The 56,153-nt window shown below is 64.8% G+C and carries 51 protein-coding genes and 2 tRNA genes (2 of these 53 only partly in view); 22 read left to right on the top strand and 31 right to left on the bottom strand.

Translation table 11 applies throughout. The features are described 5' to 3' along the window. Window positions 1-309: the 3' portion of a Holliday junction branch migration protein RuvA gene (ruvA, locus tag FSY59_RS14040; protein ID WP_003050853.1), read on the top strand. 267 nt of this gene lie to the left of the window's left edge; only the last 309 of its 576 coding nucleotides appear in the window; its start codon lies beyond the left edge, outside the window; it ends in the stop codon at window positions 307-309. A gap of 49 nt (window positions 310-358) precedes the next feature. Continuing rightward, window positions 359-1,921 (top strand): serine protease, encoded by a 1,563-nt coding sequence (locus FSY59_RS14035; RefSeq protein WP_003050855.1) that lies wholly within the window; start codon window positions 359-361, stop codon window positions 1,919-1,921. Window positions 1,922-1,948: 27 nt separating this feature from the next. Here the strand turns inward: FSY59_RS14035 and FSY59_RS14030 are convergent, their stop codons facing one another. Then, on the bottom strand, window positions 1,949-2,485 hold the full coding sequence (locus FSY59_RS14030; protein WP_003050858.1) for a peroxiredoxin: 537 nt from the start codon (window positions 2,483-2,485) through the stop codon (window positions 1,949-1,951). A gap of 119 nt (window positions 2,486-2,604) precedes the next feature. After that, a complete protein-coding gene (locus FSY59_RS27885) occupies window positions 2,605-4,830 on the bottom strand; it encodes a ParB/Srx family N-terminal domain-containing protein (RefSeq protein WP_187427917.1) in 2,226 nt (741 codons plus the stop codon). 191 nt (window positions 4,831-5,021) lie between these two features. Here FSY59_RS27885 and ruvB point away from each other — a divergent pair, with 191 nt between their 5' ends. Further along, entirely contained in the window at window positions 5,022-6,119 is a 1,098-nt protein-coding gene (gene ruvB, locus FSY59_RS14020) for a Holliday junction branch migration DNA helicase RuvB (protein WP_003050864.1), read from the top strand. Window positions 6,120-6,367: 248 nt separating this feature from the next. On the opposite strand, the gene FSY59_RS14015 is transcribed toward ruvB, so the two are convergent. The 5 genes from FSY59_RS14015 to FSY59_RS13995 all read right to left on the bottom strand — a co-directional run bounded on the left by FSY59_RS14015 (window position 6,368) and on the right by FSY59_RS13995 (window position 12,902). After that, on the bottom strand, window positions 6,368-7,087 hold the full coding sequence (locus FSY59_RS14015) for an MgtC/SapB family protein (RefSeq protein ID WP_003050868.1): 720 nt from the start codon (window positions 7,085-7,087) through the stop codon (window positions 6,368-6,370). 105 nt (window positions 7,088-7,192) lie between these two features. Then, the gene (mgtA, locus tag FSY59_RS14010) at window positions 7,193-9,940 is read right to left on the bottom strand and encodes a magnesium-translocating P-type ATPase (RefSeq protein ID WP_148729162.1); all 2,748 of its coding nucleotides are present in this window, start codon (window positions 9,938-9,940) and stop codon (window positions 7,193-7,195) included. Window positions 9,941-9,952: 12 nt separating this feature from the next. Further along, the gene (locus FSY59_RS14005; protein ID WP_003050877.1) at window positions 9,953-10,276 is read right to left on the bottom strand and encodes a hypothetical protein; all 324 of its coding nucleotides are present in this window, start codon (window positions 10,274-10,276) and stop codon (window positions 9,953-9,955) included. A gap of 235 nt (window positions 10,277-10,511) precedes the next feature. Beyond that, entirely contained in the window at window positions 10,512-10,709 is a 198-nt protein-coding gene (locus FSY59_RS14000; RefSeq protein ID WP_003050880.1) for a hypothetical protein, read from the bottom strand. A 390-nt stretch (window positions 10,710-11,099) separates the two neighbouring features. Next, the gene (locus tag FSY59_RS13995) at window positions 11,100-12,902 is read right to left on the bottom strand and encodes a lysoplasmalogenase family protein (RefSeq protein ID WP_148729161.1); all 1,803 of its coding nucleotides are present in this window, start codon (window positions 12,900-12,902) and stop codon (window positions 11,100-11,102) included. A 262-nt stretch (window positions 12,903-13,164) separates the two neighbouring features. Here FSY59_RS13995 and FSY59_RS13990 point away from each other — a divergent pair, with 262 nt between their 5' ends. From FSY59_RS13990 to FSY59_RS13950, 9 genes are all read left to right on the top strand, one after another. Next, on the top strand, window positions 13,165-14,157 hold the full coding sequence (locus tag FSY59_RS13990) for a tripartite tricarboxylate transporter substrate binding protein (RefSeq protein WP_029158362.1): 993 nt from the start codon (window positions 13,165-13,167) through the stop codon (window positions 14,155-14,157). Between the two features lie 3 nt (window positions 14,158-14,160). After that, a complete protein-coding gene (locus tag FSY59_RS13985) occupies window positions 14,161-15,390 on the top strand; it encodes a M20 aminoacylase family protein (RefSeq protein WP_148729160.1) in 1,230 nt (409 codons plus the stop codon). Window positions 15,391-15,397: 7 nt separating this feature from the next. Further along, complete coding sequence (locus tag FSY59_RS13980; protein WP_003050892.1) at window positions 15,398-16,153, top strand: phosphoribosyltransferase; 756 nt, start codon at window positions 15,398-15,400, stop codon at window positions 16,151-16,153. A gap of 138 nt (window positions 16,154-16,291) precedes the next feature. Next, window positions 16,292-17,800, top strand: coding sequence for an amidohydrolase family protein (locus tag FSY59_RS13975; protein ID WP_148729159.1), 1,509 nt, complete (start codon window positions 16,292-16,294; stop codon window positions 17,798-17,800). A 102-nt stretch (window positions 17,801-17,902) separates the two neighbouring features. Next, a complete protein-coding gene (locus FSY59_RS13970) occupies window positions 17,903-19,021 on the top strand; it encodes an ABC transporter substrate-binding protein (protein ID WP_148729158.1) in 1,119 nt (372 codons plus the stop codon). Beyond that, window positions 19,021-19,869, top strand: coding sequence for an ABC transporter permease (locus tag FSY59_RS13965; RefSeq protein ID WP_148729157.1), 849 nt, complete (start codon window positions 19,021-19,023; stop codon window positions 19,867-19,869). The genes FSY59_RS13970 and FSY59_RS13965 overlap by 1 nt, the downstream gene beginning before the upstream one ends. After that, a complete protein-coding gene (locus FSY59_RS13960) occupies window positions 19,866-20,642 on the top strand; it encodes an ABC transporter permease (RefSeq protein WP_003050902.1) in 777 nt (258 codons plus the stop codon). The genes FSY59_RS13965 and FSY59_RS13960 overlap by 4 nt, the downstream gene beginning before the upstream one ends. A gap of 37 nt (window positions 20,643-20,679) precedes the next feature. Continuing rightward, window positions 20,680-21,540: an ABC transporter ATP-binding protein gene (locus FSY59_RS13955; RefSeq protein ID WP_148729156.1), complete on the top strand. Its 861-nt coding sequence runs from the start codon at window positions 20,680-20,682 to the stop codon at window positions 21,538-21,540. Window positions 21,541-21,565: 25 nt separating this feature from the next. Further along, window positions 21,566-22,933 (top strand): LLM class flavin-dependent oxidoreductase, encoded by a 1,368-nt coding sequence (locus tag FSY59_RS13950; protein WP_148729155.1) that lies wholly within the window; start codon window positions 21,566-21,568, stop codon window positions 22,931-22,933. A 139-nt stretch (window positions 22,934-23,072) separates the two neighbouring features. On the opposite strand, the gene FSY59_RS13945 is transcribed toward FSY59_RS13950, so the two are convergent. The 7 genes from FSY59_RS13945 to FSY59_RS13915 all read right to left on the bottom strand — a co-directional run bounded on the left by FSY59_RS13945 (window position 23,073) and on the right by FSY59_RS13915 (window position 28,654). Then, the gene (locus tag FSY59_RS13945; protein ID WP_148729154.1) at window positions 23,073-24,257 is read right to left on the bottom strand and encodes a DSD1 family PLP-dependent enzyme; all 1,185 of its coding nucleotides are present in this window, start codon (window positions 24,255-24,257) and stop codon (window positions 23,073-23,075) included. Next, window positions 24,241-24,882 (bottom strand): histidine phosphatase family protein, encoded by a 642-nt coding sequence (locus FSY59_RS13940; RefSeq protein ID WP_003050911.1) that lies wholly within the window; start codon window positions 24,880-24,882, stop codon window positions 24,241-24,243. The genes FSY59_RS13945 and FSY59_RS13940 overlap by 17 nt, the downstream gene beginning before the upstream one ends. Window positions 24,883-25,094: 212 nt before the next feature. After that, the gene (locus FSY59_RS13935; RefSeq protein WP_003050913.1) at window positions 25,095-25,577 is read right to left on the bottom strand and encodes a DUF2501 domain-containing protein; all 483 of its coding nucleotides are present in this window, start codon (window positions 25,575-25,577) and stop codon (window positions 25,095-25,097) included. 102 nt (window positions 25,578-25,679) lie between these two features. Then, complete coding sequence (locus tag FSY59_RS13930) at window positions 25,680-26,411, bottom strand: DUF4136 domain-containing protein (protein ID WP_148729153.1); 732 nt, start codon at window positions 26,409-26,411, stop codon at window positions 25,680-25,682. A gap of 83 nt (window positions 26,412-26,494) precedes the next feature. Then, complete coding sequence (gene ttcA / locus FSY59_RS13925) at window positions 26,495-27,478, bottom strand: tRNA 2-thiocytidine(32) synthetase TtcA (RefSeq protein ID WP_003050917.1); 984 nt, start codon at window positions 27,476-27,478, stop codon at window positions 26,495-26,497. After that, on the bottom strand, window positions 27,472-27,843 hold the full coding sequence (locus FSY59_RS13920) for a dihydroneopterin aldolase (RefSeq protein WP_003050921.1): 372 nt from the start codon (window positions 27,841-27,843) through the stop codon (window positions 27,472-27,474). The genes ttcA and FSY59_RS13920 overlap by 7 nt, the downstream gene beginning before the upstream one ends. 25 nt (window positions 27,844-27,868) lie before the next feature. Continuing rightward, on the bottom strand, window positions 27,869-28,654 hold the full coding sequence (locus tag FSY59_RS13915; protein WP_148729152.1) for an SDR family oxidoreductase: 786 nt from the start codon (window positions 28,652-28,654) through the stop codon (window positions 27,869-27,871). A gap of 9 nt (window positions 28,655-28,663) precedes the next feature. Between FSY59_RS13915 and FSY59_RS13910 the strand changes: the two genes are divergently transcribed. Beyond that, window positions 28,664-29,791, top strand: coding sequence for a class I SAM-dependent methyltransferase (locus tag FSY59_RS13910; RefSeq protein ID WP_187427916.1), 1,128 nt, complete (start codon window positions 28,664-28,666; stop codon window positions 29,789-29,791). A gap of 20 nt (window positions 29,792-29,811) precedes the next feature. Here the strand turns inward: FSY59_RS13910 and FSY59_RS13905 are convergent, their stop codons facing one another. Then, the gene (locus tag FSY59_RS13905) at window positions 29,812-30,798 is read right to left on the bottom strand and encodes a tripartite tricarboxylate transporter substrate binding protein (protein ID WP_003050927.1); all 987 of its coding nucleotides are present in this window, start codon (window positions 30,796-30,798) and stop codon (window positions 29,812-29,814) included. 208 nt (window positions 30,799-31,006) lie between these two features. Here FSY59_RS13905 and FSY59_RS13900 point away from each other — a divergent pair, with 208 nt between their 5' ends. Together FSY59_RS13900 and trxC are read left to right on the top strand one after the other, a co-directional pair. Next, window positions 31,007-31,207, top strand: a complete 201-nt coding sequence (locus FSY59_RS13900) for a DUF2905 domain-containing protein (RefSeq protein WP_012839950.1) — start codon at window positions 31,007-31,009, stop codon at window positions 31,205-31,207. A gap of 199 nt (window positions 31,208-31,406) precedes the next feature. Beyond that, window positions 31,407-31,841 (top strand): thioredoxin TrxC, encoded by a 435-nt coding sequence (gene trxC / locus FSY59_RS13895; RefSeq protein ID WP_148729151.1) that lies wholly within the window; start codon window positions 31,407-31,409, stop codon window positions 31,839-31,841. A 45-nt stretch (window positions 31,842-31,886) separates the two neighbouring features. Here the strand turns inward: trxC and adhP are convergent, their stop codons facing one another. The 3 genes from adhP to FSY59_RS13880 all read right to left on the bottom strand — a co-directional run bounded on the left by adhP (window position 31,887) and on the right by FSY59_RS13880 (window position 35,420). Next, entirely contained in the window at window positions 31,887-32,921 is a 1,035-nt protein-coding gene (gene adhP / locus FSY59_RS13890; protein WP_003050933.1) for an alcohol dehydrogenase AdhP, read from the bottom strand. A gap of 496 nt (window positions 32,922-33,417) precedes the next feature. Then, window positions 33,418-34,680, bottom strand: a complete 1,263-nt coding sequence (locus FSY59_RS13885) for a multifunctional CCA addition/repair protein (protein ID WP_148729150.1) — start codon at window positions 34,678-34,680, stop codon at window positions 33,418-33,420. A gap of 59 nt (window positions 34,681-34,739) precedes the next feature. Further along, on the bottom strand, window positions 34,740-35,420 hold the full coding sequence (locus FSY59_RS13880; RefSeq protein ID WP_003050937.1) for a glutathione S-transferase family protein: 681 nt from the start codon (window positions 35,418-35,420) through the stop codon (window positions 34,740-34,742). Between the two features lie 116 nt (window positions 35,421-35,536). Here FSY59_RS13880 and queC point away from each other — a divergent pair, with 116 nt between their 5' ends. Then, window positions 35,537-36,298, top strand: coding sequence for a 7-cyano-7-deazaguanine synthase QueC (queC, locus tag FSY59_RS13875; protein WP_019044042.1), 762 nt, complete (start codon window positions 35,537-35,539; stop codon window positions 36,296-36,298). Between the two features lie 116 nt (window positions 36,299-36,414). Here the strand turns inward: queC and FSY59_RS13870 are convergent, their stop codons facing one another. Both FSY59_RS13870 and FSY59_RS13865 read right to left on the bottom strand, forming a co-directional pair. After that, window positions 36,415-36,675 carry a hypothetical protein gene (locus tag FSY59_RS13870; protein WP_148729149.1) on the bottom strand — a complete coding sequence of 87 codons (261 nt, stop codon included), beginning with the start codon at window positions 36,673-36,675 and terminating at the stop codon, window positions 36,415-36,417. A 19-nt stretch (window positions 36,676-36,694) separates the two neighbouring features. Further along, window positions 36,695-37,267 carry a 5-formyltetrahydrofolate cyclo-ligase gene (locus tag FSY59_RS13865; RefSeq protein ID WP_003050942.1) on the bottom strand — a complete coding sequence of 191 codons (573 nt, stop codon included), beginning with the start codon at window positions 37,265-37,267 and terminating at the stop codon, window positions 36,695-36,697. Window positions 37,268-37,282: 15 nt separating this feature from the next. Between FSY59_RS13865 and FSY59_RS13860 the strand changes: the two genes are divergently transcribed. From FSY59_RS13860 to FSY59_RS13850, 3 genes are all read left to right on the top strand, one after another. Next, window positions 37,283-39,262: a lytic transglycosylase domain-containing protein gene (locus tag FSY59_RS13860; protein ID WP_003050943.1), complete on the top strand. Its 1,980-nt coding sequence runs from the start codon at window positions 37,283-37,285 to the stop codon at window positions 39,260-39,262. A gap of 369 nt (window positions 39,263-39,631) precedes the next feature. Further along, on the top strand, window positions 39,632-41,815 hold the full coding sequence (locus tag FSY59_RS13855; RefSeq protein WP_148729148.1) for a TonB-dependent receptor domain-containing protein: 2,184 nt from the start codon (window positions 39,632-39,634) through the stop codon (window positions 41,813-41,815). A gap of 209 nt (window positions 41,816-42,024) precedes the next feature. After that, window positions 42,025-42,597 carry a DUF4124 domain-containing protein gene (locus FSY59_RS13850; RefSeq protein ID WP_043375324.1) on the top strand — a complete coding sequence of 191 codons (573 nt, stop codon included), beginning with the start codon at window positions 42,025-42,027 and terminating at the stop codon, window positions 42,595-42,597. Window positions 42,598-42,625: 28 nt separating this feature from the next. On the opposite strand, the gene FSY59_RS13845 is transcribed toward FSY59_RS13850, so the two are convergent. The 3 genes from FSY59_RS13845 to FSY59_RS13835 form a co-directional block, all read right to left on the bottom strand. Beyond that, complete coding sequence (locus FSY59_RS13845; RefSeq protein ID WP_050873970.1) at window positions 42,626-43,306, bottom strand: Fe2+-dependent dioxygenase; 681 nt, start codon at window positions 43,304-43,306, stop codon at window positions 42,626-42,628. A 200-nt stretch (window positions 43,307-43,506) separates the two neighbouring features. After that, a complete protein-coding gene (locus FSY59_RS13840; RefSeq protein ID WP_148729147.1) occupies window positions 43,507-45,864 on the bottom strand; it encodes a catecholate siderophore receptor Fiu in 2,358 nt (785 codons plus the stop codon). A 340-nt stretch (window positions 45,865-46,204) separates the two neighbouring features. Continuing rightward, window positions 46,205-46,648 carry a MarR family winged helix-turn-helix transcriptional regulator gene (locus tag FSY59_RS13835; protein WP_003050953.1) on the bottom strand — a complete coding sequence of 148 codons (444 nt, stop codon included), beginning with the start codon at window positions 46,646-46,648 and terminating at the stop codon, window positions 46,205-46,207. A gap of 67 nt (window positions 46,649-46,715) precedes the next feature. Between FSY59_RS13835 and FSY59_RS13830 the strand changes: the two genes are divergently transcribed. Next, complete coding sequence (locus FSY59_RS13830) at window positions 46,716-47,516, top strand: siderophore-interacting protein (RefSeq protein ID WP_003050955.1); 801 nt, start codon at window positions 46,716-46,718, stop codon at window positions 47,514-47,516. Beyond that, entirely contained in the window at window positions 47,509-47,784 is a 276-nt protein-coding gene (locus FSY59_RS13825) for a DUF2798 domain-containing protein (protein WP_003050957.1), read from the top strand. Before FSY59_RS13830 ends, FSY59_RS13825 begins: the two co-directional genes overlap by 8 nt. Before the next feature lie 7 nt (window positions 47,785-47,791). On the opposite strand, the gene FSY59_RS13820 is transcribed toward FSY59_RS13825, so the two are convergent. From FSY59_RS13820 to FSY59_RS13800, 5 genes are all read right to left on the bottom strand, one after another. Further along, entirely contained in the window at window positions 47,792-48,754 is a 963-nt protein-coding gene (locus tag FSY59_RS13820) for an MBL fold metallo-hydrolase (protein WP_148729146.1), read from the bottom strand. Between the two features lie 94 nt (window positions 48,755-48,848). Next, window positions 48,849-49,301, bottom strand: coding sequence for a bacteriohemerythrin (locus FSY59_RS13815; protein WP_370458234.1), 453 nt, complete (start codon window positions 49,299-49,301; stop codon window positions 48,849-48,851). A 116-nt stretch (window positions 49,302-49,417) separates the two neighbouring features. Further along, window positions 49,418-49,492: transfer RNA gene (locus FSY59_RS13810), tRNA-Val, on the bottom strand. 6 nt (window positions 49,493-49,498) lie between these two features. Continuing rightward, window positions 49,499-49,573, bottom strand: a tRNA-Val gene (locus FSY59_RS13805). Window positions 49,574-49,639: 66 nt separating this feature from the next. Continuing rightward, window positions 49,640-51,349 carry an AMP-binding protein gene (locus tag FSY59_RS13800; RefSeq protein WP_019044037.1) on the bottom strand — a complete coding sequence of 570 codons (1,710 nt, stop codon included), beginning with the start codon at window positions 51,347-51,349 and terminating at the stop codon, window positions 49,640-49,642. 184 nt (window positions 51,350-51,533) lie between these two features. Here FSY59_RS13800 and FSY59_RS13795 point away from each other — a divergent pair, with 184 nt between their 5' ends. Next, a complete protein-coding gene (locus FSY59_RS13795; RefSeq protein ID WP_003050966.1) occupies window positions 51,534-52,529 on the top strand; it encodes a triacylglycerol lipase in 996 nt (331 codons plus the stop codon). On the opposite strand, the gene FSY59_RS13790 is transcribed toward FSY59_RS13795, so the two are convergent. The 3 genes from FSY59_RS13790 to FSY59_RS13780 form a co-directional block, all read right to left on the bottom strand. Continuing rightward, window positions 52,469-54,916: a DUF3772 domain-containing protein gene (locus tag FSY59_RS13790; RefSeq protein WP_148729144.1), complete on the bottom strand. Its 2,448-nt coding sequence runs from the start codon at window positions 54,914-54,916 to the stop codon at window positions 52,469-52,471. The two genes, FSY59_RS13795 and FSY59_RS13790, sit on opposite strands and share 61 nt — an antisense overlap. Window positions 54,917-55,157: 241 nt before the next feature. Further along, entirely contained in the window at window positions 55,158-56,042 is an 885-nt protein-coding gene (gene phhA / locus FSY59_RS13785) for a phenylalanine 4-monooxygenase (protein ID WP_003050970.1), read from the bottom strand. Between the two features lie 94 nt (window positions 56,043-56,136). Then, on the bottom strand, window positions 56,137-56,153 hold the final stretch of the coding sequence (locus FSY59_RS13780) for a tripartite tricarboxylate transporter substrate binding protein (RefSeq protein WP_003050972.1). Its footprint extends 1,018 nt past the window's final position; only the last 17 of its 1,035 coding nucleotides appear in the window; its start codon lies off the right edge, out of view; the stop codon is at window positions 56,137-56,139.

Here is a 56,153-nt window from a genome sequence, read left to right as displayed (position 1 = left end):
CTCAGCGGCATGAGCATCGATGATCTCGCGGACGCGGTATCGCAGCAGCAAGCAGGGCGATTGGTCAAGGTGCCGGGCATCGGCAAGAAGACCGCCGAGCGTCTGCTGCTGGAGCTCAAGGGCAAGATCGGTGCGGATACCGGTGCGCAGTCGCTGTTTGCCAACAACAGCGAGCAAAACGATATCCAGCAGGCGCTGATGGCGCTGGGCTATTCCGACAAGGAAGCCTCGGCCGCCCTCAAGAAACTCCCACCCGAAGTAGGGGTGAGCGAGGGCATTAAGCTCGCGCTCAAGGCTTTGACCAAATAGCTCCGCTGGCCCTGCGCCAGTCCGATCGTGAACTGCAGGAGAGCACGATATGCATGGGTGGAAACAGGGCAGACGCATTGCCTCCCGATGCGCAAGCCTGATGCTGGTGGTGCTGACGGCTTGCGGCGGCGGCGGCGGGGGGGGAGGCAATGTTCCGGACCCTGGTCCCGGCCCCGGCGGCGGGGGCTCAGGCGGCAATGGCGCGATCATCGGTGGCGCGTCAGAGATCAGTTCCCCTTCGGGTCCGCCCACGGCCAATGTGCTGGATTCGCTGGTCGTGCCGGCTGCCCAGGCTGCGGCGGCGACCAGAAGCGTGGCGGTGGCATCCGTGGCGGTGCGGCCCAGGGCCGTCAGCCTGGCATTGCCGCAGTGGAGCGACGCGCCTTCGCCGGTCATGCCCATGCCCGGCCTGCCCATGCAGATCGGGGCGCCGCGCGAGCTGTCCTCGCTGCAGTCCGCAGGCGATATGGCGCGCACGCTGCACTGGTCCGAGACCCCGGAGGGCGCTCAGGTGGCGGCGATCAGCATCACCTCGGCCGGCGCCCATGGCCTGCGGCTGGGCCTGGTGGTCGACGCCATGCCCGATGCTGCCGAGCTCAGGCTGTACCGTAAGGATCGCAGCAAGACCGGGTTCGAGACCACGGGCCAGGCCATCAACGAGGCCATTGCGCGCAACCGCCGCGCCGACGGCGACACCCGGGCGGCCGGCATCTGGTGGACTCCCGACCTGGGAGCCGATGAGGTCACGCTGGAGATCGCACTGCCTGCGGGACTGTCGACATCGCAGCTGCGCATTGCCATTCCCACGCTCACCCATGCCTATGTCAACCTGGCCCTGCCCACGGAGCTGGAACTGCGCGATAGCCTCGTGCCCAGGAATGTGGGCGATGCCGCGGGGTGCGAGCTCGATGCCAGCTGCGCCGATCAGTACGCCACCGAGCGCAATGCCGTGGCGCGCATGACCTATGTGGGCTCCGACAACCGCTACTACTACTGCACGGGCTCCCTGCTGAACAACACGCGGCGCGATTTCACGCCGTATTTCCTGTCGGCCAATCACTGCATCTCGACCCAGGCGTCGGCCACCTCGCTGCGCACGGACTGGTTCTTCCGCTCGGCCAGCTGCAACAGCTTCGAGCCCAGTGCCCAGACCACGGCGCTGCAGCGCGGTGCCACCTTGCTGTATGCCACGGCGGCGCACGATGCCACGCTGATGCGGCTCAATGACGCGGCGCCCGCCGGTGCGACGCTGGCCGGCTGGGATGCGAGAGGCACGGCGGTGACGGGGACGGCCATCTACGGCCTGCATCACCCGCAGGGCGATTTGCTCAAATACAGCGAAGGCCAGGTGCAGAGCTACCGAAACTGCAGCCTGGGCGCCGGCAGCATCACCTGCAACCCAGGCAATGCCCAGAGCGACTTCGTGAATGTCGGCTGGAGCAAGGGCGTGACCGAAGGCGGCAGCAGCGGCTCGGCCATGTTTGCGGGCGGACGCGTGGTGGGCACGCTGTCCGGCGGCAGCAGCTCGTGCACGGTCAGCGGCGGCTCCGACGTCTACAGCCGCTTCGACCGGACCTTCAGCAGCCAGATCGGGAACTGGCTGGCGCAGTGACGGAGGGCCGGGCCAGGTCGGGCCGGGCTATTTCCCCTGGAGCTGCCTGACGGCTGCCTTGGTCTGCTCCACATGGGCCAGCGGGTCGCTGCTGACAAGGGCGAACTTCACCTTGCCGTCCTGGCCCACCACATAGGAGATGCGCTCGGCCCGGGCCGGGTTGGCGGCAGCCCCTGCGTCATAGGCCTTGATGGTGACGGCCTTCGGGTCCGAGGCCACGGCAAACTGGTCGCGGCAGGCCTCGGTGGAAAAGCGCTTGAGGGTGTCGATATCGTCATGCGACATGCCTACCACCGTGGCTTTCATGGCCGCGAACTGGGGCGTGGCTTCGGCAAAGGCATGGGCTTCCAGCGTGCAGCCCTGGGTGAAGGCCTTGGGGAAGAAATACAGCACCACCGGCCCTTTCTTGAGCGCTTCGGCCATGTCGAAGTCAAAGGCCTTGCCGGCCACGGCGGCGGGCGTCCTGAAGCCGGGCGCTGCATCGCCGGCCTTGAGTGCGGCCTGGGCAGCGGGGGCTAGCAGGGCGGCAAGCAGCCAAGGGGCGAGCTGATGGATCTTGAACATGGCAAAGCCTTTAAGAACATGTGTGTGGTCTCTACGATGCCATGGATTGTTCGCCATCCCTCATTCGCCCTGCTCTTGTCCGGCCTACTGCATTCTTGCCGGCCCCCTGGCTTGCGTGCCTACTTTGCGCTGCCCAGCGATGCGCGGTATTCCAGCGCATAGGCCAGCTTGCCGGCCTTTTTGCCATCCGCGGGCTTGGGCGTGGACAGGTCGGCATAGGTTGCCGTGCCAAAGGCCGTCATCTGTCCCATCTGCACTGCGTTGTAGCCCGAAGCTCCGATCCTCTCCGAGGGATTGGCGGCCAGCATCAGGTTGGATGCATCCTTGATGGCCTGCATATAGCCGCCGTCGGAGCCGTTGCCCGCCTGGCTCAGCTTGTACTGGCTGAGTTTGAAGCTACGCGGCGAGGCCTGCAGCCATTCGCTCCAGTAGAACTCCAGAAACTCGGAAGGGTTGACCGGCTTGTTGTAGCCCACTTCGCGGGTGAAGTAGACCAGCGAGCGGAAGGGGTCGTCCTTGAGACCATTGGACAGGCCCAGCTGGCGTGGCAGATCGGCGGGGGTGATGGACGAGCCGTCAGGCAGCTTGAGCCAGACGAACTTGTTGGCACGCATGGTGCGCCAGAAGCTGGCGTTGTTGGCGTCCTTGTAATTGCCCTTGATCATCACCGGCATCTGCACCTGACCACCGGCCAGGCCAGTGGCGACATTGCCGTTGCTGTTGGGGGCTTCCCAAAGGCTGGTGAAGCTGTGATGTCCGTCGGTCAGGAAGAGCTGGCCTTTGGGTCCGACCACGGCTGTCTTGAGCAGGCTCTGGTAGTTGGCGACCTGGGCCTTGCAGGTGAAGCTGCTGCGGTCGTTGAGCTTGGAGCTGGCCGTGATGCCATTCTTGGCCGTGGAGTCCTGGCCGCTGTCTTCGCACAAGTCATCAAAGGCTTTTTGCCATTGCGAGGAGGCCACGTTGCCGGTCGCCGTGTGGGTATAGCGACCCTGCTTGTAGTAGATCTGGTCGTAGCCGATGGCGGGTTGCGTGGGCAGTGCATCTGCCAGCGTGATCATGACCGGGTCGGTGCTGGCGGCGCTCTTGTCCAGGTACTTGGGCAGCTCTGCCTGCTCGGGCAGCCGCCGGCACGCGCCCAGTGCACTGGTGTCGGTATCTGCAGGGCCGCTGCTGCCTGCGTAGTAGAAGCTGTTGGCCGAGACCGGCAGCAGCGTGCGCGCCGCACCGTTGCCGCCGGCCCATTGGCCGCCGAACAGGCCATTGGCCGCGACGCCTGTGCCGGACGCAGCATTGGCGCGGAGCTTCAGATCGATGTCGATGGTGTCGGTCTGCAGCAGGCCGTTGCCGATGGAGACATAGTGGCGCATGCTGCGGCCCGTGCTTGCCTGCTCGGGATGGGTGCACAGCCATTCGCCATCCAGCGCCGTGGCGGCCACGGGGGCCATGGCGGCAGAGTGCAAGGTCCAGTTGCCCGAGGTGAAGCTGCCACCCGCAGCGGCGCTGTAGACATCGACGGATATGGCCGCGCCGTCGCTGCGCTTGCCCACCACGGCGCGGCCGATGCGCTGGCCGCCCAGCTCCAGCACCAGGGCGCCGGGATAGGTGCTCTGGTCGGGATCTACCGTCACTCGACCGGTGATGCCGTTGGTGCAGGTGTCGCTTGCCCCCTGGCCGGGGCAGACGCGCACAACGCCGTCATTGGCAATGCGCAACTGGCCCGCGCTGGCGCTGGGTGAGCCGGGCTTGCCAGAGGCGGAATACACAGCCTCATTGCGCAGATAGTTGTAGGTGCCGGCCAGTGCACTGATCTGTGCCGCCCCCTGGTTGGAGGCGGTGAGAACGCCCTGCAGCGATGCCGTCGATGTGGCCGAGGTATCCAGCAAATTGGGCAAACCGTCAACGTTGCCGGTGACCAGTCCGGTTTCCGCTGAAAAGCGCAGTGTGACGTCGCTCAGGCGACTCACCAGAGCGCCAGGGAGATTGCTGCCTGCCACCGCCTGGAATGTCTGGGCCACGAACTGGCCGTTGGCATCCACGCGGTAGACGCTGGTGATGGCTCCGGCCAGACCAAAGCGCGAATCCACAAAGCGCAGTGTGATCTGCTTGGTGGTGCTGTCCAGGCTCAATGCCACGGTATCGCCAAAACTCAGCGTGCCCAGGTAGCTGCTGCCGCCTGCAAGGGGAGCCAGTGCTGGAGCGGGTGCGGGTGCAGGCACGGGGGCCGGGGCTGGAGATCCATCGCCACCACCGCAGGCCGCGAGGGCTGCCGAGGCCGCAGCAAGAACGGAGACTTGGGCGAGACTGCGAAAGGCAGCGCCAGCTGGCGTGGGAGGGTTGAGGCGCATGGTGGGGCTTCTGCAAGAGGTGGTGGGGATATTGGTGCAAGCGCATCGATGTATCTGCGGTGCAGAACTGCGCTGCGCGTGGCGTTTGCGCTGCATTCTGTGAAACATCTGTGACGAAGCTGTGACATGAAGGCGGCGCCAACAGCCTGTGCGCAACAGTGCGGTGCCGATGCACGGCACAATTGAGGTCTATGACGATTCATGTGGACGAATTTGCGGCAACGCCATCCCCCAAGCCAGTGCGTGATTCATCGCGTGAAGCAGTGCGCGAGCCGGCACCGCGCGTGGTGTCGGCAGGCAGCGCCTTCATGGGAGAGGAAGCGCTGGAGAGGGCTCTGCGCCCCAAGCAGCTCGATGAATATGTGGGCCAGGCCAAAGCGCGCGAGCAGCTCGAGATCTTTATCAGCGCTGCCAAGAAGCGCAGCGAGGCGCTCGATCATGTGCTGCTGTTCGGCCCCCCGGGCCTGGGCAAGACCACCTTGTCCCACATCATTGCGGCCGAGCTGGGCGTGAACCTGCGCCAGACCAGCGGCCCGGTGCTGGAAAAGCCCAAGGACCTGGCGGCGCTGCTCACCAATCTCGAACCCAACGATGTGCTGTTCATCGACGAGATTCACCGCCTGAGCCCGGTGGTCGAGGAAATCCTCTATCCGGCGCTGGAGGACTATCAGATCGACATCATGATCGGCGAAGGCCCGGCCGCACGCTCCATCAAGCTCGATCTCCAGCCCTTCACGCTGGTGGGGGCGACCACGCGTGCCGGCATGCTCACCAATCCGCTGCGCGATCGCTTCGGCATCGTGGCGCGGCTGGAGTTCTACAGTTCCGAGGAACTCTCGCGCATCGTCAAGCGCAGCGCGGGCTTGCTCAATGCGCCGATTGACGAGGAAGGCTGCTTCGAGATTGCACGCCGCTCGCGCGGCACGCCGCGTATCGCCAACCGCCTGCTGCGCCGCGTGCGCGACTATGCCGATGTCAAGGGCGACGGCCGCATCACGCGCGAGATTGCCGACAAGGCGCTGGCCATGCTTGATGTGGACCCCCAGGGTTTTGACATCATGGACCGCAAGCTGCTCGAGGCCGTGGTGCATCGTTTCGATGGCGGCCCGGTCGGCCTCGACAACATCGCGGCGAGTATCGGCGAGGAGTCGGGCACCATCGAGGATGTGATCGAGCCCTATCTGATCCAGCAGGGCTTTTTGCAGCGTACGCCGCGCGGACGCATGGCCACGCAGGCCGCCTACCGCCATCTGGGCCTGCAGGCCCCCGCAGACGATACGGCTGCATAAGCAAGGCAACGACACAAACATCGGCACGCCTCAAGTGAGGCGGCCGGCAAGGGCCGCCTCGCAGCGGGGCTGCCCAGGCGAGGGAGTGAAGGCAGCTGCATGGCAGCTCAGGGCCTGGTTCCCGGCGACGATTCGGAGGTCGAGGCAGCACTGAGTCGTCAAAGCACGGTCAAGGCCAGAGACGCCGAGCAAGAGCCGCCTCGTAGCGGGGGCGACGTGCAACGGGAAGCCGCAAAGCGGCCCAGGGGTCAATTATTCTGTGGTCCGGCGTTCCAGAAGGCTTGCAGCACGCCGGGCAAGGCTTCGATCTGCGTGACCACCTGGTCCAGCTCCTCGGCATGCACGGCCGTGGCGAACAGCTCGGCCTCGATTTCGGTGTTGTGCGGCGGGATCTCGTGCTTTTCGACTGCGCGCACCGGGTAGTTGGCCGCCTCCAGCAGCTCCTGCATGCCCTCGCGTACATCGGCCTGGGCTTGCTGGCCGCAGATCACGTAGACATAGTAGGTGGCCTCGCTGGCATGCTCGGCCACGGGGTGGCGGTTGATGTAGTTGACCACGGGGCGCAGCAAGGTGTTGCTGGCCAGCACGAACAGGGTGGCAATGCCGGCCTCCGGCAGCAGACCCGCGCCCGCGCAGGCGCCCACGGCGGCCGAACCCCACAGCGTGGCGGCGGTGTTCAGTCCCGTGATGTTGGCGCCTTCCTTCATGATGGCGCCGGCGCCCAGAAAGCCCACGCCCGAGACTACATAGGAGATGACGCGCGTGGCGCCGTCCGCGCCCGAGACGCGCATGGCCAGGTCGACGAACACGGCCGCGCCCACGGCGACCAGGGTATTGGTGCGCAGGCCCGCCGTGCGCTGGCGTATCTGGCGCTCAAGGCCGATGATGCTGCCGCAGACAAAGGCCACGACAAGGCACAGCACTGTGTTCAGCGTGGCGAGCAGATTGAAGTTCTGTAGGGATTGCATGAAGTTCCGATTGTTATTGCTTATGGATAGGTATCTGGGTTCATGAAACATGCGGCCCGAGCTGGCGCGCCTGCCCCGCAGGGCAGATGCGAATCGGCCCGGTGCTCACCAGCCGTACTTGCGGATATAGACGCGCTTTAGCAGCGTCGTGAGCACAGCATAGGCCAGCAATATGACGATGAGCCAGGGGAAATAGCCGAGCGGCAGGGCCTGGAGCTTGAAATGCTCGGCCAGCGGTCCCATGGGCAGTAAGATGCCTATGGCCATGATGGCTGCCGTGGCTGCCAGTAAAGGCCAGGAGGCTCGGCTTTGCACAAACGGGATCTTCGGCGTACGGATCATGTGCACGATCAGCGTCTGCGTCAGCAGTCCCACCACGAACCAGCCCGACTGGAACAGGCTTTGGTCTGCAGCCGTGCTGGCATGGAAGACGAACCACATCAGCGCGAAGGTGAGCACGTCGAACAGCGAGCTGATGGGGCCGAAGAAAAGCATGAAGCGACCCAGGTCCTGAGGGTTCCAGCGCAGCGGCCGCGCGACCATTTCTTCGTCCACGTTATCGAAGGGAATGGCGATCTGCGACAGGTCGTAGAGCAGGTTCTGCATCAGCAGCTGCATGGGCAGCATGGGCAGAAAGGGGATGAAGGCCGAGGCGATCAGCACCGAGAACACGTTGCCGAAATTGGAGCTGGCCGTCATGCGGATGTACTTGAGCATATTGCTGAAGGTGCGACGTCCTTCGAGCACGCCCTGCTCCAGCACCATCAGGCTTTTCTCCAGCAGGATGATGTCGGCCGCCTCGCGGGCGATGTCCACGCCGCTGTCGACGCTGATGCCGATATCGGCAGCGCGCAGCGCGGGCGCGTCGTTGATGCCGTCGCCCATGAAGCCCGTGACATGGCCGTTGGCGCGCAGCGCATGCACGATGCGCTCCTTGTGCAGCGGCGTCAGGCGGGCGAACAGCAGGTGCGACTCCACGCAGCGGCGCAGCTGCTCCTCGTCCATGGCTTCGATGTCGTTGCCGACAATCGCCTCGTCCACCTGCAGGCCCACGTCGCGGCAGACCTTGCGTGCCACCAGCTCGTTGTCGCCCGTGAGCACCTTGACCGTCACACCGTGCTGCAGCAGCGCAGCAATGGCGGCCTGGGTGGATTCCTTGGGTGGATCGAGAAAAGCCACATAGCCGATCAGGGTCAGTTCGGACTCGTCGGCGATGCCGTAGGTGCTCTTGTCGGGCGGCACTTCCTTCATGGCCACGGCCACCACGCGCAGGCCCTCGCGGTTCAGACCTTCGGTGACGGCGCGCACCTGTTCGCGGCGTTGCGGCGTCAGGGCCTGCACGGTCTCGCCGTCTGGCCCGCTGTCCCGGATATGCGTGCAGACCTGCAGGATTTCCTCGACCGCGCCCTTGCAGATCAGCTCGTGGTGATGGTTGCGCTCGGCCACCACCACGGACATGCGCCGGCGCTGGAAGTCGAACGGAATTTCGTCGACCTTGCGATAGTCCTCGTTGACATGCAGCCGCGTGTGCAGCTCCACATGCTCGAGCACGGCACGGTCCAGCAGATTCTTGAGCCCGGTCTGGTAGTAGCTGTTGAGGTAGGCGAACTGCAGCACCTCGTCGCTGGGACGGCCCTGTACATCGGTATGGCGCTCCAGCGCGATGCGGTCCTGCGTCAGCGTGCCGGTCTTGTCGGTGCACAGCACATCCATGGCGCCGAAGTTCTGAATCGCGTCCAGGCGCTTGACCATCACCTTCTGGCGCGACAGCACCACGGCACCCTTGGCCAGCGTGGATGTGACGATCATGGGCAGCATCTCGGGCGTCAGGCCAACGGCCACCGACAGCGCGAACAAAAAGGCCTCGCCCCAGTCGCCCTTGGTGTAGCCGTTGATGAACAGCACCACGGGCACCATCACGGCCGCGAAGCGGATCAGCAGCCAGCTGACGCTGTTCACGCCCTGCTCGAAGGCCGTGGCCGTGCGGTCCTGGTGGGTGATGCGCGCTGCCAGCGTGCCGAAATAGGTCTGGCTGCCGGTGGCGACGACCACGGCCATGGCCGTGCCCGAGACCACATTGGTGCCCATGAAGAGCAGGTTGCCGGCTTCCAGCAACTGGCCCGCCTGCAGGGCAGCCAGGGTGCGTGCATCCTTTTCCACGGGCAGCGATTCGCCCGTCATGGCCGCCTGGCTCACGAACAGGTCCTTGGCAGACAGCAGGCGGCAGTCGGCCGGGATCATGTCGCCGGCCGACAGGGCCACGATGTCCCCGGGCACCAGCTCGCGCATGGGCAGCTCGGACAGCGAGGCGTCATGGCCGCCGCCGCTGTCGCGAAAGTCTGCGGCCGGTGCATCGCTGCTGCGGCGCACGGTGACGCGGTTGCTGACCAGGGCCTGCAGGCGCGCGGCGGCGCGCCGCGAGCGCCCTTCCTGGACAAAGCGCAGCAGCGTGGACAGCAGCACCATGCTGGCGATGACGATGGTGGCCTTCTCGTCCTCGGTGAGGTAGGAGACCACGGCCAGCAGCGTCAGCAGCAGATTGAAGGGGTTGCGGTAGCAATGCCACAGGTGCTGCCATGCGGGCAGCGGCTTTTCATGCGCGACCTCGTTGGGCCCATGGCGGAGCTGGCGCTGCTGGGCCTGCCCGGGGCTCAGGCCCCGGCTCGATGTGTCCAGCTGCTGCAGCAGGGCGGCCACGGGGCTGCAGGCGGCGGATTGCAGGGCCTGTACCTGTGCCGGTGGCACGGTGACGGCGGTGGAGGGGCCGCCAGCGGGCATCGGCTGCCGGCCGAAGAGGCCGGCCAGGCGGTGGCTGCGCAAAAAGGCCCGGAACAGGTTTTTAAGGATTTGCATCACGGCCTCCCGTCAGTGCAGCGTCTTGCCGGAGCTGGCGAGCTGCGTCCATGGCAACTGCGCCTGGCTCGAGCGCAACTGCTCGTCGAGGCGGCTGCGCTGCTCGCTGGTCAGCAGCGACAGCGCATCGGCGCGCTGGCGGATGCTCAGATTGGCCATGGCACTGGCCATGAGGGGCGCGCCATGGCGATCGACCAGGTGGCGCAGCACATCGGTGCGGCGCTCGCTCAGTGCCGAGATCACGGCATGGGTCAGGCCATGGTGGCGGGTGGTGTCATCGAGGCGGGGGGTGGGGCGGCTGCGTTGCAGCACGCGCAGCCAGGCGAGGCGTTGCATGGGCATACTCCTTGGGGTGACCCGGGAGCTGCCCGCCGCGGCTACTGCATCAGGCGTCCAGCCCCGGGTCGGGGTTCCGGTCCCTGCGTGCAGCCATCAAGGACACACGCAGGCCAATGGCTTGACAGCGCGCCGCACGGGGCGCGCTGCAAGATCGACTAGGGTCGGGATCCATACGTGTTCCTTGGTTAAGAGTGAGTGAAAGCGGTCCGGAGCCGGTCCGCGACCGGGTTGCTCAGCGCACGCTGCGGCTGCTCAGATAGCTGCGGATGCGGTGCGTGGGCCAGCTTGTCAGGGCATCGAGCTCCAGCGTCCGTTCCAGCGCTTGCGGCAAGGCTGCCGGTGCGGCTGGCGCTGCCTGGGAAGGCGTGGCGCGGGCGCGCAGCAGCAGAGGGCGCAGCTGGTGCAGAGTGCGGGTCAGGCGAATGCTCATGGCGGTCTCCTCATCGGTTGAGGGAGCGGGCCAGGCGGCAGTGCGGCACAAGCGTTCTGGCGCGGCCACGAACCGGCGGGCAGCCGGAGCGGGATGGCGACGCGAGAACTCAGTGATGAGCAGAGCTTGCGAGCTTGAGGCCACTATCCGTGCTGCGCACGGCAGGCCGCCCCGAACGTCGGGAAGCCAAACAGCAAGTTGCGAGGGGCGCGGGGCAAGGGATGCGGGGCGGTCGATGACGACTCCCGATCCGGGGGAGTCTGTCAGTCGGCCAGCTTCGCAGCCATTGCGGCGTGCGATAAATCACTGGTTGAACTGGCACTGTCCACGTGGGGACTCCTGAAATTGCGATCCGCCGATTATCGGCCGAGACCGGTGCAAGGGTCAACCCTAGGTGGCTTTCAGTTGCAATTGCGCCGGGGCCTGGCGGATTGCGGGCTCGGCCCATTGCCGCACGCAACCCCAGATGATGAGGGCCTGCGCTGCGTAATAGCTGCCGAGCACGCTCACTGCGGACCAGGGCAGCGGCTGCACAAAACGGTTGGTGGCGAGGATGGAGTCGCTGAGCATGAAAAAGCTGGCGCCCAGGGCGCTCAGCAGTGCGGCGCGGCTGCGCAGTTGACGATAGCGTCCCCAGGCCTGAGCCGCCATCAGGGCGATCACGCCGACATAGGCGGCCACGGGCAGACGCAGGGCGGCAGGCAGGCCATGGGTCCAGAGAAAGACATACATGGCGGCGCCGATCGCAGCCACCAGCAGCAGTGCGCTGCGATCGGCAAACCAGGCCACATCAAGCTTGAACAGCGCAACATAGCAGACATGGGCCAGCAAGAAGCTGACCAGGCCGGGAATGAACAGACTGGTTGGCAGTTGTCCGTCCAGCATCAGGAAGACATCGCCTGACATGGAAAAAACAATAGCTGCCATCAGCAGATGGACATGCTTCTTGGATATGTTTTGCATCGTTTTCGATGCCTGCATTGCGCAAGAAGCTATGCATATGAGAGCAAAAAACATAGTGGCAGGCTTGAACAGCCAATGCCATGCCTGCAGTCCCAGCGCCGCCGTGGCCGTGGCCAGTGCGCCGCTTTGCAGCATCAGTGCCAGCCACAGGCTGATGCGGCCCTGCATGGCAGCGCCCAAGGCCCATTGCCCGGTGAGCAGCACGCCGAACCAGATCAGGTTGGTGGCCAGCGGCGACTGGTCGGCATGCCAGAGAAAGACCGAGGTGCCCGCAATCAGCGCCGCGAACTGCAGGCCGGCAAACCAGCGCAGCGCCCGGCCCATGGGCGGGGCATAGATGATGCGGTGCTCGTCCAGATCGAAGGCGGGCCTGGGAAAGTGCTGCGCCACATCGGCCGGCCGCCAGCCCGGTGGCTTGAACCAGACGCGGGCCTTGTCCAGCCAGCTGCGTGCATGCCAGCTGTCATGGGCCAGTTGGCGGTAGACGCTGAAGTTGGCCCAGAGCGGGTCCCAGCTCTTGAGCAGGCCGCGCGTGCCGTAGACGCAGGGCTCCTCGTCGTCCTCGGTTTTGTAGGTGCCGAAGAGCCGGTCCCAGACGATGAGAATGCCGCCGTAGTTGCGGTCCAGATAGCGATCGTTGACGGCATGGTGCACGCGGTGATTGCTGGGCGCGCAGAACCAGCGGTCGAACCAGCCCAGTTTCTTGACCTGCTCGGTATGTACCCAGAACTGGTAGAGCAGATCGATCAGCCCTACCACGGCAAATACCAGCGGCGGCACGCCGGCCAGGGCCATGGGCAGATAGAAGATCCAGCCCAGCAGTGCGCCGGAGCTGGTCTGGCGCAGCGCGGTGGAGAGGTTGTAGGCCTGGCTTTGGTGGTGCACGGCATGGGCGGCCCAGAGCACGCCCACTTCGTGGCCCATGCGGTGCAGCCAGTAGTAGCAGAGATCGTAGAACAGCAGGGCCAGCAACCAGCCTGGCAGGCTGAGCCAGAAGGCATCGGCCTCGATCAGCGCCACATGGCTGGCCACGACGGTGTAGATGCCCAGCGTCAGCAGCTTGGTGAAGACGGCGCTGGTCTGGCTCAGGATGCCCAGGTTCAGCGAGCTGACGGCATCGGCCAGCGCATAGGCATTGCGCCCGCGTCTGAGGCTGATGATCCATTCCACGGCAATCAGTGCGAAAAAGACCGGCGTTGCCAGAACGATGACTTGGCTGGGTGAGAGCATGGGTTCCGATTCTGGAGCGACCCGGTGTCAGGCGGCTTGGCATGAACCCTAGCGCCCGGCGCTGCAGGCTTCACCAGGTTTCAAGGGTGAATCAGGATTGCTAAGTATTTCCAGTTATGGCAGTCAACAAGGTGCTCTGGGATAATCGGCGGCTTGCCCGTCCGCCGGAGGGCGCACTCCAATTTACCGGCCAGTACAGCGACGCTGCGACGCCGGGATGGGCCTGGAGCCGTCAGCCTGTCTGCTTTCTTGCTGCATGCCCATGTCCACATCCCGCCGCTCCTTTGTTGCCGCCGCCGCCTTGCTGGCCTCAGGCCTTACCGCGCCCGCCGTTTTCGCCGCCGCCGATGCCTGGCCCGCCACCAAGCCCATCACGCTGATCGTGCCGTTCAGCGCCGGTGGCAATGTGGACACCACGGCGCGCCTGATCGGCCAGAAGCTGGGCGAGCGCCTGCACCAGTCCATCGTGGTGGACAACGTGCCCGGCGCGGGCGGTGTGCTCGGGGTGAGCAAGGCCGTCAAGGCCCCGGCCGACGGCTACACCTTGCTCATGGGCTTTGACGGCCCCATCAGCATTGCCCAGCTGGTGAATTCCGCCGTCAAGTACGACGCCGAAAAGGATCTGACCCCTGTGGGGCTGACCACCATCGCACCCGTGGTCGCCGTGGCCCGTCCCGGCCTGCCGGCGCACAATCTGAACGAGCTGATTGCACTGGCGCGTTCCAAGCCCGGCTCGCTGACCTATGCCACCTCGGGCGTGGGCACCATGCTGCATCTGGCCATGGAAATGCTGCAGGAGCGCGCCAAGATCAAGCTGGTGCATGTGCCCTACCGCGGCGGTGCCCAGATCACCAGCGACGTGATGGGCGGTCAGGTCGATGTGGGCATGCTCACCACCGTGAGCGCCGTGCCCATGATCCAGCAGAAAAAGCTCGAAGGTCTGGGCGTGACATCGGCCAAGCGCATCGATGCCATCCACGCCGTGCCCACCTTTGGCGAGACGGCCGAACTCAAGGGCTTTGACCTCAATACCTGGACGGGGCTGTTCGTGCCCGCCAAGACGCCTCAGGCCGTGGTCACGCGCCTGGCTACCGAGCTCGATGCCGTGCTCAAGATGCCCGATGTGCGCAAGCGCCTGGAAGATGGCGGCGCCACGCCCGGCTCCGGCACCCAGGCCAGCTTTGTCCAGTTCCTGAAGAAGGAAAAAGCCGGCTATGCCCAGATCGTGAAGTCGGCCAACATTCAGGCGGAGTAAGCCATGGCCGCGCCTCTGAACCCGGTGCATGCCGAGATCCATCCGCCCGTGCTGCCCGAAGTGGCTGCCGTCGCGGACGAGATGCTGGCCCTGCGCCATGATCTGCATGCCCATCCCGAGCTGGCCTACGAAGAGCATCGCACCGGTGATATCGTGGCCGCCAGGCTGGCCGAATGGGGCTACGAGGTCCATCGCGGCCTGGGCGACACCGGCGTGGTGGGGACGCTGCGCTGTGGCGAGCATGCCAACGGCAAGCACATCGGCAAACGTCTTGGCCTGCGCGCCGATATGGATGCGCTGCCGATCCGTGAAACCACGGGCCTGTCCTATGCCAGTCGTCACGACGGCAAGATGCATGCCTGCGGCCACGACGGGCACACGGCCACGCTGCTGGCCGCAGCCAGGGTGCTGGCCGGACTCAAGAACCAGCTCCAGGGCACGCTCAATCTGATCTTTCAGCCTGCCGAGGAAGGCCATGGCGGCGCGCAGAAGATGGTGGAGCAGGGCCTGTTCGAGCTGTTTCCCTGCGATGCGCTCTACGCCTTTCACAACGAACCCGGCTACCCGGCCGGGCAGTTCGGCTTTCGCCCGGGCGTGATGTATTCCAGCTCGGACACGGCCATCATCACCATTCGCGGCAAGGGTGGCCATGGTGCCATGCCCCATGTGGCCGTGGACCCCATCGTCGTGGCTTCGCATCTGGTGCTGGCTTTGCAGACCATACGCTCGCGCGAGATCGACCCCAACGACATGGCCGTGGTCACCATCGGTGCCATCCATGCGGGCGATGCGCCCAATGTGATTCCGGAAACCTGCGAGCTGCGCGTGACCATCCGCGCGCGCTGCCCCGAGGTGCGCCAGCAGCTGCGCGAGCGCATCACGGCCATGGCCCATGCCCAGGCCGCCGTGCACCGCGCCACGGCCGAGGTGGACTACAAATGGCGCTATCCGCCCGTCATGAACGACAAGGCAGCGACGGAGTTTGCCGTCGCGGTGGCGCGCGAGTTCCTGGGCGAGGAATGGCTGATTCCCGATCTGCAGCCGCTGCAGGCCAGCGACGACTTCGCCATCATGCTCAACCAGGTCCCCGGCAACTATTTCATCGTCGGCAACGGCATGGGCGAAGGCGGCTGCATGGTGCACAACGCGGCCTATGACTTCAACGACAACCTGCTGCCCGTGACTGCCTCGTATTGGGTGAAGCTGGCCGAGAGCTATCTGCGCCGCGACTGAGTTTTGTATGAGTGAAATTGCATCCGTGGTCGATCTTTGCGGCCAGAACCTGCCCGGCTTCGACGCCACGACCGACTACTGGCAAGCCATCGTCACCGAGGCCGAGCTGAACCAGTCGCCGCTGCCGCCCTATGCGAAGAGCTACCCGGCCCGATTGCCCGACGGCCGCTATCTGCTGCTGCCGCTGCGCGGCATGCCGACAGCCGATGGCTCGGCACCGGACCGCTGCGTGGCCTCCCTGATTGCCAATCAGGCCTCGATGGAGGTGGTGGAGCAGCTGGCGCTGCACATGGCGCAAGGCGCCGGGGCGCATGATTTCGACGTGGTCATAGGCCTGCCCACGCTGGGCCTGGCCTTCGCGCCGCTGGTGGCGCGCCACCTGGGGCACAGCCGCTACGTGCCCCTGGGTTATTCGCGCAAATACTGGTATCGCGACGAGCTCTCCGAGCCCGTCAGCTCCATCACCACGCCGGGCAAGGGCAAGCTGCTCTATATCGACCCGAATCAGCTGGGCCTGATTGCCGGCAGGCGTGTGCTGGTGGTGGACGATGCCGTGAGTTCGGGCACGACCATGGTGTCCGGCCTCAAGCTGCTGGAGCGTTGCGGCGCCGAAGTGGCCGCCATTGCCGTGGCCATGCGCCAGGGCACGCAGTGGCAGCAAAAGCTGGTGCGTGCCGATGGCAGCGCCATCCCCGTGGTCGCGGCCTACGACTGCCCGCGCATGGAGCGCCGGGCCGACGGCTGGTGGCCTGAAAGCCCATAGCAAGAGGGCTGCTTGCGCGCATGGCGAAATGACGCAAATATCTAAGTCAAATCGTTCATAAGAAGCGTATTTTTTATTCGTTCTGTTTTCCCTCGGGCTTGCGTACTCTGCGCTTACGCATCCACGAAGGAAAACGTCATGACGAACAGACTTCCGAACAAGACCTCCTCGCGCTCGGTGGCCGTGAAAGCGCGGCTCGACTACCCCGTGATCGACACCGATGTGCATGTCAACGACTACACGCCGGCACTGGAGGACTATGTTCAGCACTACGGCGGCAGCGCCTTGGTGGATGCGCTGCGCAAGGCGCTGGGCGGGCGTTTCGCGACGCGCTCTGCCCAGGGCAAGGACTGGTACCAGCAGAGCCCCGAGGAGCGCCAGCACCACCGCACGCTGCGTTCGCCCTGGTGGGCCCGGGTGACGCGCAACACGCTGGATCTGGCCACCTACACCTTGCCCGATCTGCTCGCCGAGCGGCTTGAGGAGCAGGGGGCGGACTATTCGGTGCTGTTTCCCAACGATGTGCTGGCACCGGCTGCTGCGGGCGACGAATTCCGTCAGCCGCTGCACCGCGCCATCAATCACTTTCATGCCGACCTGTATCGCAAGCATGCGCACCGGCTGACGCCCGTGGCGGGCATTGCGCTCAATACCCCGCAGGAAGGCATCGAGGAGCTGGAGTTCGCCGTGAAGACGCTGGGGCTCAAGGTCATCAATATCGCGGGCGGGGTGCGCAGGCCTATTGCGGCGATTGCGGCCCAATACCCCAAGGCCGAGCACCCCGAGGTGGCGCGTCACGCGAGCTACACCGACTTCTACGGTCTGGACAGCCCCTACGACTACGACCCGTTCTGGGCCAAGGTGGTGGAGTTGGGCGTGCCCGTCACCACGCACTACGGCAGCCAGGGCTGGACCGGGCGCCAGTCCATCAGCAACTACATGTTCAACCACATCGGCCACTTTGCCGATGGCTCGCAGGCCTTTGCCAAGGCCTTGTTCTTCGGCGGCGTGACGCGCCGCTTTCCGGGGTTGCGCGTGGGCCTGCTCGAAGGTGGGGCCGACTGGGGATCGCATGTGTACACGCATCTGGTGGATCGCTTTGAAAAGCGCAACCGCCATGCCGTGCAGAACTACAACCCCGCGCATGCCGATGTGGAGTTGCTGGCCGCGCTGTTCGAACAATACGGCGCCGACCTCACCAAGGGCAGGCCGCTGAACAAGGAGACGCTGCTGCGCGACAGCCTGGGCATTTCCGCGCTGCCGCACAGCCGCGACCCGCAGGGCGACGAGCTCGACGATTTCCTGGCCGCCGGCATCGAGAGCGTGGAGGACATCCGCGAGCGCTGGGTCAAACCCTTTTTCTTCGGTGCCGAGGCCGACGACCGCACCGTGGCCGCGGCCTTCAACACCCGGGTGAATCCGCTGGGCGCCAGGATCAACGCCATCTGGTCCTCGGATATCGGCCACTGGGACGTTCCCGATCTGACCGAGCCGCTGGCCGAGAGCTGGGATCTGGTGGAGCAGGGCGTCATCAGCGCCGAGGACTTCCGCGCGCTGGTGTTCGACAACCCCTACCGCTTCTACACCGAGGCCAGGCCCGACTTCTTTGCGGGCACCGACATCGCCAGCAAGCTGGCTGCGCGCTGAGCGGCCGCGATCTCTCTCCCGAATTTTTCCCGTTCCGGCCCCGGACGGCGGCGCGCCACAAGCGCGGCGCCGGGGCCAGCCTTTGCCTTTGAAAGACTGCAGATGATCCATTCCCTGATTTCCCGGCCCTGGGGCCGTCGTGCCGCTCTGGCGGCCCTGGGCTTGTTGTTCGGCTCCCTGGCCCAGGCGGCGCAGCCCCAGGCCATACGCATAGGCGTGGCCACGGCGGGCGGCGGCGAGCCCATCAACTGGGGCGGCTCGCCCGGTGGTGTGGTCCGCGCCAACCAGTGGCTGGAGGAGGCTTTCAAGGACTCCGGCATCAAGGTGGAATGGCTGTTCTTCAAGGGCGCGGGACCGGCTGTGAACGAGGCGCTGTCGAACAAGCAGATCGACTTCGCCTATCAGGGCGACCTGCCCTCCATCGTGGGGCGCGCCAACGGACTCAGGACGCGGCTGCTGGTGACCAGCGGTGCACGCAACAATCTCTATGTGGTGGTGCCGCCGCAGTCGGGCATCCAGCGCATCGAGGAGCTGAAGGACCGCAAGGTGGCGATCTTCCGTGGCACCAACGGCCATCTGGTGGCGATCAACGCGCTGCAAAGCGTGGGGCTGGCCGAGCGTGATCTCAAGGCCATCAACCTCGACACGGGAAGCGCCCAGGCGGCCCTGGTCTCCAACGGTGTGGATGCCTCGTTCGGTGGCTACGAGTGGTTCAAGATCCGCGACCAGGGTCTGGCCAGGGTGGTGTATTCCACCCAGGGCAAGGACCCGGCGCTGACACGCCAGGCGGCGCTGCTGGTGCGCGAGGAGTTCGAGAAGGAGCATCCCGAGCAGGTGCAGAAGGTGGTGAACCAGTTCGTGCGCGCAGCCAACTGGGCTTCGGACGAGAAGAACCGCAGCGAGCTGTTCCAGCTCTGGGCAAGAACGGGTACGCCTGCGGCCTCCTGGGAAGCGGAGTTCGACAAGCAGGCTCTGGCCGTGCGCAACTCGCCGCTGCTCGATGACTTCATCGTGGCGCGCTACCGCTCGGTGGCCGAGGATGCGGCCAAGCTCAAGCTGATCCGCCGGCCGGTCTCGCTGGAGGGCTGGTTCGAGCCACGCTATCTGCAGGCCGCACTCAAGCAGCAGGGACTGGAAAAGCGCTGGACCGTATTCGACGCCAAGGGCCAGGTCAAGGTCCGGGGCCAGAACCCCGATGCCAGCCCGGTGGCACTGCGCTGATGCCCATGGCCGATATCCTGATGGATGCCGCTGCGGCGCGCCAGCGTCCTGTCGGACCGCCGGTCTGGCGGAGCCTGCTGCGCAGTGCCGAGCCTTTCTTCCTGCCCCTGGGTCTGCTGCTGCTCTGGGCCCTGGGCTCGGCGCGCGGCTGGATCTCGCCCCAGGTGCTGCCATCGCCCCAGTTCGTCTGGGAAACCCTGGCCGAGCTGGCCACGAATGGCGAGCTCTGGACCCATGCCGCAGCCAGCCTGCAGCGCGTGCTGGTGGGCTTTGTGGCGGGCAGTCTGCTGGGCCTGCTGCTGGGCACGCTCATGGGGCTGTCGCGGTCCGTGGAAGCCTATCTGCTGCCCAGTTTCAATGCGCTGGTGCAGATTCCCGTTTTGGGCTGGATGCCTTTTGTGCTGCTGCTGGTGGGCATAGGCGAGCCGCTCAAGTACATCCTCATCGCCAAGGCCGCCCTGGTGCCCGTCACGCTGGCCACGCTGCAGGGTTTTCGGCAGGCGCCGCAGAACCTGCTGGAGGTGGGCTGCGTCTATGGCTACACGCGTCGTCAGCAGGTGCTGGAGATCGTGCTGCCCACGGCACTGCCCACGCTGTTCACGGGGCTGCGCCTGGGCTTCACCAAGGCCTGGTTGTCGCTGGTGGTGGTGGAACTGGTGGCATCGAGCGAAGGCCTGGGCTACCTCATCGTCTATGGGCGCCAGCTGTTCCAGCTCGATCTGGTCATGGCTGCCGTGATCATCGTGGGCGCTCTGGGCTATCTGATCGACCGCCTGCTCGATGCGGCCGAGGCGCGGCTGGCGGCGCGCAACGGCGTGCGCCCGGTCGTCGAGGGAGGACTGCTGTGAGCACACCGGACATCCTGTCTTCCGTGCCCGCGCGCTGGCGCGGACTCGTGCTGCCAGTGGCGGCTGTGCTGCTGTGGGTGCTGGCGTCGCACTTCCAGTGGGTCAACTCGGCGCTGCTGGTGTCGCCGCTGCAGGTGCTGGCCACGGGCCTGGATCTCGTCACCAGCGGTCAGCTCTGGCTGAATCTGCGGGCCAGTCTGCTGCGCGAGCTGACCGGCTTTGTCATCGGCAGCACGTGCGGGCTGGTACTGGGCGGGCTGCTGGGGCTGTGGCCGCGCTTCGGCCGTCTCGTGGGGCCCAGTTTCAATACCTTCAAGCAGATCTCGCTGTTTGCCTGGATTCCGCTGATCTCGGTGTGGTTCGGGCTGGGCGACGTGGCCAAGGTGGTCTTTCTCTCGCTCGCGGCCCTGGTGCCCGTGGTGGTCAACACCGTGGACGGCATCCGCAGCACGCCTGCCTCGCTGCTGGAGGTGGCGCGCGTCTATGGCTACACGCGTTGGCAGACCACCTGGCATGTGGTGCTGCCTTCGGCGGCGGCCTCGATCTTCACCGGCATCTACCTGGCGCTGGTCTATTCGTGGCTGGCCACGATAGGGGCCGAGTACCTGCTGGTGGCCGGGCGCGGCGTGGGCAATCTGCTCATCGAGGGCAGCGAGCATTTCCGCATGGATCTGGTGCTGTTCGGCATGGTCACCATCGGTTTCGTCGGCTGGCTCATGAACGCCGGTGCCCGCGCGCTCGAACGCGCGCTGGCGCGGCGGCTCGGGCGCTGAGCGTCTTCTCTCTTCTTTCCAGGAAAGCATCTCTTCTATGGCAACGACGACCACGGCAGACGATCTGCATATCCACGTCGCCTCCAAACAGTTCGACCATGCCCAGGCCGCCAGCGGCAGCCTGCAGGTGCTGCAGGACATCGACCTGCAGGTGCGGGCGGGCGAGTTCATCAGCATCGTGGGCGCCAGCGGCTGCGGCAAGTCCACGCTGCTGCGTCTGGTGCTGGGCATCGATGCGGACTACGAGGGCCACATCGCACTGGGCGACGAACGCATCACGGCGCCCGGCCTGGACCGGGGCATCGTCTTCCAGGATCACCGGCTGTTTCCCTGGCTCACGGTGGAGCAGAACATTGCCGTGGGTCTGCGCAACGCCGACCGCAGCGCGGCCGAAAAGGGCGAGCTGATCGCCGAGCACGTGGCGCTGGTGGGCCTGCAGGGTTTCGAGCAGTCCTTTCCGCGCCAGATCTCGGGCGGCATGGCCCAGCGCGTGGCCATTGCACGCGGCCTGGTCAACCGCCCGCGCGTGCTGCTGCTCGACGAGCCCTTCGGCGCGCTCGATGCGCTCACGCGCACGCGGCTGCAGGCAGAGCTGCAGCGCATCTGGCAGCACGAGCGCATCACCATGCTGCTGGTGACCCACGATGTGGAGGAAGCCGTCTTCCTCGGCGACCGTGTGGTGGTCATGCAGCCGCATCCGGGCCGCATCCGGCGCATCGCGCCCGTGGACCTGCCCCATCCGCGCAACCGCAGCGACCCGGCCTTCCTGCGCATCCGCGATGCCCTGCTGGCCGACTTTCTGGGCCCCGAGCGGCGTGGCCCCAGCGATGTGCCGCCCCCGGCCGAGCCGCGCGCGGCGCACTGGCTGCCGCACGGCGGCCTGCGCTTTGCCTGGTGACTTTTCCCTTCATTGAAAGCCTCTCATGACCACACAGAAAAAGCAGATCAGGCTCGGTGCCTTCCTCATGCAGACCGGCCACCACATCGCAGGCTGGCGCCATCCCGGCGCGCAGGCCGATGCGGGCGTGAACTTCGGCCACTATGCGGCGCTGGCGCAAAAGGCGGAGGCCGCCAAGTTCGATGCGGTATTCCTGGCCGATGGCGTGGCGGTGCGCTCCGACAACGATCAGGCACTGGCCCGCATTGCACGCAGCGACCAGTTCGAGCCGCTGACCCTGTTGTCGGCACTGGCCGCCGTGACGCAGCGCATCGGCCTGATCGCCACGGCCTCCACGAGCTACCACGAACCCTACAACCTGGCGCGCAAGTTCGCTTCGCTCGACCAGATCTCGGGCGGCCGCGCGGGCTGGAATCTGGTGACGTCGGCGACCACGGCCGAGGCCCTGAACTTCAACCGCAGCGCCCAGGACGCGCATGGCGACCGCTACCGCCGTGCGGCCGAGTTCCATGACGTGGTCGTGGGCCTGTGGGACAGCTGGGAGGACGATGCCTTTGTGCGCGACAAGGAAAGCGGCATCTACCTCGATCCCGGCAAGCTCCATGCGCTGCACCACCAGGGCGCGCATTTCCAGGTGCGCGGCCCGCTCAATGTGGCGCGCTCGCCCCAGGGGCGGCCGGTGGTGGTGCAGGCCGGTGCCTCGGACGAGGGGCGCGAGCTGGCCGCGCGCACGGCCGAAGTCATCTTTGTGGCGCATCAGACGCTGGAGGAAGGTCAGCGCTTTTACCGCAGCATCAAGTCGCGCGTGCAGCACTACGGCCGCCACCCCGACGATGTGAAGATCATGCCCGGCATCTTCCCCGTGGTGGGCCGTACCCAGGCCGAGGCCGAAGCCAAGTTCGAACAGCTGCAGTCGCTGATCGACCCCGTGGTCGGGCTGTCGCTGCTGGCGGGCATTGCCGGGGAGCTGGATCTCTCGGCCTATCCGCTGGATGGCCCTTTGCCGGAACTGCCGCCTACCGAGGGGCCGCAGAGCCGCCAGCGCCTGCTCGTCGATCTGGCGCGGCGCGACGGCCTGAGCATTCGCCAGCTCTATCTGAAGATCGCCGGCGCGCGCGGCCACCAGCAGATCGTGGGCACGCCGCAAACCATTGCCGACCAGCTGCAGCAATGGTTTGAGGAGGGAGCGGCCGATGGCTTCAACATCATGGGGCCGTGGTTTCCGGGCGGGCTCGACGATTTCATCGAACTCGTGCTGCCCGAGCTGCGCCGGCGCGGCCTGTTCCGCACCGAGTACGAGGGGCGCACGCTGCGCGAGCACCTGGGCCTGCAAAGGCCGGAGCATCCGCAAGCCCTGCGCCGGCTGCAGGCGCCGCGCAAGATCGCGGCCTGATGCCGCGCCATTCTGCAAAGCTCTATCAATAGGAGAGCTGCTTACGCTTGCCATATATGAATTTCAGGTTATTTATGCCTTGAAATCAATGCATGGAAAGCGATTAAAGCTCTGTTTTTGATAGTGACCGAAGCCTCTATCAAGTCAGCGCACCGCGTCCGTCGACCGTGAAGATGCGCTCGACCACACCCTTGAGCCGGCCGCCGCGCACGCCGATCAGATGGTCGTGCAGATTGACCGTGGGGTCGCAGTGGCCGGGAATCAGCCACAGCGTCTCGCCCAGGGCGGGCAGCCAGCCGCTGTGGTTGCCGGCGTCGGCATCGGGGTGCAGCACGCCATGCTCGTCGCCGCCGTTGGCAAAGCGCAGCGCGTTTTCGGGCGCCAGCGCATGCAGCCGGGGCAGGCCGGAGTCTATGGCATGGGCCTTGTGGCCGGCATCGCAGACGGCGTGATCGCTGCTGAGCGACATGACCTGGGTCTTGACGTAGAGCGCATGCTCGAACAGGGGCTGGGCCGCGTCGCGCTGGTTGGCCGCGTAGTCGGCGTCCATGAAGAGGAAGGAGCCGGGCTGGATTTCGCCATAGATGCCGCTGGCGGCCTCGTTGACCATGGTGCCCGTGCCGGCGCCCGTGATCAGCGGTATCGCCAGGCCGGCGCGGTCGAACTCGTGGCGCGTGCGGTTGACGAGCTTGAGCACCTGCTCGATGGCGGTCTTGCGCTCCTCGGCGCCGCGCAGATGCTGGGCGCCGCCGTGATAAGCCTGCAGGCCCGCAAAGCGCAGCACGGGCTGGGCCGCAATCGCCTGTGCCAGGACCACGGCGGCTTCGCCGGGCTCTGCGCCGCAGCGGTTCTGGCCGACGTTGATTTCCACCAGCACATCCATGGCTGCATCGCCGGCCTGCGCATCCTGCAGGGCCCGCGCCAGCCGCGTGATGCCTTCCTCGCAATCGACGGCCAGGGCCAGCCGGCCGCCCTGGGCATTCAGTGCCTTGGCCAGGGCCGCCACGCGTGCCAGCTTGGTCTGGGCAATGACTTCGTTGCTGATGAAGATATTCGTGATGCCGCCCTGGGCCAGCGCCTCGGCCTCGCTGACTTTCTGCACGCAGTGGCCACAGGCGCCGGCATGCTCGAGCAGATGGGCGATGTGCGCGCTCTTGTGCAGCTTGGCATGCGGGCGCCAGAGCACACCATGCTGCTGGGCAAAGCGGGCCATGCGCTCGATATTGCGGTCCATGGCGTCCAGGTCTATGACCAAGGCGGGCGTGTCTATGCGTTTGACGGCCTGGCCGACCAGGGTCTGCAGATGCTCAGGAATGTGCTTCATCTCGGCTGCCTTGCTGAAGGTGTGCGGTATCTGCCCAGCCTACCAAAGACAGGCCGTCAGGCGTCCAGAGCAGGCGATTGATGGCGCAGTTGCTCAGCTCCCAGGTGCGGGCCGTCTGGAAGTCCTGGCGCGTGGCCAGGCGGTAGAGCACGTCCATCACGCCGCCATGGGCGACCAGCACGATCTGCTCGCCCTCGTGCAGGCGTGCAATCCCGTCCACTGTGGTGGAGATGCGTTCGCGCAAGGCCTGCAGCGAGTCGCCGCCGCCGGGCGGGGCATAGACCGGGTTGCGCGTGCGCCAGAGCTGTGCGTCCTCGGGCTGGGTGGCTTCCACATCCTTGAAGGTGCGGCCCTGGAAATCGCCGAAGCAGCGCTCGCGCAGACCGGTGGTGGCATGCAGCGGGGCCCCGGATGTGCGGGCAATCGCCTGCGCCGTGACATGGGCACGCTGCAGGTCGCTGCTGTAGATGGCAGCAATGCTCTCGTCGGCCAGCGCCTGGGCCGCCTGCTCGGCCTGCCACAGGCCGGTGTCGTTCAAGGGAATATCCAGATGCCCCTGGATGCGTCCATCGACGTTCCAGGTTGTCTCTCCGTGCCGGATGGCAATGATGCGCGTGGCGTGCATGTCTTGGCTCGTTCAGCGTAGGTTGTTTTATTGAGCAGTCATTGTCTTGCAAACAAAGTCTGCCTGTCCCCCGGTCTGTTGTTACAGACTTTTTGACGCCCGGCCTTCACCAGGGCGCAGCCAGCAAGAAAAAAGGCCTGCAACCACGGTTGCAGGCCTTCTGGCCATTGCAGCGCTTGCGCTTCAAGCGCCGGCTGCCATGTCTTTCGGTGTCAGATCAGTGACTTGGCATTGTCCAGCACAAAGTCGCAGGCCTTTTCCTTGAGGTTGCTCTTGACCTTGTCCAGGCTGAAGCTCTTGCCGTCGGCGCCCGTGACCATGCCCATCAGACCGTTTTGGTAGCCCTGATCCTTGGGCTCTTCCTTCTGGCCCAGGCCCAGCTTGCCCAGCAGCTGATTCTTGACCTGGGCGGCCTTGTCGGCGTTCAGGTAGTTGTTCTTCATGCAGTAGGTGAGGACACCGGCGGCATTGCTGGCCGTGCCGGAGCTCAGGTTGCCCAGGCCCAGGGCCGACAGTGCCGAAGAGCCTCCGGAGCCGCCGAGCATGCCGCCCAGGCCCGAGGTGCTGGAGCTGCTCTCGGCCGCGCCGCCGCCCAGCTGGCCGCGCAAGGCGTCGCCGAGACCGCTGGCATGGGCGCTGAAGGAGCCCGCGGCCACTGTGGCGCAAAGCAGGGTGGAGAGAGCAAATTTCTTCATGACTTCATCCTTTTCATGGCGAAGGCCCGGGCAGGAGGCCCCGGTTCAAGCCGAGCTGGACGTTAGCATGCGCCAGGCCCGGAAACTGTTGAAGATTGCAAATCAACGTACCGGCGCCGCGGTGGCCGGTGCCACGGTGGCCGGGGCGGCTGGTGCAGCCGATGCGGCGGGCTGTGCAGGAGCTGACGGCGTGCCGCTGGCAGGCTGGGCTCCCGGCGGCTGGATGACGGTGCGCACATTGCGCTGGCCTTGCGGCGGCTTGGGGAAGCCCGTCAGCGCAGCATCAAACAAAATGCCGAAGATGGCCGGGTCGTCGGTCCATACATCCTGGCGCTGGGCCGAGGTTTCGTAGACGATCTGCTGGGTCTTGATGTCGCGCATGACGATGCTCACGGCGCGGTAATACTCCAGCGGCGGCTCGTTGAACATCATGCCGCCGCCAAAGCCCCAGCCGAAGCCGCGCCCGTAGCTCATGCCCCAGCCCCAGCGCGGACCCCAGTAGGGGTCGTAATAGGGCCAGCTGGCCCAGTCGCGCGCATAGCGGGCCATGGCGCTGATCTGCACCACCAGGCTGGCGCGCGAGTCATCGCGCGTCAGGCCGACGCGCGCCAGCGCATGCTGGGCCTGGGCTTCCACGGCCGCGAAGTTCACCTGGCCTTGCTGCGAGGGCAGGGTCTCCAGCCGGTAGGTGGCGGGCACAGGGATGGTGTTCAGTGCGGAAAAGCTCTGCACCGTGCTGTTGACCTCGCGCACCGTGCTGCAGCCGGCCAGCAGAGCCGTCGCAGTCAGGGCCACAAGGCCGATCCAGCGTAAGGAGGTTTTGCGCAGGTTCATGATGATTTCTCTGAAAACGACAAAGGCCCATGGGATGGGCCTTTGATTGGACTGCGGGGTCCGGTTTTAGTTCAAAAGTCCGCTCAGGACAGTTGTACCACTTGTACCCCGCCGGGCAGGGCGGCCATGGTTGGCAGCTCTTCATGGTCAAAGGCCATGTCGCCGTTGGGATCGGCAATGCCCGTGGCCTTGGCGTTCCTGAAGTCGTGCAGCTGGGGGTCCATCATGTGCGTGGTGACGATGTTGCCCATGGCGCGGAACATGCTCTCGATGCGGCCGGGGAACTTCTTGTCCCACTCGCGCAGCATATTGCCCACGGCCACGCGCTGCAGGCCGTCCTGGCTGCCGCAGAGGTTGCAGGGAATGATGGGGAAGTTCTGGTACTGGGCCCAGCGCGTCGTGTCCTTCTCGGGTACATAGCACAGGGGGCGGATCACCACATGCCTGCCGTCGTCGCTGACCAGCTTGGGCGGCATGCCCTTCATGCGGCCGCCGTAGAACATATTGAGCATCATGGTCTGCACGATGTCGTCGCGGTGATGGCCCAGGGCCACCTTGGTGCAGCCCAGCTGGTCGGCCACCTTGTACAGAATGGCGCGGCGCAGGCGCGAGCACAGGCCGCAGGTGGTCTTGCCTTCGGGCACGACGCGCTTGACGACGCTGTAGGTGTCCTGGTTCTCGATGTGGTAGTCCACACCGATGCTCTGGAAGTACTCGGGCAGCACATGCTCGGGGAAGCCGGGCTGCTTCTGGTCCAGGTTCACGGCCACGATGTCGAACTTCACGGGCGCACGCTTTTGCAGCTTGCGCAGAATGTCGAGCAGGGTGTAGCTGTCCTTGCCGCCGGACATGCAGACCATGATCTTGTCGCCTTCCTCGATCATGTTGTAGTCGAGGATGGCCTTGCCCACTTCGCGGCACAGGCGCTTTTCGAGCTTGATCTGTTCGCGCTCGATCTTGATCTTGCCGGGCTTGGCGGCGGCGTTCTCTGCGGCCGCAGCATCGGCGGCTTCTGCCTCTTCGGCAATCCAGGGGTTGTCGTTTACTGCATTCATGGGGTTCACCATTGTCCGGTTTCGATGCGAATGGCTACTTCGCAGTCGTCAAAAATTTCCAGCTTCGCAATTTTCACACGCACGCCGCGCACGCCGGGCAGCTGCAGCAGGCGCTGGGCCAGCTTGCCGATCAGGCTCTCGAGCAGGTTCACATGCTCGGAGGTGCATTCGTCGATGATGATCTGGCGCACCTTGCGGTAGTCCAGCACATGGAGGATGTCGTCATCGCGCGGAGCCAGGGGCTGGGGGCCGAGATTGAGTTCGGCGTCGACCTGGATCGGCTGGGGCTCTTGTTTCTCATGCGCAAGAATCCCGAGGCTGGCATCAAAGCGCAGGCCGGTGAGCGTGAGAATCTGTTGTCCGGAAGTGGAAGTCATGGGAAAGGGTGCGGCCTCGGTGGGCTCACATCATCGAAAAATCGCGCTCGAAGCGCTGTAAATGTTGGCCGCCATCGACCAGCATGGTGGTGCCCGTCATGGAGCGGTTTTCCAGTGCAAAGCACACAGCGGCGGCAATGTCCTCGGACGAGGAGGAGCGTCCCAGCGGGCTCATGGCGTGCAGGGCCTCGAACTTTTCCTGGCTCAGCATATGGCTGGTCAGTGTCAGGCCCGGTGCCACGCCCACCACGCGCACGCGCGGAGCCAGTGCCAGGGCCAGCATGGTGTTGGCGGCTTCCAGGGCCGCCTTGGAGAGGGTGTAGCTCAGGAAGTCGGGGTTCTGGTTCCAGAGCTTCTGGTCCAGCACATTGACCACGGCGCCCTGGGCCGAGGCTTCGCCCGCCGCCACGCGCTCCTGCACATGGGCGTGCAGAGCCTGGGACAGCAGGATGGGCGCGCCCGTGTTGCTGCGCAGATGCGCTTCCAGCGCCACATAGCTGAAGCTCTGGGCATCGTCATGTTCGAACAGCGAGGCGTTATTGACCACGGCGTCGATGCGGCCAAAGCGCTCCACCACACGCGGCACCAGCGAGCGTACCGATTCCTCGTCAAAGAAGTCAGCATCAAACGCGGCGCTATCGCCAGACAGCTCTGCGCAAGAAGCTACGGTTTGCATAGCTTGATCGCGGGAGTCGCGGTAGTGCACAGCCACTTGCCAGCCCGCGCGGGCCAGGGCCAGGGCCATGTCACGTCCAAGGCGACGGGCAGAACCGGTCACCAATACTGTGCGTGGTCGGGCGGGTGAGGACATTCGTGGAAAATGCGGGTTGTGACGACAGAACCCTCAAGTTTAACGAGCGCCTTGCAATCCCGCATTGCCAAGGAGATTGCCGCCGTGGGCGGCTGGTTGCCTTTCGACCGTTTCATGGAGCTGGCGCTCTATGCGCCGGGACTGGGCTATTACGCCAATGAAACGGCCAAGTTCGGCACCATGCCGGAGTCGGGCAGCGACTTTGTGACGGCGCCTGAAATCTCGCCTATTTTTGGCCAGCTAGTGGCGTCCCAGTTACGGGAAGCGCTACAAAAAACGAATACCCGCGAGATCTGGGAGTTCGGCGCTGGCACGGGCGCGCTGGCGCTGCAGATCCTTGACGAGCTGGCGGCTCAGGGTGCGTTGCCAGAGCGCTACACCATCGTCGATCTCTCGGGCACGCTGCGTGCGCGCCAGAAGCTGGCGCTGACGCGGTACGAACATCTGGTGCGCTGGGTGGACGCGCTGCCCGAGGCCATGGAAGGCGTGATCATCGGCAACGAGGTGCTGGATGCCATGCCGGTGCAGCTGTTGCAGCGCACCGCAGGCCAATGGCATGAGCGCGGCGTGGTGCTCGGCGCAGGCGGCGATGAAGCGGCCTTTGCCTGGGAGGACCGGGCCACCGAATTGCGTCCGCCTGTGGATATCGGCGGGCCGCATGATTTTCTGACCGAAATCCACCGCCAGGGCGAGGCGTTTATCCACACCCTGGGCGAGCGTCTGACCCGGGGAGCCGCCTTCTTCATCGATTACGGCTTTGGCGAGAGCGAGTACTACCACGAGCAGCGCCATATGGGGACCCTGGTCTGCCACTACCAGCATCAGGTGGACAACGATCCGCTGGTGCTGGTCGGCCTCAAGGACATCACGGCCCACGTCAATTTCACAGGCACGGCCGTGGCGGCCCAGGATGCGGGCTTCGACGTGCTGGGCTATACCAATCAGGCGCACTTTCTCATCAACTGCGGGCTTGCGCCCCGGCTGGATGCGGTCGGCATCAAGGCCCGCTCCATGGCCTCCAAGCTGGTCATGGAGCATGAGATGGGCGAGCTGTTCAAGGTCGTTGCCCTGTCCAAGGGCGTGGAGCCCTGGACGCCGCTGGGCTTTGTGCAGGGCGACCGCACGCATCGGCTATAGCGTCTGCGTGCCTGGCGCGCCTACTGCTTTTCGAGCTTGGCGGCCTGGATGATGCTGGCCCAGTGCTTGTACTCGGTGCGTGTGAAGTCGCGGAAGGCGGTCGAGCCGAGCAGGCGGGGCTCGCCGCCCAGGGCCGCGACGCGGGCCTTGAACTCGGGGCTGCTGGCCACCTTGAGCGTGGCTGCCTCCAGGCGCTGGACCGCGGCGCGCGGTGTTCCCTTGGGTGCCAGCACGCCGTTCCAGGTGGCGGTGACAAAGGACGGGAAGCCGCTTTCCTTCATGGTCGGAACCTGGGGCAGCATGGGCAGGCGCTCGGCCGAGGTCACGGCCAGCGCCTTGAGCTTTCCGCTCTGGATGAAGGGCAGCGCCGGTGTGATGTTCTCGAAGATGAAATCGATCTGCCCGCCGATCAGATCGGTCAGGGCCGGAGCGCTTCCCTTGTAGGGGGCGTGGATCAGGTCCAGCCTGGCGGCACTCTTGAGCAGCTCGCCCGACAGATGCACGGTGGAGCCCATGCCCGGCGAGCCATAGCTCATGCCGGTGCGGCGCTCGCGCGCATGGCTTACCAGCTCGGCCACCGATTTGACCGGTGTTCTGGACTCGTTGACCACCAGCACGTTGGGAATCGAGGTCACCAGCGCGATGTACTCGAAGTCGTCCAGGTTTTTCTCGCTGAGATTGCGGTACAGGCTGGGATTGATGGCCTGCGTGCCTGCCGTGCCGAACAGCAGGGTGTAGCCGTCATTGGCGGCGGCCGCGACGCGGCTGGCACCGATGGCTCCGTTGGCGCCGGGGACGTTCTCCACCACGACCGGCTGGCCCAGGGCCTCGGCCAGACCCTGGCCGACCAGGCGCGCCACGACATCGGTGTTGCCACCGGGCGAGAAAGGCACGACCAGCTTGAGCGGGCGATTGGGGAAGCTGTCGGCCGCGGCCGGCAGGGCCAGGCTGGCGCCCAGCAGCGCTGCGGTCAGAAGAAACTGTTTGCGTGAAAAGGTCTGGGGCACGGTATGTCTCTTTGTTTGTAGTTGGCGGGCCGTGACGGCAGACGCATGGGCCCGGTCCCTGCATGGCGCAGGGCCTGGACATCATGGGCAGAGGGGGGAATTGAGGTCAATCAATCTTTGGGAAGCATGTCATGCATAAACGGAATGGCTGCCTGCCAGCATGGACGCTCAGGTCTCCAGGACGGCGCGCCTCTATACTTGCGGCCTCATGATTCGCTGGTTGATCGTCATTTTTCTGGCCCTGTTGCTCGTCAACGGGTTGCACGGCTGGCTGCAGCGCATAGGGCTGGGGCGTCTGCCCGGCGACTTCCGCTTTCGGCTGTTCGGCAAGGAGTTCTTCCTGCCGGTGGCCAGCACCGTGCTGCTCAGCGTGGTGGCGGCGCTGATTGCCCGCTTTGTGAAGCTCTGAGAACGTAGACAGGTTCCGGCTTGAATCTGCAGGCTTTGGCTGCACATACAGGCCTGAGCCCGACCTGCGCCTGCCGGTGCAAGCCAGGCATTGCGAAAGAAAGTACGACTTGCGCAAAGCGGGTTCAGGCCGGGCGACTGCCTCGGGAGGCCGCTCCTTGTCGCGTTCCTGTTTGCGTCAATCCCAGAAAGGTTGCTCCGTGTCCGAATCCCTGCACTACGTCTGCCCTCATTGCCACACCACCAATCGCATCGCCAGCGACCAGCTGGGCAATCAGCCCGATTGCGGCAGCTGCCACCAGCCGCTGGTGACGGGCGAGCCCGTGGCCCTGGACAACGACAGCTTTTTCCGGCACACCGGCCGCAGCCAGCTGCCCGTGGTCGTGGATTTCTGGGCGCCCTGGTGCGGCCCCTGCCGCATGATGGCGCCGGCCTTTGCCCAGGCGGCCCAGCAGCTGGCGGGGCAGGCACAGCTGGCCAAGCTCGATACCGAAGCCTATCCACAGGCCGCGGCGCCCTTGGGCATCCGCAGCATTCCGACCATGGTGATCTTCAAGGAAGGCCGGGAACTGGCCCGCATCTCCGGGGCCCTGCCGGCCTCGGAAATCGTGCGCTGGGTGCGCTCGGTGATCTGAGCGGCGGCCCTCTCACCCGGCCCCGGCTCGGGGCCGGCCAGCCTCTCAGGCGGCGATGTCCAGCACCACGCGGCCTTCGATCTTGCCCTCGTGCATGCGGGCAAAGATGTCGTTGATGTTTTCCAGCTTGTCGGTGGACACGGTGGCCTTGACCTTGCCCTGGGCAGCAAAGTCCAGCGACTCCTGGAGGTCCAGGCGCGTGCCGACGATGGAGCCGCGTACCGTGATGCCCTTGAGCACCATGGAGAAAATCGGCAGCGGAAAGTCGCCCGGTGGCAGGCCGTTGAGCGAAATCGTGCCGCCGCGGCGCACCATGCCCAGCGCCTGCTCGAAAGCCTTGGGCGACACGGCGGTGACCAGCACGCCATGGGCACCTTCAATCTCTCTTTGCAGATAGGCCGCCGGGTCGGTGGTCTTTGCGTTGACAGTGACGGTGGCGCCCAGCTGACGCGCCAGCGCGAGCTTGCCGTCATCGATGTCGACGGCAGCGACATTGAAGCCCATGGCCTTGGCATATTGCACGGCCATATGGCCCAGACCGCCGATGCCGGAAATCACCACCCAGTCGCCGGGCTTGGCGTCGGTGACTTTCAGGCCCTTGTACACCGTGACCCCGGCGCATAGCACGGGAGCGATATCGATAAAGCTCACATTGGACGGCAGATGACCCACATAGTTGGGATCGGCCAGTGCGTAATCGGCAAAGCCGCCGTTGACCGAATAGCCGGTATTGGTCTGAGATTCGCACAGGGTCTCCCAGCCGCCTATGCAGTGGCGGCAGAAGCCGCAGGCGCTGTGCAGCCAGGGCACGCCCACGCGATCGCCTTCCTTGACATGTCTGACGTTCTTGCCCACTGCCGCCACATAGCCCACGCCCTCGTGGCCGGGAATGAAGGGTGGATGAGGCTTGACAGGCCAGTCGCCTTCGGCCGCATGCAGATCGGTGTGGCAGACGCCGGAAGCAGCGATCTTGACCAGGATCTGATCGTCTGTCGGTCGTGGCACCGGCATCTCTTCGATCGTGAGCGGTTTCCCGAAGGAACGCACCACGGCGGCTTTCATGGTCTGGGGTAAGGACATCAGAGCACCTCCTTGAAGCAAGAGGGCAAGGCCGTGGCCTGTGGGCCGGACACTTGCCCGTTTAAGAACGTGTTTACGATTTCTACGTAGCCGCGTTGGAGAGCAAGCGGGATGAGTTCGAAGCGATGGCTCGCCGCTTGCACCGGGGTGCAAGCAGGAGTCAGCGCGCCGCAAATCGCCCGATTTCGCTCCAACCCTGCGGGACAGGGGCTTTGCGCACGCCCGGTCAGGGGCGGTCTGCGGTATCGCGCGCGGGGGGCGCCCCCTCGCATCCCATCCCGCAAAGCCTCTGTCGCGGCCCGAGGAGATCGTAAGCATGTTCTAAAACCACGCCGTTAAGGCATGGCTGTTACAGCGGGTTTCGTGACCCGCTGCATGGCCTTGGCGGAGCGCATCGCCACCGCCGTCTCGTAATGTGCAATGGCTGCAGCATACCTTCTTTGACTTAACTCAAGCTGAGCCCATCCTTGCCTCTCGGGCCTCGGTGCGCTGACGGCTAGGCGCCGCCTTCCAGATAGGCGGCAATCGCCTGCTCGCGCGCCTTGCTTACGGCATCGCCGATGGCCTTGCCCTTGAGGCCGCGCTGCGCTGCCGCCTGGGCAACGGGAGCGGTTTCCACGGCAAGTGCCGCCTTCAGGGCATTGCCCAGGCGCTGGCGCTGCGGGTAGGCCGTCTCTTCAAAACCCAGCCGGCCGCGTGCATCGCATTCGCAGGCCTGCAGGGCCTCCTCGAAGCGCTGGGGCTTGCGGATGGCATCGCAGCGCTCCAGCAGGCGCAGCAGGGCGGCGGCGTTGAGTTCGTTGCTGCGGTGGAGGTTGCCATGTTCGCGTGCCACGACCTCGGCCAGCTCCTTGCAGTCGTTGGGCACGCGCCAGCGCTCGCAGACCTGCAGCAGCAGACGGGCGCTGCGCTGTTCATGGCCGATATGGCGGGGCAGGACATCGGCCGGCGTGGTGCCTTTGCCGAAGTCATGGCACAGGCAGGCAAAGCGCACGGACAGCGGAGCCTGCAGGCGCGCCGACATGTCCAGCACCATCATGGCATGCACGCCGCAATCGATCTCTGGGTGGTATTCGGCGCGCTGAGGCACGCCCCAGAGTCTGTCGAGTTCGGGCAGCAGCCGGACCAGCGCTCCGCATTCGCGCAGGATGTCGAACATGCGCGAGGGCCGCTCCTCCATCAGGCCGCGGCTGATTTCCTGCCACACGCGCTCGGGAACCAGGGCATCGACCTCGCCGGCCACCACCATCTCGCGCATGAGCTCCATGGTTTCGGGCGCGACGCGGAAGTCGGTGAAGCGCGCCGCAAAGCGCGCCAGACGCAGAATGCGCACCGGGTCTTCGCGAAAGGCATCGGTCACATGGCGCAGCACGCGGTCCTTCAGATCCTGCTGGCCGTGATAGGGGTCCACCAGGTCCTGAAGCTCGTCATTGCCTCTCCAGTCCGCAGGAGCGGCGATGGAGTTGATGGTGAGATCGCGCCGCGCCAGGTCTTCTTCCAGTGTCACATCGGCGGCGGTGTGCACCACAAAGCCGCGATAGCCCATGCCGTTCTTGCGCTCGGTGCGCGCCAGCGCGTATTCCTCATGGGTCTGAGGGTGCAGGAACACCGGAAAGTCGCGCCCCACGGGCACGAAGCCGCGCGCGCTCATCTGCTCCGGTGTGGCTCCGACCACCACCCAGTCCGTGTCGTTGACGGGCAGGCCCAGCAATGCATCGCGCACCGCGCCACCTACCTTGAAAACCTTGAATTCACTCATGCTGCCATGGTAGTGGCTGCGCGTCGGCCTGCAGATACCGCGATTGCGGGATTGCTGCCTCAGCGCTGCTGGCGATAGGGCTCTTCGAACTGCAGAAAATCCTGCTCGGCCAGGGCCGCCTGAATCCATTCCTGGGTGGCGGGCAGCTGGGTGACGCGCTGCACATAGGCGCGTACCGGGGCCGAGGTCGGCAGGCCGTAGCTGTTGATGCGCATGCAGACCGGCGCAAAAAAGGCATCGGCAATGCTGAACTGGTCAAACAGCATGGGGCCGCTGGCGGCGCTCAGCAGCGGGGTCCAGAGTTCTTCGAGCTGCTGGACATCGCTGCGCAGGTCGGCATGCTCGGCCCAGAGCCGGGCGCCAGTCTCCTGCAGCTGGGCTTCGATATTCATGGGGCAGAAGCTGCGCAGCGCACCGAAGCCGCTGTGCATCTGTGCCACCAGGCTGCGCGCACGGGCACGCTGGGCCACGGTCTGCGGCCACAGATGCTTGTCGGGAAAGCGCTCGGCCAGGTATTCGCAGATGGCCAGGCTGTCCCAGATGATCAGCCCCTCATCGACCAGCAGTGGCACCTTGCCGGTGGGGGCGAGTGCCAGCGCCTGCAGCTTGAAGCTGGAGTCGGGCGCAAAGCTGTCAAAGCGCAGTGTGAGCTCTTCGAAGCTGATGCCGCTTTGGCGCATCAGCACCCAGGGCCGCATGGACCAGGACGAGTAATTCTTGTTGCCGATATAGAGCTTCATGGCGGACTCCCGTGTGTATCTGCCGCCGAGCTTATCAAGCTTGGGCCCGGCGGTCTGTGCGTTTTGATTCCACAGTCATGTCTGGGCGGCGCGGCGGATGATGTAATTGCACCACTATGGCAAATACTTCCACTTCTTCTGCAAACTTGGCCGCGCCTGTGGCAGGGGCTGGTCACCACAAGGGCGCGCTGGTGCTGTTCTCGGGCGGTCAGGACTCGACCACCTGCCTGGCCCAGGCCCTGGCCATGTTCGAGCGCGTGGAAACGCTGGGCTTTGACTACGGCCAGCGCCACAGCGTGGAGATGCAGGTGCGCGCCGGCGTGCGCGAGCAGCTGGCTCAGCGCTTTCCCCAGTGGGCGCCGCGTCTGGGCGAGGACCATGTGCTGTCGCTCGACGTGCTCAAGCAGATCGGCGGCTCCTCCCTGACCGAGGACGTGGCTTTTGCCATGCAGGCCGATGGCCTGCCCAACACCTTTGTGCCGGGCCGCAATCTGCTGTTCCTGACGCTGGCCGGCGCGCTGGCCTATCGCCGCGGGCTGACGGTGATCGTCACCGGTGTCTGCGAGACCGATTACTCCGGATATCCCGATTGCCGCGACGACACCATGAAGGCCCAGCAGCTGGCGCTGAACCTGGGCCTGGAGCGCCGGCTGCGCATCGATACGCCGCTGATGTGGCTGGACAAGGCCCAGACCTGGCAGCTGGCCCATGATCTGGGCGGCAGCGATCTGGTGGAGCTGATTCGCACCGAGACCCACACCTGCTACCAGGGCACGCGCGATGTGCTGCACGACTGGGGCTATGGCTGCGGCAGCTGCCCGGCCTGCGAGCTGCGTGCATCGGGCTGGCACAACTGGCGCGCCAGCCAGTCGGCTTGAAATTGATAGCTGCTTGCGCTTGATATAAAAGGACTTCAGGTCTAAAAGACTCTGAAGTCCTTTTATTAAATGTGGTAGATGCTCCTCAATGATGAGCGCTACGCTATGGACCCGACTCAGGCGCTGGGGCGCGTGGCGATCTGGCCGGCCTGAATCTGCGCCGTCATCTGGCTGAGCCAGGCCTGGCTTTCCGGGCGCTCGAACAGAAAGTCCCAGATGGCATCGTGCTGGCGCGCTGTCAGGCTGAGCGGGCCATGGCGACGCATATGGGCTTGCAGCCGCTGCAGCTCGAGCTCGGTCAGCGGCGACCGCATCACGGTCAGCGGGGGGCGCGGGCGATAGCTGCGCTGGGGAATGTTCTTGCGGGGACGACTCATGGCAAAGCGAAATAGGGGTTCAGACGGGCCAGACCACACCGTTGTCGTTGAGGATGGCGTCCAGCGGCAGATCATGCGTCTCGGGCAGGAAGTCATCGACATAGCCATTGGTGTAGCCCAGGCCCACGGTGAATGGGCGCGGGCTCAGCTCGGCCAGCGTGCGGTCATAGAAACCGCCGCCATAGCCGAGACGGTAGCCGCCGGCCGCATAACCTACGCAGGGGACAAACAGCAGCGTGGGCACCAGCAGTTCGGTATCCTTGGGCTTGGGAATGCCATAGGCGTCCTCCTCCATGGGGCAACCGGGGTACCAGGCGTGAAAACTCAGCGTCTTGCGCTGTTTGTCGATCACCGGCAGCCCGATTCTGCGCCGTTGTGGAGTACCCTGTAGCTCGCCATCTTCCTTCCAGCGATGCAGGGCTGGCAGCGGATCGAATTCACCCTTGATGGGCCAGTAGGCGCCAATCACGGTATCGGGCCGTTCCATCAGCCAAAAGCGCATCACCTGCTGCAGCGCATCGGCGCGTTGCAGGCGATCTGGAAGGTTGAGGCGCAGTTCAATCAACTTGCGGCGTAACGCTGCTTTGTCCATCGGATAATTTCCTCCATGCACTGGCTGAAGATTTTGACACCGCTTTGTGCGGCTTCCCTGTTGACTGTAGCTGCTCCTTTTGCGCAGGCACAGAACCCGGGCGACGCCGTGTTGCTGGACATGCAAAAAGCATTCCGCAGCCGCAATCAGGCGGCGCTGACCCAGCTCCTGCCCCAGGCTGCCGGTCACCCCCTCGAACCTTGGGCCGCTTACTGGGAACTCAAGAACCGCCTGGAGACCGCATCGCCCGATGAAATCCAGGGCTTTCTGAACCGTTACGCCGGCACCTACCAGGAAGACCGCTTGCGCAACGACTGGCTGCTGCTGCTGGGCAAGCAGCGCGACTGGAGCACCTTCAGCCAGGTCTATCCCAGGTTCCGCATGCGCGACGACAAGTCCGTCACCTGCTACGCCCTGCTGGCCGACGCCCTGCAAGGCCGGGGGGCACCCAATGTGGGCCAGCAGGTACGCGATCTGTGGATGGCGCAAAAAGATGCCGATGACGGCTGCACCACGGCCGCCGGCCAGCTGTATGCGAGCAAGCTGATCACCGACGCCGATGTCTGGCGCCGTGCCCGTGTGGCCACCGAAGCCAATCGCCAGAAGGCGGCCCGTGATGCGGTGGCCATCGTCGCCCCCGAAGCGGCCGACCAGGTGGCGCAGGTGTTTGCCTCGCCCGCCAAATACCTGTCAGGCCAGAGCAAGGCGCGCGGCCGCGAGCGCAAGGAGCTGGCCCTGCTGGCGCTGATCCGCATGGCGGCCAGCGACCCCGATGCGGCCGCCACCCAGATCGACGGCGGCTGGGGCGCCCAGCTCAATGGAGAGGAGCGCAACTGGGCCTGGGCCGTGGTCGGCAAGCAGGCCGCCTTCAAGCTCTCGCCCGATGCCAACGGCTATTTCGGCAAGGTGCGCCGCAACGAAGACCTGAGCGATGACCTGCTGGGCTGGAAGGCCCGTGCCGCGCTGCGCGCCGGCGACTGGAAGGCCGTTCGCCGCGCCATCGACGCCATGGGCCCGGAGCGCACCGACCCGACCTGGGCCTACTGGAAGGCCAGGGCCATGCTGGCAGGCCGCCCCAATGCCGAGGAAAAGGCCGAAGCACGGCAGTTGCTCGAAGACACGGCCGGCAACGGCAGCTTCTACGAGCAGCTGGCGCTGGAGGAGATCGGCCAGCGCATCACGGTGCCGCCTGCACCGGCACCGTTGACGGCGCAGGAAAAGGCGGCTGTGCGCAGCAACCCCGGTCTCAATCGCGGCCTGTATGCCATCGGCATGGGACTGCGCAGCGAGGGCGTGCGCGAGTGGAACTACTCCACCAATCTGCACCAGCCCGGCGGCATGGAAGACCGCGAGCTGTATGCGGCCGCCGATCTGGCCTGCGAGCGCCAGGTCTGGGATCGCTGCATCAACACCAGCGAGCGCACCAAGACCTTTGCCGACTGGAAGCAGCGCTTTCCCATGCCCTATCACGACACGGTGCTGGCCAAGTCGCGCAATATCGGGCTGGACCCGGCCTATGTCTACGGCCTGATCCGCCAGGAGAGCCGTTTCATCATGGATGCGCGCTCGGGCGTAGGCGCCTCGGGGCTGATGCAGGTGATGCCGGCCACGGCGCGCTGGACGGCCAGGAAGATCGGCATGACGGGCTTCACGCCCGACATGATCAACGACCGCGACACCAATATCACCATCGGCACCTCCTACCTCAAGCTGGCGCTTGACGACTTCGAGGGCTCGATGGCGCTGGCGGCCGCAGGCTACAACGCCGGTCCGGGCCGCCCGCGCAACTGGCGCAACGGGCCTACGCTGGACGCTGCCATCTGGGCAGAAAACGTGCCCTTCAGCGAGACCCGCGACTATGTGAAGAAGGTGCTCTCCAACACCACCAGCTATGCGGCGCTGATCACCGGCCAGCCGCAGTCGCTCAAAAGCCGTCTGGGCACCATAGGCCCGCGCCCGGCCAATGATCCCGAAACCATGAAGGATCTGCCGTAAGCATCGCCAGTGCGAGCGGACGGCTCGCCGATCCACCGCCTGCAGCGCTCTGCCCGAAAGGGTCAGGGCGCTTTTTTCATGGTGTTCCGGCTCGCGCGAAACTGCTCATATCTTCTCGGGCTTGCCGGGGCGCGCGAAATACCACGCAAAGTTTGATGTAGGTGAATAACCTACAAACAGATGGCGAATGAGACTGGTTTGCGTTTACAAAAAATACATAATTGCAACCGTCAGAGCCCATAACGTCACATACAACCTCGGCTTTGTCTCCCTCAAGCTGCCTGCCAGCTGCCAAGAAGGTCCCACGGGCCACCGCTTTCTACCCCTGTTTGTGAACGACCTGCCCCCAGGGCAGGCCGAGGAGTCATCATGTCCAACGCCGCTATCAGCCGCGCCTGCCGCATTGGCTGGCAACCCCGTTTACTGGCCCTGGCCGCTGCCGCCACCTGCGCCAGCACTGCCGCTTTTGCGCAAGCCAGGGAGTCCACCATGGAGGAGGTGGTGGTCTCGGCCTCCGGCTTCGAGCAGGAGCTGAAGAATGCCCCGGCCTCCATCTCCGTCGTGACGCGCCAGGAGCTGGAGACCAAGAACTTCCGCGATCTGGCCGAAGCCCTGCAGGGCGTGGAAGGCATTGATGTGATGGGTGGCACCGGCAAGACCGGCGGCCTCGACATCAGCATCCGCGGCATGCCCAGCGACTACACGCTGATCCTGATCGACGGGCGCCGCCAGAACGTGGCCGGCGACGTCACGCCCAACGGCTTCGGCGCGGCACTGACCAGCTTCATGCCGCCGATCTCGGCCATCGAACGCATCGAGGTCATTCGCGGCCCCATGTCCACGCTCTACGGTTCGGACGCCATGGGCGGCGTGATCAACATCATCACGCGCAAGGTCAGCAAGGAATGGGGCGGCGAGGTCAGCGTGGGCATGGGCCTGCCGCAGGACAGCGAATGGGGCAACCAGTATCGCGGCAACTTCTATGTCAACGGTCCCATCAAGCAGGATCTGCTGGGTCTGGCCGTGCGCGGAAGCACCTATAGCCGCGACGCTTCCGACTGGGTGCTGGCACCCGGCGCGGCCCAGCCCGCCGGTGCACGCAACCCCGCGCCAGCGCAAAGCCGTCAGCACAGCCTGGGTGCCAAGCTGACGCTGACGCCCAACCGCTATCACGATATCTGGCTGGATGTGGACCAGGGCCGCACCTGGTACAACAACGAAGATGGCCGTCTGGGCAATCGCGATGCGGAAGCGCCACGCAATCCGCCCGGTTACAAGGATGCGCTGCGCTTCAACCGCGATCAGGTCACCATCGGCCATACCGGCCGTCTGGGCTTCGGCACGCTGGAAAGCAGCCTGATGCATACCGAAACCGAGACCATCGGTCGCACCATTCCCGGCGCGGCAGTGCCGACCAACGACCCACGCCGTGGCGCAGACCGCGAACTCAAGACCACCAATCTGGTGCTGGACAGCAAGCTGGTGGCGCCCGTGGGTGATGCCCATATGCTGACCGTGGGCGGCCAGTTCTGGGATGCCAAGCTCAAGGACGGCCTGCTGCCGCAAAGCCACAAGCAGACCATGTGGTCGCTGTTCGTGGAAGACGAATGGCGTCTGCGCCAGGGCCTGACCGCCACGCTGGGCGGTCGCTATGACCACCATGACGCCTTTGGCGGCCAGTTCAGCCCGCGCGCCTATCTGGTCTGGGATGCGACAGCGAACTGGACCTTCAAGGGCGGCGTGAGCCAGGGCTTCAAGGCACCTCGCCTGAACCAGCTGATCGACGGTGTCAGTGGCGTCAGCGGCCAGGGCACGACCATCAATATCGGCAACCCCAATCTCAAGCCCGAGACCAGTACCAATGTGGAGCTGTCGGCCCTGTTCGACAACAAGGCGGGCTGGACCAGCTCGGCCACCTTCTTCCATAACGATGTCAAGGACAAGATTGCCTCGGGCGGCTCCTGCGCCACGGCAGCCATCTCCAGTTGCGCCTACAACCCCACGGCCGATTACGCCATCAATGTGGACAAGGCCAAGACCTGGGGTCTGGAGCTGAGCAGCCGCGCCCAGCTGGCCAAGGACTGGGCCGTCAAGGCCGGCTACACCTGGACCAACAGCGAGGTGATCGAAGGAGGCCGCAAGAACGGTCAGCTGGCCAACACCGCCAAGCATATTGCCAGCGCCCAGCTGGACTGGACCCCGAGCAGCCAGTGGCGCCTGTGGGCGCGCGGCGAGTACCGCAGCAAGAGCCCGCGCTTCACAGGCTCGTATGCCAATCTAGATCCAGTGAGCCAAAAGCCCATCGTTGATGCCGTGGGCGATATCAAGGGCTATGCGCTGTTCCATCTGGGCGGCAGCTATCAGGTCAACAAGAGCCTGAGCCTGAACGCCAGCATCTTCAATCTGTTCGACAAGGACTTCCGCAAGTACCAGCAGGTCAGCGTCAACGGCACGCCGACCTGGGTGAACAGCTATTTCCAGGGCGGCTCCTCGGTGTCGGGCGTGACCCAGGCCGGCCGCACCTTCTGGATCACGGCGAACATGAAGTTCTGAGGCTGAGCGCTTCACAAGCGGTATGAGCTTCTGAATCAGGAGCTGTCAGCGCTTATCAATCATCGGTTTCAAGCTGTTTTAGGTCTGAAATCAATGATGAAAAAGCGCTGGTAGCTCCTGTTTTCATATTTCTGATGTTTGGATACACTTCTTTACAAATGCGGGTTCTGCGCATGGCAGACCCATATCGAGTGAGGGAGAAAGTCGCAATGTCAGCAGCAAGAGGCCGCGTGCTCATCGCCACGCTGGGACTGGTCTGGGTCGGTGCCCTGATGGCACAGCCCGTCTACAAATGGGTGGATGCGCAGGGGCAGACGCATTACGGCTCGCAACTGCCGCCGCAGCAGGCGGATGCGTCGCAGGTCAAGGTCTCGCCCAACGGCAGCTCGGGCGCGGGCGCGGGGCGCTTTGGCGAAGGAGCCGAGGCACGCAATCCCGACGGCACCAGGAAGCTGCCCAAGGGCGCGCAGGAAATGGCCGACGGTCTGGCCCAGGGCCTGAGAAAGGTCGATGGCAAGGAGGTGGCGCTGAACTGCGCGCTGGCGGTGGACAATATCCGCAGCCAGATCGAGACCATGCTGGAAAACGGCCAGAAAAACCTCAGGGGCGGCTATATCACCCAGGCCCAGTACGACAGCTCGGCGGGGAACTTCGTGAAGTTGCGCTCCCAGGCCACGGTCAGCGACTGCAAGGCCGCCACGGGCCGCTCGCGCGATATGTACCAGTGCATGACCAGCATGCACAACCACCTGGTCGGCTGTGCCGAAAAGCACAGGCCCTGAGCTGTTCAGCCGGTTTCAGAACCTGTTCTCAGGTCTCGGCCCACATGCGCAGCAGGTTGTGATAGTGGCCGGTCAGGCTGACGCTCTCCTCGGTTTCGCCGAATTTCCCACGCAGGCTGGTGATGGCCTGGTCCATCTCGAACAGCAGGGCCCGGCGCGCGTCGTCGCGCACCATGCTCTGGGCCCAGAAGAAGGAGCAGACCCGCTCACCGCGTGTCACAGGCTCGACACGGTGCAGGCTGGTGGATGGGTAGAGGATGAGGTCGCCCGCAGGCAGCTTGACCTCGTGCGTGCCGTAGGTGTCGACCACGACCAGCTCGCCGCCCTCGTAGTCCTCGGGCTCGCAGAGAAACAAGGTGCAGGACACATCGGTGCGCAGCCACTGCTCGGAGCCCGCGACGCGGCGTGCCGCGCCGTCCACATGCAGGCCGTAGGTCTCGCTGTCGCTGTAGCGGTTGAACAGCGGCGGCATGGTGCGCGCGGGCAGGGCGGCGCTGAAGAACAGCGGGCTGGCTGCCAGCGCCTGCAAGATGATGCGGCCCTGCTCCCGGGCCACGGGCGAGTGCTCGGGCAGTTGCCGGTTGCGCTTGACCTGGGCGCCCTGGCTGCCCACGGTGGCGCGGCCGTCGACCCAGTCGGCGGCATCGATGGAGGCACGCATGCTGGCGACCTGCTCGCGGCTCAGGACCTGGGGGATATGCAGCATCATGGTGAGAATTCTTTGAAATGGAGAAGCCCCGCTTGGGCGAGGCTGCAAGTCGGAAAGTGGATCGCTGTCGCTGAAGACGGCGCGATCCAGGCAAGAGACGGCGAGCAAGCGCCGCCGCGCGGCGAGGCTGTCGTCCCCCTCCGGCGCTCAGCGCCAGAGAGGGGGAAGGCGCGCCAGCGCCTCAGGGTGAGAACTTCCAATCAGAACTTGAAGTTTGCCGTCAGACGGGCCGAGCGTGCAATGCCGGGGAAGTAGCGGTAGCCGCTCTTGTTGATGGCTGCCACATAGTCCTTGTCGAACAGATTGAAGACATTGAGCTGGATGTCCAGATTCTTGTTCACGCGGTAGCTGGCCATGGCATCGAACACCCAGTAGGCGTCGGTGTGGTTGGGCGTGCCCACGGCGCCGTCGGTGCCGCGCTTGAGGCCGCCGGCATAGCGCGCGCCGCCGCCGACCGTCAGGCCGAAGGGCAACTGGTAGGTGCTCCACAGGCTGAAGGCATTCTTGGGCGTATAGGTCAGGCCGTTGCTGGCGTCGGCTGCCACCAGTGCGCCGGTGTCGACCTTGGTGTTCTGCACGGTGTAGCCCGCGCTCACGCCCCAGGCCTTGTTGATCTGGCCGATCACGCCCAGTTCCAGGCCCTGCACGATTTTCTTGCCGGTCTGGCCCACGGTGCCGTCGGAGTTGGTGACGATCTCGTTGGTCACCTCGGTACGGAACAGCGCGCCGCTGAGCATCAGATTCTTTTCCGCCAGCTCCCATTTGCTGCCCAGCTCCAGCGTCTTGGCCTTTTGCGGGTCCATATTCGGGTTGGCGGCATTGTTCAGCGCGGCCGACAGCGCAAAGTTGCTGCCGCCGGGTGGCTGCTGCGAGAGCGCGTAGTTCAGATAGACGCTGCCATTGGGGGCTGGCTTGTAGAGCAGGCCGGCCTTCCAGCTCAGCAGGGTGCCGGATTTGCTCAGACCGTCCGACGTGGTGGGCACCACGGTGCCCACGGGGTTGCTGCCGCAGGGCTGGGTGGTCGAGGTGGCCGCGCAGACCGCCATGGCGTTGTACGAGGTCTTGTAGCGGTCCAGACGCAGACCCAGATTGGCCTGCCACTGGTCATTGAACTTCAGCGTGTCGAAGGCATACAGCGCCACGGTGTCGGTCTTGCCCTTGCTGTCGGCACCGTTGCGTACATAGGCAGGCAAAGTGACGCTGGCGTCGGGGTTGTACACGCTGACCCGGCTGGGTACCGAGCCCGAGGTGGCCAGGCCGTAATTGGTCTGTTCCTCGCGTGTCAGCTCCAGGCCCAGGCTCAGATCATGCAGCACGCTGCCGGTGGCAAGGCTGGTGTTCAGATTGGTCTGGTTGGTCAGGATGCGGTTGACCTGATCCTTGGTGTTGATGAGGCGCGCCATCGACCATGTGGATGGATCGGCGGGGTTGGGAGTCTGCAGCCCATTGCTGCCCAGTACTCCGCTCGCAGAATAGCCCTGGCCCATGATGGCCGAGAGCAGATAGTCCTGCTTGGTCTCGCCCCAGCGCGTGGTGTTGCGCAGCTTGGTGGTGGATGTGAAGTCATGTTCCACCTTCAGCGTGGCCATGGTGGCCGTCACATCGTCGTGATCGGAGGCCGTGCCGTAGAAGTTCTTGCTATTGACGCGTGCTGCCGAATCCAGAAAGGCGCGGCGGCCTGCATAGCCTGCAGCGTCGGGCGAGGTGTAGCCGGGCAGGCCGATGGTGGCGACGCCGCCGTCGGGCACATTGCTCTGCTTGATGTGCAGCAGGTTCACGAACACGCGGGTGGGCGAGTTCAGGCCGAAGGCAATCGAGGGCGCAATGCCCCAGCGGTTGTTCTCGATGCCGTTGCGGCCCGCCACATTGGCGTCCTGCGCCATGGCGTTCAGGCGCACGGCCGTGCCGGTCTCGGCATTGACGACGCGATTCAGGTCGATGCTGGCGCGCTTGTAGCTTGCCGAACCCAGGCCCAGCGAGCCGCCGAAGCTGTTGTTCAGATTGGCCTGCTTGCTCACCAGGTTGATAGCGCCGGTGGGGGCGCTGCGGCCGTAGTCGGTGCCGGCCGGGCCCTTGGTGACTTCGACCTGATCGATGTTGAACATGTCGCGCGAGATCGAGCCGATGTCGCGCACGCCGTCCACATAGATGCTGCTGGAGCTGTCGAAGCCACGCATATAGACGGCGTCGCCCGTGCTGGTGTTGCCGTTCTCGCCTGCGTAGAAGGTGCCGGCGCCGGGCACATTGCGCAGCGCCTCTGTCAGCGTGGTCGCGCCCTGCTCCTGCAGCAGCTGCTCCTTGATGACGTTGACGGTCTGCGTGGTGTTGACCAGCGGCTGGGTGAACTTGGGCGAAGACAGCTGGCCGGGCGTGTAGCCGGTGTCGGCCTTGCCTTCCACCTTGACCTCCTTGAGCGTGGTTTCGGCGGACTGGGCCTGGGCCGGCAGTGCCAGCGTGGCACCGGCCAGCACGGTGGCGCAGGCGACCAGACCGGCGCAGGAGGGCAAGCGACCCGCAGAATGCTTGCGGCTTTGGATATAGATGTTGGATTGAGCCATGTTGAAAGGACTGGTAGTGAAGACAGTTGGCTGGCTGGTACGGGCTGTCTGCACTTGTGATGCGACCGCAGACGAGGGTGGCGTCCGGGCGAAGTCCTGGCTGGCTAAAGCGTACTCGGGTACGAATGCATCAGATGATAATGATTCTTAATAAAACTTTGCGAAAATTTACAGAGAATCATCTCTGGCGTTGTTGCACAGCAACATGTTCGGGATAGGCGGGCACTCGCTTCACTTTGGATATGAGAGCAGCTGCCGCCTTTCCCATCTGCACTTCAGGTTGCTAGGCCATTGAAGTCATTGAGCAGCATGCGCTGGCTGCTTCTTTTTTAGAGAGTGCTTAGGGTCGCGTAGCCTGGGCGCCGTCCAGTGCCTGCCGCAGCAGTTCATGCAGCAAGGCCTGCTGGGCTGCGGGTGTGGCGCTGAGCAGCTCGGTGGCTATCTGCTCGCGCCGGTGTCTGAGCTGATCGAACAGCTGCTGTCCCCGGGCGCTGAGCTGCAGGCAGCGCACGCGCTTGTCGGCTTCGCTGGCCGAGCGCTCCAGCCAGCCCTTGTCCTGCAACTGGGCCAGGGTGCGCGCCATCTGGGCCTTGTCGGTGTGGCTGTGCTCGACCAGTTCCTTTTGCGTGATGCCGGGGTGGCGACCGGTGTGCATGAGGATGCGGAATTCGTTGAAAGTCAGCCCCGGTTGCACCGCTTCAAGCGACTGGAGCAGGCGTGCGCGAAACAGGTGCAGCAGATCGTGCAGCACCTCGAACACATCGGCGGCGATGGATGAACTCATGGTGGGAAAGGTTGTTTGTTGACTTAGTCAACTTATTAATGGATATTTCGTGGACTTTATCAACTTAATGAAAATCATGTCCAACACCGAGACAGTGTCCATCATGCAGCGTGTACGCCACGAATTCCGCTCCCGCCATGTGCAGTTGCTGGCGCGCGAGCAGCTCAGCCCCGGCTTTATCCGCCTGACCGTGGGCGGCCCCGAACTGGCAGGCTTTGTCAGCGCGGGCTTTGACGACCATACCAAGCTCATCCTGCCTCAGGCCGGGATGGACAGGCCCAATCTGCCGCAGATGGTCGACGGTCGCCCGCATATCGACGGAGAGCGCCCCACCATGCGCGACTACACGCCGCTGAACTACGACGCCGCCCGCAACACACTGCAGCTGGAGTTCGCCGAGCATGGCTCGGGCCCCGCCGTGGAATGGGCGCGCACAGCCCCGATCGGCCAGTGGCTGGGCCTGGCCGGCCCGCGCGGCAGCCTGGTCGTGCCCGCCGACCTGGACTGGCATGTGCTGCTGGGCGATGAAAGCGCCATGCCCGCGATGGAGCGCCGCCTGGCGGAACTGCCGGTCGGCAGCCGCGCCATCGTGCGGGTGCAGATCGGCAACCCGGCCGACCAGCGCCGCTGGAGCAGTGCTGCGCAGCTGGATCTGCAATGGGTGGAGTCCCTGGCCGCTGCCGTCGATGGGCTGGAGCTGCCAGAAGGCGAGGGCTTTGTCTGGGCGGCAGGAGAGAATCGTGCCATGGCCGATCTGCGCAAGCGCATTCTGGCCAAGCCCGGTGCCAATCCCAAGCGCATGCGGATTGCTTCCTACTGGAAGCAGGGCGAGGCCGCCCACCACGAGGAGCTGAGCGCGAATGACTGAAGAGGCAAGTCCGCCTTCACGACTGACTGCAATACCGCGCCGCAAGCTGCACAAGCGCTACACACCCCTGGTGTTTGCCTTCTACATGGCGCTGATCATGGCGTTCTTCATGTGCTGCATCATCGTGGCTGCCAGCGGCGGCCTGGGGGCAGGCTATGGATGGCGAGTGCTCAAGGCCTATGCGCTGGCCATGCCTTCGGCCTTTGCTTGCGTGGTGCTGGTGCGTCCGCTGGTCATGCGGCTGGTTGCCGCCACGGTGCAGCACTGAGCGTTCCTCACTGATTGAGCAGGATGGGCACACCGGCCGCATCGCGCCGCAGCTCGGCTGCGCCGCTGGCCACCAGGCTCTCGATCAGGCTGTCCAGCCATTGCTGTGCCGTTTGCGCGCCAAAGTAGCTCTGGTGCAGAGTGCCGAAATAGGGCGTGGCATGAACCCAGCTCTGCAGCTCCTGCACCCTGATGCTTTGCCACTCCAGCAGCTTGTATTTGAGCAGCACCTTGGCGGCATAGCTGGCATGGCGTTCCGGCGCCTGGACAAAGCCGGCCAGCCGCTTGCGGGCAATGCCCAGAGCCGCCTGCACATCGCCAAACAGGCCACCGTGTCCGGGCACGACAAGGCGGGGCTCCAGGCGCTCGATCACGTCCAGGGTCGCGGCGACCTCGTCAAAGGCGGCAATGCCTTCGATTTCGGGGAACACCACGCCAAAGCCGTTCTCCCACAGCGCATCGGCAGAGATCAGGATGCGGCTGTCGGGCTCGAACAGAATCACCGAATGTGGATCATGGCCGGGGGCTGCATGGATCTGCCAGTCGCGCCCCGAAAGGCGCACCGTGCTGCCGGGCTGCAGCAGGCCCGTGATGGCAAAGCGCGGGCATTCCTGGCCCGTGGGGGCATAGCTGAGGGCGGTTTCGTCCCAGTTGCGCACCTGCTCGGCCTGGCCCGGTGCGATAAAGGTCTGCACCTGTGGATAAGCTTGCTGCAGCGCGGCATTGCCGCCGCAATGGTCGCTGTGCAGATGGGTGTTGAGAATGCGCGCCAGCGGCTGACCGGCCAGCGTGCTTTCGATCAGCGCCAGGGTTTGCGCGCTATGCGCGACATAGCCGGTGTCGATGACGGCGGCACCTTCGGCATCGCCGGCCTGCGCGGCAAAGACGATGTTGTTGGCCGACAGCCAGCCGCGCTCCAGCACGGTCATGCCGGGCGGCAGTGGGACATGCATTGCCGGGGATGCATTCATCGGACTGGTCTCCTGTGCGGTGCTTGGTGTTTTGCACAAGCCTAGCAGACCGCTCATCGCGCAGCTGTCGCGCGGGCGAGCAGCTCAGTGCTGCTCAGTGTGACTCGGCCGAAGACAGGATGTTGCGGCGAATCACCACGGGCTTGCCGCCAAAGCGCTGCTTGGACAGCCAGTGCGCAAGGGCCGAATCAAGATGCGTGGCATGGCCCGGGAACCAGTCCACCAGGGCCCGGGTCAGATCGCGGCAGAGCGCGACATTGCCTGCGGCGAGCTTGATGCGGACTTCTGCCACGGACTTGAGCACGGCCGCATGTTCGTCGATATGGCAGTCGCGAGGCGGGAAGCCGGTGCTCAGCATCCACTGGTCTTCTTCGGCAAAGTGGTGCTGCAGATGGCTTTCCATGGCTTGCAGCAGGCCGGGCAACTGCTCGTCGCCGGCGCATTCGAGCCGGCCTGCCAGCTGCACGAATTCCTCGTGAATCTCGTCCATGGCGCCGTGACCCATCAGCATCGCGTCGCTCCAGGCCAGGGAGGGTATCTCTCTCATAGTGGTCTTCTTGTTGTCAGGCGGTGCCTGCTGCGGAAGATCCATTATGCAAGGGTCGCGCAATGGGAGCGGCCAGAGAAAAAGCCTCTTGGGACGATGTCTCAAGAGGCTTTGTCTGGTGCGTGATACATGGATCGAACATGTGACCCCTGCCGTGTGAAGGCAGTGCTCTACCGCTGAGCTAATCACGCAATAACTGGTGGGTGATACATGGATCGAACATGTGACCCCTGCCGTGTGAAGGCAGTGCTCTACCGCTGAGCTAATCACCCGAAGACCGCAATTCTAGCAGCAACTTTGGTGGCCTTCGGGAAAACTCGTAAATTTTCTGAAAAAAGTCAGTTCGAGCGCAGTTCGCGCCGCAGGATCTTGCCCACATTGGTCTTGGGCAGTTCGTCGCGGAATTCGATATGGCGTGGTCGCTTGTAGCCCGTCAGCTGCTCCTGGCAGTAGCGCATGACACGGTCTTCGGTCAGCGAGGGGTCGCTGCGCACCACATAGACCTTGATGGATTCGCCCTGCTGATCGTCCTTGACGCCCACGGCGGCGCATTCGAGCACTCCGGGGCACATGGAGATGACGTTTTCCAGCTCGTTCGGATAGACGTTGAAGCCGCTGACCACCATCATGTCCTTTTTGCGGTCGATGATGCGGGTGTAGCCCTCGTCGTCCAGAACGCCGATATCGCCGGTGCGCATATAGCCGTCGGCCGTGAAGGCCTTGGCGGTTTCTGCCGGCTGGTTGTAGTAGCCCTGCATGACGTTGGGGCCCTTGATGCACAGCTCGCCGGCCTGGCCGTTGGGCAGGTTGCGGCCTTCATCGTCCTTGATGGCGACCGAGATGCTGGGCAGCGGCAGGCCGATGGTGCCGGTGAACTCCTTGTTGGTCACCGGATTGTTCGTGCCGATGGCGCAGGTCTCGCTCATGCCCCAGCCTTCGATCATGGCGCAGCCCGTGGTCTGCTGCCACTGACGTGCCGTGCCTTCGGAGGCGGCCATGCCGCCGGCCTGGGAGATGAACAGCTGGGAGAAATCGAGCTGGCGGAACTCGGGGTTGTGGAGCAGCGCGTTGAACAAGGTGTTCACGGCCGGCAGCACATGGAAGGGGCGCTTCTTGAGCACCTTGACGAATTTCGGGATATCGCGTGGATTGGGGATCAGGCTCAGGCTGCCTCCCAGTCTCATGGCGAACAGGCTCACGGTGAGCGCGAAGATGTGATAGAGCGGCAAGGCCGCGACGATATGGGTTTCGTTGGCCTTGACCCGGCCTTCCAGCGCAGGGGTGAACCAGGTATGAGCCTGCAGCGTGGCGGCAACGATGTTGCGATGGGTCAGCACCGCGCCCTTGGACAGCCCCGTGGTGCCGCCGGTGTATTGCAAAAAGGCCACCGAGTCCAGCGTGGCCGTGCTGGCAACGAGCTTGCGCCCGGCGCCCTCGGCCAGGGCCTTGTTGAACAGGGTGACCTGGCGCTGCGGGCCGGTGCTGCCATGAGCCGCGCCAAGGGGCAGATCGAAGGCCGGCACCATCTTGGCCAGATGGCGCACGGCAAAAGTGATCCAGCTGCCATACAGACCGCCGAGCAGATCGCCCATGCTGGTCAGGCAGATATGGCGGATATGGCTGCGCTCCAGCACCTGGGCCAGGGTGCGGGCAAAGTTCTCCAGAATGATGATGGCCGTGGCGCCCGAGTCCTTGAGCTGATGCTCGAGCTCGCGCGCGGTGTAGAGCGGGTTGACGTTGACGCAGGTAAAGCCCGCACGCAGCACGCCGGCCATGCTGACGGCGAATTGCGGCACGTTGGGCAGCATGATGGCCACGCGCGCCCCTGGCTCCAGGCCCAGGCTCTGCAGCCAGGCCCCCATCTGTGCGGAGAACCTGTCCAGCTCGGCGTAGCTCATCCAGCGGTCCATGCAGACCGAAAACGGACGCTCTGCATGCTGGGCGAAGGCTTCTTCGAGCAGGTGCACCAGCGAGCGGTACTGCTCGGGCTGCACGTCGTGAGGCACATTGGGTGGATAGTTCTTGAACCAGGGAGCGGCAGCGTCCATAGAAGAGTTACCTTGCAGAAGCCGCTCGTCGTCCTGGGACGCGGGCGGCGGGTTGAACAAAGGGGCCAGCATGCAAAACCTGCGCTGCGGCTGATTCTGCGGATGCGGTCTGCTAGGGTCTACGGGGGCTTGTCCTAGGCGTTGATCGGCATGCTTGCTACGCTGCGCATGAGGAGGTGCCGCTGTGAATACCTGGTTCTGGCGCTGTGTGGTGATGGGTAGCTGGCTGGCACTGCTGCTCTGGTGCAGTTATTGGGGGCCGCGCTCAGCTGCCGTGGCCTTGCTGGGCGCGATGCTGGTTGCGGGCGGAGCCGGGCTGCAACTGGGCACGCAGATGCTGATGATGCGGGCGGTGCTGCGCAGCCGGGGCGTGCCGCTGCCGCCTGCCATGGTCGCGCTGCGGGCCTGGCTGTCGGAGTGGCGCTGGGCCTGGCGCTTGTTTGGCTGGCAGATTCCCTTTGGCGAACATGCCGAACCCGATGGAGCGCCCGAGGATCGCGAGGGCAGGCAGGAGCAAGGGCGGGTGGGCGTGGTGCTGGTGCACGGCTATTTCTGCAACCGTGGGGTGTGGGCCGTCTGGCTGCGCGGGCTCAAGGCACGCGGCATTCCCTGCATGGCCATGACGCTGGAGCCCGCGCATGGCAGTCCTGTCGATGCCATGGTGGACGATCTCGACAGGTGCGTGAAGGAGATCGTCCAGCGCACGCATCGCGCGCCGCTTCTGGTCGCGCACAGCATGGGCGGCCTGGTGGTGCGTGCCTGGCTCAAGCGCCTCGATTCCGATCAGCGTGCGCGTTATGCAGCCCATGTGGTCACGGTGGCCACGCCGCATGGCGGCGCCTGGCTGGCGCGGTTTGCGCAGCGCCTGCCGGCCGTGGACATGCGCGAGGGCAGCGATTGGTTGCAGCGGCTGGGGCAGCCGCCCCAGGATGTGTCATTCAGCTGCTGGTGCAGCAGCAGCGACAACATCGTCTTTCCTCCCGATCTGGCGATCCTGCCGAATGCGCAGTGTCATCAGGTCGACGATGCAGCGCATATGCAGCTGCTGTTTGACCCGCGGGTGTGGCAGCACTGCCTGCAGTTGCAGGCGCAACTGCAGGGGCGACCGCAGGCGCGGTATCAGGCTGCCGAGGCAGGCGCCTCCGCAGCCGGTGCCGGGGCACGGGCCTGCGGGTCCTGAATCAGGTGGATGTCGGTGGCGGAGACCAGGGCGATCTTCTGCTCGGCGCAGCGCTGCAGCAGGCCGAACAGCAGGTCACTGCGCGTGCTGTAGACATTGCGCGAGCTGGAGACATGGCCGAAGCTGGTGATGTTGACCACGCTGCCGTTGATGGAGTCCACATACATGGACGGAGCGGGGGTGCTCAGCACGGCCTCATGCTCGGCATACAGGCCCAGCAGCACCTCGCGCAGCTTGACGATATCGGTGTTCAGCGGTACCGAGAACGCGATCGAGATGCGGCCCAGCGCACCGTCCATGGTCAGGTTCTGCACGGACTTGGTGATGAACTCCGAGTTGGGCACGATGACGGTGGATTTGTCATCGGTCTGGATCTCGGTGGCACGCACGCTGATGCGGCGGATATCGCCGACCTGATCGCCGATGCGCACGCGGTCGCCCAGCTTCACGGGGCGCTCGGCCAGCAGAATCAGGCCCGAGACAAAGTTCTGCGTGATGGCCTGCAGACCAAAGCCGATGCCGACGGACAGGGCGCTGGCCAGCAGGGCCACTTTTTCAAAGCCAATGCCCAGGGCTGCCAGCGTCCACAGGCCGGACAGCAGAATGCCCGTGTAGCGGGCCACGGTGCTGATGGAGTTGCGTGCGCCTATGTCCAGCTCGGTCTTGGGCAGAAAGGTCTCCACCAGCCAGTGCTGCAAGGCGCCAAACAGCGTCAGCCCCGCCACCAGCACCAGCAGGCCGCGCAAGATGGTCATGGGGCGCAGGAAGGAGTCGCCCACGGGCAGGCCGTTGGTCAGCGAATCGGCCAGCACGATCAGGCTGCTGGAGTTGCCGAATGGCGCGATCAGCGCCATCAGCCCCAGCAGAAGCAGGCAGACACGCGTGAAGGCCGACAGCAGAACGCCGACCTGCTCCAGGCGCGATTGCTTGAGCCCCGTGCCGGCAGCGAAGCCCTGGCCGATACGGCTATCGCTTGAGCACAGCCAGGTAAAGAGGTCGTCGGCAAACTTCATCAGCAGCGAGGTGGCCAGAACCACCACCGTGATCCAGACCATCTGTGTGGCCGCGAAGACCGAAAAGTTCAGATAGCCGATCAGCGCCGCGATCAGCGCGGCCAGCACCGTCAGATGTCCGCCCAGCCAGGCCAGCATCAGCCAGCGGCTGGTTGCCGCAGGGCGGTAGTCGTCGCCATGGTGGGCGGCTTTTTCGCGTTCGGCCTGCTGCTGGCGCTTGCGTTGCTTGTTGATGACCATCAGCACCGACATGATGAGCACGGCATAGATCAGTGCAATCAGTCCATCCAGGGCCACGCTGCTGACGGCGCTGGTGCGCGCGGCTATGTCCACCGCGTTGAGCATCATGGAGAACCAGGTCAGGCCGGCGGCTCCCCAGGCAAAGCGTGTAAGCGCCGGGGCGGCGATGTCGTCGATATTGAGCAGTCGCCAGGTGGGGCGCTTGGGCACCAGCAGGCTGGCGCTGACGGAGAGGAAAAAGGCCGCGACAAATGAGGATTGAATCCAGGCGTCGGCCACGGTTTGCAGGCGCGGCGCAATCGCGTCTACGGAGCGCAGGCTCTCGATGAACACCAGGCTGGCCAGGCCGGGCAGTGCCGTGCCCACCAGCAGCATCCAGACGGCCAGACCCGTGCGGCGCAGCCGTCCGTTGGGGGCGTGGTCGGAGGCCGCAAATTTGCGGCCCGCATAGCGCAGGCCGATGCGCAGCGGAAACATCACGAACAGAGCCAGGGCAATGCCGGTCAGCGTGGCCGACCAGCCATGCTCGGCAATGGCGGCGTCAAAGCTGGTACGGCCCTGGCGTGTCAGGGCCGCAATGCGTTGCAGATCGGTCGGCAGATGCTCGGCAAACTGTTTCCACAGCGAAGGCGACAGCGGGGACGCCACCTTGCGGGCGATCTGCGCGTTGAACTGCTGGGTGCGGATTTTCTCGATGCTGTCCGTGGTCTGCTTGGCCTCCATGGACAGCAGCTTGCCGCGCTTGAGCGCGGAGTCCAGCTCGCTGTGCTGTTGGGCCAGATCCTTGCGTTGCAGACTCAGCTCCGGCGATTCCTCGCTGCCTTCGGCCACCGGCCCCAGCTGGGCAATGCGGGCATCGATCTGTTTGAGCAGCGGCTCCAGCGCCGTGACGGCGTTGTCGGCATCGCGTTTGGACTGCAGGGCTTTTTCGGACAGGGCCTGCAGCGTTTCGGAGGTGTCGGCATCGTCCAGCGACTGGCGTACCTTGTCCAGCGTGGTCGATGCCTGTTGAATCTGGGCGATGGAGGTGGTCTGGATATCGCCGTTGGCAGGCAGCTCGGCCGCGACGGCCAGACCTATGCAAAGTTGGAGCGCTAGAAGCCAGCGCAGCAGTTGGTTGCAGCGGTAATGCATTGTGAAGAAGTGAGTGGGCGGCAGTTTGCCTCTGGCGCTCACTATAGGTGCAATGCAGCAGGCAGGGTTTCAGGGCGCAGCCGGGCCAAACAGGGCTTGCAGCCCGGATATTCGGCATCGATTGCTATTAGAAATGGAGCTGCATGCGCTTTGCTGAAAAGGGATGGCGCCGAATTTTCGGCAGAAAATTCGGCGCATGGACTCGCGCTTGCCAGGTCCCGTGCCGGTATACATCCGCTGACTAAATCAGCTGTTCGCCGGGCAGCAGTTCCTTGGCACCAATGGTGGGCAGCTGGCGCAGTTGCTCGTACAGCGGCGCAAAGTCGGTATCGGCCAGGTTCAGCAGATGGGGCATGTCGTCGATCACGAAATAGGTCTGCTGATAGGTGTCGATCTTGTAGAGCGTGCGCATGGTGCGCTCGAGCTGCAGCGGCAGACGATGCGGCTGCGGGCTGTTGACGCTGTACTCCAGCTCGCCCACGGAGCTGAGAATGCCGGCGCCATAGGCGCGCACGCCGCCGTTCTCGCGGATCAGACCGAACTCCACCGTGTACCAGTACAGACGCGACAGCATCTCGCAGACGCCGAGCTCGGCGGCCTTGAGGCCGCCCTGACCGTAGGCCTGGATGAAATCGGCCATGACGGGGTTGAACAGCAGCGGCACATGGCCGAAGAGGTCGTGAAAGATGTCGGGCTCGACGATGTATTCGAACTCCTCGGGCTTGCGTATCCAGTCGGTGACCGGGAATTTGCGCTGTGCCAGCAGCGAAAAGAACGGTACCTCGGGAATCAGGCCTGGAACGCCCACGATCTCCCATCCCGTGGCCTTGAACAGTCGCTCGTTGACCTCCTCGAAGCGCGGAATGCGCTCCTTGGCGCCCAGCGAGGGCAGGGCATCGATGAAATGCTGGCTGGCGCGGCCCGGCAGCAGCGCGGATTGACGCTCGTAGAGCCGGTGGTAGGTGTCATGCTCGGCCTCGGTATAGGCGGCATAGTCCTGCGTGCAGGTGTAGTCGGCATGGGCCCGTGTGTAGTCGCCGCGTGGCGGTCGATCGGACTGGCCATAGACGACGGGCGTTGCACCGGTGCTGCCGGTCTTGGCGGTGCTGCTCTGGATGTTGTTCATGAGGCACTCCCTGAGATGAGGGGTCGCGAAGGCTGCGGCCGCAGCTCGTGGCCCGGGCGCAGCAGGAAAAAGGAGTGGTGAGCCGGAGGCTGGCTCAGTGCATCTGTATCT

The organism is Comamonas sp. Z3 (genome assembly GCF_008121565.1).
GTDB lineage: Bacteria > Pseudomonadota > Gammaproteobacteria > Burkholderiales > Burkholderiaceae_C > Comamonas > Comamonas brasiliensis.
The sequence above is the reverse complement of the archived record's forward strand: the minus strand, read 5'-3'. Positions and strand labels throughout refer to the sequence as shown.

Coding starts and splice junctions, on each gene's coding strand:
- FSY59_RS14035 (WP_003050855.1), top strand. CDS start 359: ATGCATGGGTGGAAACAGGGCAGACGCATTGCCTCCCGATGCGCAAGC.
- FSY59_RS14030 (WP_003050858.1), bottom strand. CDS start 2,485: ATGTTCAAGATCCATCAGCTCGCCCCTTGGCTGCTTGCCGCCCTGCTA.
- FSY59_RS27885 (WP_187427917.1), bottom strand. CDS start 4,830: ATGCGCCTCAACCCTCCCACGCCAGCTGGCGCTGCCTTTCGCAGTCTC.
- ruvB (WP_003050864.1), top strand. CDS start 5,022: ATGACGATTCATGTGGACGAATTTGCGGCAACGCCATCCCCCAAGCCA.
- FSY59_RS14015 (WP_003050868.1), bottom strand. CDS start 7,087: ATGCAATCCCTACAGAACTTCAATCTGCTCGCCACGCTGAACACAGTG.
- mgtA (WP_148729162.1), bottom strand. CDS start 9,940: ATGCAAATCCTTAAAAACCTGTTCCGGGCCTTTTTGCGCAGCCACCGC.
- FSY59_RS14005 (WP_003050877.1), bottom strand. CDS start 10,276: ATGCAACGCCTCGCCTGGCTGCGCGTGCTGCAACGCAGCCGCCCCACC.
- FSY59_RS14000 (WP_003050880.1), bottom strand. CDS start 10,709: ATGAGCATTCGCCTGACCCGCACTCTGCACCAGCTGCGCCCTCTGCTG.
- FSY59_RS13995 (WP_148729161.1), bottom strand. CDS start 12,902: ATGCTCTCACCCAGCCAAGTCATCGTTCTGGCAACGCCGGTCTTTTTC.
- FSY59_RS13990 (WP_029158362.1), top strand. CDS start 13,165: ATGTCCACATCCCGCCGCTCCTTTGTTGCCGCCGCCGCCTTGCTGGCC.
- FSY59_RS13985 (WP_148729160.1), top strand. CDS start 14,161: ATGGCCGCGCCTCTGAACCCGGTGCATGCCGAGATCCATCCGCCCGTG.
- FSY59_RS13980 (WP_003050892.1), top strand. CDS start 15,398: ATGAGTGAAATTGCATCCGTGGTCGATCTTTGCGGCCAGAACCTGCCC.
- FSY59_RS13975 (WP_148729159.1), top strand. CDS start 16,292: ATGACGAACAGACTTCCGAACAAGACCTCCTCGCGCTCGGTGGCCGTG.
- FSY59_RS13970 (WP_148729158.1), top strand. CDS start 17,903: ATGATCCATTCCCTGATTTCCCGGCCCTGGGGCCGTCGTGCCGCTCTG.
- FSY59_RS13965 (WP_148729157.1), top strand. CDS start 19,021: ATGCCCATGGCCGATATCCTGATGGATGCCGCTGCGGCGCGCCAGCGT.
- FSY59_RS13955 (WP_148729156.1), top strand. CDS start 20,680: ATGGCAACGACGACCACGGCAGACGATCTGCATATCCACGTCGCCTCC.
- FSY59_RS13950 (WP_148729155.1), top strand. CDS start 21,566: ATGACCACACAGAAAAAGCAGATCAGGCTCGGTGCCTTCCTCATGCAG.
- FSY59_RS13945 (WP_148729154.1), bottom strand. CDS start 24,257: ATGAAGCACATTCCTGAGCATCTGCAGACCCTGGTCGGCCAGGCCGTC.
- FSY59_RS13940 (WP_003050911.1), bottom strand. CDS start 24,882: ATGCACGCCACGCGCATCATTGCCATCCGGCACGGAGAGACAACCTGG.
- FSY59_RS13935 (WP_003050913.1), bottom strand. CDS start 25,577: ATGAAGAAATTTGCTCTCTCCACCCTGCTTTGCGCCACAGTGGCCGCG.
- FSY59_RS13930 (WP_148729153.1), bottom strand. CDS start 26,411: ATGAACCTGCGCAAAACCTCCTTACGCTGGATCGGCCTTGTGGCCCTG.
- ttcA (WP_003050917.1), bottom strand. CDS start 27,478: ATGGTGAACCCCATGAATGCAGTAAACGACAACCCCTGGATTGCCGAA.
- FSY59_RS13920 (WP_003050921.1), bottom strand. CDS start 27,843: ATGACTTCCACTTCCGGACAACAGATTCTCACGCTCACCGGCCTGCGC.
- FSY59_RS13915 (WP_148729152.1), bottom strand. CDS start 28,654: ATGTCCTCACCCGCCCGACCACGCACAGTATTGGTGACCGGTTCTGCC.
- FSY59_RS13910 (WP_187427916.1), top strand. CDS start 28,664: ATGCGGGTTGTGACGACAGAACCCTCAAGTTTAACGAGCGCCTTGCAA.
- FSY59_RS13900 (WP_012839950.1), top strand. CDS start 31,007: ATGATTCGCTGGTTGATCGTCATTTTTCTGGCCCTGTTGCTCGTCAAC.
- adhP (WP_003050933.1), bottom strand. CDS start 32,921: ATGTCCTTACCCCAGACCATGAAAGCCGCCGTGGTGCGTTCCTTCGGG.
- FSY59_RS13885 (WP_148729150.1), bottom strand. CDS start 34,680: ATGAGTGAATTCAAGGTTTTCAAGGTAGGTGGCGCGGTGCGCGATGCA.
- FSY59_RS13880 (WP_003050937.1), bottom strand. CDS start 35,420: ATGAAGCTCTATATCGGCAACAAGAATTACTCGTCCTGGTCCATGCGG.
- queC (WP_019044042.1), top strand. CDS start 35,537: ATGGCAAATACTTCCACTTCTTCTGCAAACTTGGCCGCGCCTGTGGCA.
- FSY59_RS13870 (WP_148729149.1), bottom strand. CDS start 36,675: ATGAGTCGTCCCCGCAAGAACATTCCCCAGCGCAGCTATCGCCCGCGC.
- FSY59_RS13865 (WP_003050942.1), bottom strand. CDS start 37,267: ATGGACAAAGCAGCGTTACGCCGCAAGTTGATTGAACTGCGCCTCAAC.
- FSY59_RS13860 (WP_003050943.1), top strand. CDS start 37,283: ATGCACTGGCTGAAGATTTTGACACCGCTTTGTGCGGCTTCCCTGTTG.
- FSY59_RS13855 (WP_148729148.1), top strand. CDS start 39,632: ATGTCCAACGCCGCTATCAGCCGCGCCTGCCGCATTGGCTGGCAACCC.
- FSY59_RS13850 (WP_043375324.1), top strand. CDS start 42,025: ATGTCAGCAGCAAGAGGCCGCGTGCTCATCGCCACGCTGGGACTGGTC.
- FSY59_RS13845 (WP_050873970.1), bottom strand. CDS start 43,306: ATGATGCTGCATATCCCCCAGGTCCTGAGCCGCGAGCAGGTCGCCAGC.
- FSY59_RS13840 (WP_148729147.1), bottom strand. CDS start 45,864: ATGGCTCAATCCAACATCTATATCCAAAGCCGCAAGCATTCTGCGGGT.
- FSY59_RS13835 (WP_003050953.1), bottom strand. CDS start 46,648: ATGAGTTCATCCATCGCCGCCGATGTGTTCGAGGTGCTGCACGATCTG.
- FSY59_RS13830 (WP_003050955.1), top strand. CDS start 46,716: ATGAAAATCATGTCCAACACCGAGACAGTGTCCATCATGCAGCGTGTA.
- FSY59_RS13825 (WP_003050957.1), top strand. CDS start 47,509: ATGACTGAAGAGGCAAGTCCGCCTTCACGACTGACTGCAATACCGCGC.
- FSY59_RS13820 (WP_148729146.1), bottom strand. CDS start 48,754: ATGAATGCATCCCCGGCAATGCATGTCCCACTGCCGCCCGGCATGACC.
- FSY59_RS13815 (WP_370458234.1), bottom strand. CDS start 49,301: ATGAGAGAGATACCCTCCCTGGCCTGGAGCGACGCGATGCTGATGGGT.
- FSY59_RS13800 (WP_019044037.1), bottom strand. CDS start 51,349: ATGGACGCTGCCGCTCCCTGGTTCAAGAACTATCCACCCAATGTGCCT.
- FSY59_RS13790 (WP_148729144.1), bottom strand. CDS start 54,916: ATGCATTACCGCTGCAACCAACTGCTGCGCTGGCTTCTAGCGCTCCAA.
- phhA (WP_003050970.1), bottom strand. CDS start 56,042: ATGAACAACATCCAGAGCAGCACCGCCAAGACCGGCAGCACCGGTGCA.